Origin of the sequence: Streptomyces sp. NPDC048416 (genome assembly GCF_043200435.1) — a bacterium.
In the GTDB taxonomy this organism is placed as follows: domain Bacteria; phylum Actinomycetota; class Actinomycetes; order Streptomycetales; family Streptomycetaceae; genus Streptomyces.
The window spans coordinates 115,343-172,529 of the sequence record NZ_JBICXU010000005.1 but is presented as its reverse complement, the minus strand read 5'-3'; the positions used below and the strand labels follow the sequence as shown (position 1 = coordinate 172,529).

The following is a 57,187-nucleotide window of genomic DNA, read 5'->3' as shown; positions in this document are numbered from 1 at the left end:
GCTTCATCTGGCCGCCGAGCGCGAAGTTGAGCGTCGTGGGCTTGGTGACGTCGATGCCGCGTTCCTCGGTCCACGACGTCAGATACGCCAGTGAGCGCTCCTTGAGCGAGCCGGGCGGGCGCATGCCGTAGACCTCGTGCAGCTCCGCGATGAGCTTGAGCTCGATGGCGGCGACGCCGGTGATCTCCGCGGCCAGCTCGGCGGGCATCGCGGGCGGGACGGGCAGCATCGCGGCCGCGCCGATTCCCGCGCCGACCGTGGAGGTGGCGTTGGCGGCGCCCGCGATCAGCTTGTCGGCGATCTCCTCCGGGCCGAGGCCGGGGAAGTGGGCGCGCAGGGTCGCCAGGTCCCGCACCGGGATGCGGGGGGCGACCTCGATGATGCGGTCCGCAAGGTGGCCGAGCGAGGCCTTCAGGCCCTCGCCGCCCTTGCGTACGCCCTTCTTGAGCACCGGAACACTCTTCTTCAGGGCGGGCATGCCCTTGTCCAGAGTGCCCCTGCGCAGGGCGTCGAGGCGTCGGACCCCGGCCGCGGGCCCCGCCTCCTGCTCCGTGTCCGGTGCCGTGACGGCTGCTTCGAGCGAGGCCTGGTGGCCCCGCTCCGCGTCACGTGCACCGTCGGCCGCGCTCACCTCAGGGAGGCGGGCCGGCTCAGCAGGGGCGCCAACGCCTTCTGCCGGGCCTGTGCCGCCCTGTGGTGCCTCGGTGGAACCCGGGGCGCCCTTTCTCCGGAACGGTCGCTTCCGGGGTGGTTTCGCGCCTGCCATGGCCGGCCTGCTCAGTCGCAGTCGCGGCAGATCGGCTGGCCGTTCTTCTCGCGGGCCAGCTGGCTGCGGTGGTGCACGAGGAAACAGCTCATGCAGGTGAACTCGTCGGCCTGCTTGGGCAGGACGCGAACGGCGAGTTCTTCGTTGGACAGGTCCGCGCCGGGCAGTTCCATGCCTTCGGCGGCCTCGAACTCGTCGACGTCGACGGTCGAGGTGGACTTGTCGTTGCGTCGGGACTTCAGCTCTTCAAGGCTGTCCGAATCGACGTCGTCATCGGTCTTGCGTGGGGTGTCGTAGTCCGTTGCCATGTCGCTCTCCCCCTCTGGGTGGTTGCGGTGTCTCAGCGCACGTAACGCGTGAGAGGCCGGACTTGTGCCCGACCTGAGGCGGAGATTTTGCCTCACATCAAGGTCTGTTACTCAATCGACACCCAACCGCACTCGTCATGAGTGCTCGTCTTGGATGGCGATCGGGACCGTACACGGTCCTCATGTCGCACTTCACCAGCGCCACCTCGTGTACTTCCCGTGATCGCACCCCCGGGAAACCCGGACTTTTACCGGGATTCCAGGGGATTCGACGATCACGGAGAGTACGTGGCCTGATGTTTGCCTCTGTGACTGATCGCACACGAAACTCTCAGGAACAGCTCCAGAAAATTCCGCGCAAAGCGAACGGTCACTACAGCTCCGAGCAGCGTCTCAGACCGGAAGGGTGACACGCATCACGAGGCCGCCGCCTTCGCGGGGCTCCGCGATGATACGGCCTGAGTGAGCCCGCGCGACCGACCGGGCGATGGACAGGCCGAGCCCGACGCCCTTGTCGCTGCCGGTGCGCTCGGTGCGCAGCCGCCGGAACGGCTCGAAGATGTTGTCGATCTCGTACGCCGGGACCACCGGCCCCGTGTTGGTCACCAGCAGCGTCGCGTGGCCGTCCCTGAGCCCGGTGACCACCTCGACCCAGCCGTCCTCGACGGTGTTGTACCGGACCGCGTTCTGCACCAGGTTCAGGGCGATCCGCTCCAGGAGCACGCCGTTGCCCTGGACGATCGCGGGGTCGCGCTCGCCGCGGATCTCGACGCCCTTGGCCTCGGCCTCGTTCCTGGCCTGGTCCAGGGCGCGGGAGGCCACCTCGGCGAGGTCGACGGGCTTGCGGTCGATGATCTCGTTGTCGCTGCGGGCCAGCAGCAGCAGGCCCTCCACCAGCTGTTCGCTGCGCTCGTTGGTGGCGAGCAGTGTCTTGCCGAGCTGCTGGAGCTCCACCGGGGCGCCGGGGTCGGACAGGTGCACCTCAAGGAGCGTGCGGTTGATCGCGAGCGGGGTGCGCAGCTCGTGCGAGGCGTTGGCGACGAAGCGCTGCTGTGCGGTGAACGCGCGCTCCAGGCGGTCCAGCATCTCGTCGAAGGTGTCGGAGAGCTCCTTGAGCTCGTCGTCGGGCCCGTCGAGCTCGATGCGCCGGGTCAGGTCCGTGCCGGCCACGCGGCGGGCGGTACGGGTGATCCTGCCGAGCGGTGACAGGACGCGGCCGGCCATGGCGTACCCGAAGGCGAAGGCGATGACGCTGAGCCCGACCAGGGCGAGCAGGGAGCGGCTGAGGAGGTTGTCCAGGGCGTGCTGGCGCTGCTGGGCCATGCAGACGCCGATGGCGTCGTTGATCTCCTGGAAGGTGCCTGATGCGGGCAGCTGGCAGCTGCTGCTGGACAGCGCGATGCCCTGGCCCCCCACGATCTTGAAGGGGGCGCTGCCCGCGTGCAGGGCCTGGGCGGCGAGCAGGTAGATGATCGAGAGGAGCAGTATCCCCGCGATCATGAACATGCCGCCGTAGAGCAGGGTGAGGCGTATGCGGATGGTGGGCCTGAGCCACGGGAACGGTGGTTCGGCCGACTTCGGGGCCCAGGTGGGCTTCGGCGGCGCCGTGGGCGGCGCGGGGGTGGCGGCCATCGCGGTCAGATCCGGTAACCCGAGCCCGGCACGGTGACGATCACCGGGGGCTCGCCGAGCTTGCGGCGCAGGGTCATGACGGTGACCCGCACGACGTTCGTGAACGGGTCGGTGTTCTCGTCCCAGGCCTTCTCCAGCAGCTGCTCGGCCGAGACCACGGCGCCCTCGCTGCGCATCAGGACCTCCAGGACGGCGAACTCCTTGGGCGCGAGCTGGATCTCCCGGCCCTCGCGGAAGACCTCGCGGCGGTTGGGGTCCAGCTTGATGCCGGCCCGTTCCAGGATCGGCGGGAGCGGCACGGTGGTGCGCCGGCCGAGCGCGCGCACGCGGGCGGTCAGCTCGGTGAAGGCGAAGGGCTTGGGCAGATAGTCGTCCGCGCCGATCTCCAGGCCCTCCACGCGGTCGCTCACGTCTCCGGCCGCCGTCAGCATCAGGACACGGGTGGCCATGCCCAGCTCGACGATCTTGCGGCACACGTCGTCGCCGTGCACGAGCGGAAGGTCCCGGTCGAGCACCACCACGTCGTAGTCGTTCACGCCGATGCGCTCAAGGGCCGCGGCGCCGTCGTACACGACGTCGACGGCCATGGCCTCCCGGCGCAGTCCGGTGGCCACGGCATCGGCGAGCAGCTGCTCGTCCTCGACGACGAGTACGCGCACGGCGCATTTCCTTCCCTAGGGACCCGCGTCGTGCGCGGGCACTTCTGTGCACTGAACCAGTGACGGTGCGCTTCCATCCTGCCCCTTACGCCCATAAACCGGCGGTAAGACGATGCCGGGCCCGGGACCGCCCGCTACCTGCGATTTCCGGCCAGGGCAGGGGGGCGCCGCGGGAATGAACAGGATTGGCGCGGCAGTTGAGGTTTCTCGGCGAGTGGGTGTGGGGAGGACGAATGCACACCCCGCGATCACGCCCTGGCTGTGGCATGCCACATCTTCACGTCGTGGTCGCTACCCACCGTCGGCACACCCCCGTGCCACCGACCCACGACGAGGGGGCGCACCATGGACGCTTTCACCGCAGGACTGCTGCAGCGCATAAGGACCACGGAGACCGACCTCACACGGGCGCGCGAGACCGGCGACGACTTCCTCGCGGACGTCGAGCAGGCGGAGCTGGACGATCTGCACCGGCTGGCCGCCGAGCACGGCGTCGAAGTAGCCAGGCACGGCACCGAGGTCGCCGCGGCGCTCTGACCCCATCCACCGGGAAACCCCGGCGCCGCCACGGCGCCGGGGTTTCGTCATGCCGTGGGCCGCCGGACACCCCCCTGGTCGTGCCAGGCCCGGCGCTCCTCAGTCGTGCCAGGCCCCGTGCTCCTCCAGGAGCGACTGGAGCGGGCCGAAGAGCTCCGGGGACGCCGCGATCGTCAGCTCGCGCGAGGCGGGCGCGCCGGGCCGCCCGCCGGTGCGTGCGCCGGCCTCGCGGGCGATCAGGTCGCCGGCTGCCAGGTCCCAGGGGTTCAGGCCGCGCTCGTAGTACGCGTCGAGCCGGCCGGCCGCCACGTCGCACAGGTCGATCGCGGCGGAGCCCCCGCGGCGGATGTCGCGGAACAGCGGGATCAGCCGCTGGGCCACGTCCGCCTGGTGGGCGCGTACGGACTGGACGTAGGCGAAGCCCGTGGAGACCAGGGACTGGGACAGCGGGGCCGGCGGGCGGCAGCGCAGGCGCCGCTCGCCCTCGAAGGCGCCGCCGCCGAGGACCGCGTGACAGGTCTCGCCGCGCATCGGCGCGGCGACCACACCCGCGACCCGCTCGCCGTCGACCTCGGCGGCGATGGAGACGGACCAGGTGGGCAGCCCGTACAGGTAGTTGACGGTGCCGTCGAGCGGGTCGATGACCCAGCGCACTCCGCTGGTGCCTTCGCTGGACGCGCCCTCCTCGCCCAGGAACCCGTCGTGCGGGCGGCGCTCGGCGAGGTAGCCGGTGATCAGCTTCTCGGCCGCGATGTCCATCTCGGTCACCACGTCGATGGGGCTGGACTTGGTGGCGGCGACGGCGAGGTCGGCCGGGCGTCCGTCACGCAGCAGCGCGCCGGCCCGCCGGGCGGCCTCAAGGGCGAGATCGAGCAGGTCGCGGTGCAGAGGGTCGGTCATGGTCGCTCCTTACGCGTACGGGCTGTCGGCGCCGGCCGCCGCGGGCTTGACGGCGCCGCGGGCGGCCGGGCAGCAGCCGACGGCGCACAGGTCGTGCGAGGGGCCGAGCGCGCCCAGCGCGCACCGCTCGGCGGGCAGTCCGCGCTCGGTGGCGGCGCGCTCCAGGACGAGGTCGCGCACGGCCGCGGCGAAGCGGGGGTCGGCGCCGACGGTGGCGGAGCGGGCCACGGGGAGGCCGAGCTCGGCGGCCTTGGCGGTGGCCTCCGTGTCGAGGTCGTACAGGACCTCCATGTGGTCCGACACGAAGCCGATGGGCACCATGACGACGGCCGGGGCGCCCTCGCGGTGCACGGCCTCCAGGTGGTCGCAGATGTCGGGTTCGAGCCAGGGGATGTGCGGGGCGCCGGAACGGGACTGGTAGACGAGCTGCCAGGGACGCTCCACGCCGGTCTCGGCGCGCACCGCGTCCGCGATCACCCGCGCCACGTCCAGGTGCTCGCGCACGTAGGCGCCGCCGTCGCCGTGTTCCGCGACCGGCCCCGAGGTGTCGGCGGCGGCCTCGGGGATGGAGTGGGTGGTGAAGGCGAGGCGGGCGCCCGCACGGACGTCCTCGGGCAGCTCGGCGAGCGAGGCGAGGACGCCGTCGATCATCGGGCGCACGAAGCCGGGGTGGTTGAAGTAGTGCCGCAGCTTGTCGACCCGCGGCACGTCGACTCCTTCCGCCGCCAGGGTTGCCAGGGCCTCCGCGAGGTTTTCGCGGTACTGCCGGCAGCCCGAGTACGAGGCGTACGCGCTGGTGGCCAGGACCGCGATGCGGCGGCGGCCGTCGGCGGTCATCTCGCGCAGGGTGTCCGTGAGGTAGGGCGCCCAGTTCCGGTTGCCCCAGTAGACGGGCAGGTCCAGGCTGTGCTGGGCGAAGTCCTTGCGCAGGGCGTCCAGCAGGGCGCGGTTCTGCTCGTTGATGGGGCTCACCCCGCCGAACAGGAAGTAGTGCCGGCCCACCTCCTTCAGGCGCTCCTTCGGGATGCCGCGCCCCCGCGTCACGTTCTCCAGGAACGGGACCACGTCGTCGGGGCCTTCCGGGCCGCCGAAGGAGAGCAGCAGCAGGGCGTCGTACGGGGCGGCGGCCGCGGCCGCTCCGGGAGCTGGATCACGCAGTTCGGGCATGACTCGATCCTGCCATCCGCCTCTGACAGACGGCCCACCGAGCCGATGACGGGGGCCGGGTGAGCCGTGGAGCAAGCCGGAGCGACCGGGGGCTGGAACCGGCGCCGGGGATGGCGGGAACCGGCGCCGGCGGTGTGGGCACCCGAAAAGGCGATGCGCCGAGCGACTTCAGCATCGTACGCTTTAGCAATTAATTACACGCGTCACGCCGGATCCCGGAGCCCCCGTTGCCCAGTCCCTACCGTGCGATCTTCGCCGCCCCCGGCACCAAGGCGTTCTCCGCCGCCGGCCTCCTCGGCCGGATGCCGATATCCATGATGGGCATCGGCGTCGTGACCATGGTGTCGCAGCTCACCGGCCGCTACGGTCTGGCGGGCGCGCTCTCGGCGACGCTCGCCATGTCCGCGGCCGTCGTCGGCCCCCGGATATCGCGGCTCGTGGACCGGCACGGCCAGCGCAGGGTGCTCCGGCCGGCCACCATGGTCGCCGCCGCCGCCGTCACGGGCCTGCTCGTCTGCACCCAGCAGCGCGCCCCGGACTGGACGCTGTTCGTCTTCGCGGCGGGCGTCGGCTGCGTGCCGAGCGTCGGCTCCATGGTCCGGGCCCGCTGGGCCGCGATCTACCGCGGCGACGCCCAGAACCTGCACACGGCGTACTCGTGGGAGTCGATCGTCGACGAGCTGTGCTTCATCGTGGGGCCGATCGCGTCGATCGGCCTCTCCACTGCCTGGTTCGCCGAGGCCGGGCCCCTGATCGCCGTCTGCTTCCTGGTGGCCGGGGTCTTCTGTCTGACCGCCCAGCGCGCCACCGAACCCGTACCGCACCCGCACGAGCACCACACCGGCCGCTCCGCGCTGAGCTCGCGCGGCCTCCGGGTCCTGGTCGCCACGTTCGTCGCGACCGGAGCCGTGTTCGGCTCGGTCGACGTGGTCACGGTGGCCTTCGCCGACGAACGCGGCCACAAGGCGATGGCCAGTCTGGTGCTCGCCGTGTACGCGCTCGGTTCCTGCCTGGCGGGGGCGGTGTTCGGGCTGCTGCGCCTCAAGGGGGCGGCGTCGACCAGGTGGCTGGTGGGCGTGTGTGCGATGGCGGTGAGTATGATCCCGCTCCAACTGGCCGGGAACCTGCCGTTCCTTGCCGTGGCGCTCTTTGCCGCGGGCCTGTTCATCGCGCCGACGATGGTGACGACGATGGCCCTCGTCGAACAGCATGTACCGCGCAGCAGGCTCACCGAGGGCATGACCTGGACCAGTACCGGGCTCGCGGTCGGTGTGGCGCTCGGCTCCTCCGCCGCCGGCTGGGTGGTGGACGCGGCGGGCGCACGGGCGGGGTATCTGGTGTCCGGCGTGTCGGGAACGCTCGCGGCGGTGGTGGCGTTCCTGGGGTACCGCCGGCTTCGCAGGCCGGTGCCGCATCGGGAGGGGCTCGAAGCAGATGAGCGGAGCGAACGGCAGCAGCACCTGGCGTAACTGGGCGGGCAACGTCATTGCCCGGCCGTCGCGGGAAGTGTCCCCGGCCTCCACGGCCGAGCTCGCCGAGGCGGTGCGCCGTGCCGCCGAGGACGGCCTCGCGGTGAAGGCGGTCGGCACGGGCCACTCCTTCACCGCGACCGCCGCGACCGACGGCGTGCTCATACGCCCCGACCTGCTGACCGGCATCCGCGCGATCGACCGCGCCGCGATGACGGTCACGGTGGAGGCCGGCACCTCGCTGAAGCGGCTGAACACGGTGCTGGCGAGGGAGGGCCTTTCGCTCGCCAACATGGGCGACATCATGGAGCAGACGGTGGCGGGGGCCACGAGCACCGGCACGCACGGCACCGGTCGCGACTCGGCCTCGATCGCCGCGCAGATCACGGCACTTGAGCTGGTCACCGCCGACGGTTCGGTCCTGAGCTGTTCGCGGAAGGAGAACCCCGAGGTCTTCGCCGCGGCCCGGATCGGTCTGGGCGCGCTCGGCGTCGTCACCGCGATCACCTTCGCCGTCGAGCCCGTCTTCCTGCTGACGGCCCGCGAGGAGCCGATGAGCTTCGACCGGGTGACCGCCGACTTCGATGAACTGTTCACGGAGAACGAGCACTTCGAGTTCTACTGGTTCCCGCACACCGGCAACTGCAACACCAAGCGCAACAACCGCAGCGCGGGGCCGGCCGCCCCGCCCGGGAAGCTGCGGGCGTGGATCGACGACGAGTTCATGTCCAACGGGCTCTTCCAGGCGGTGTGTTCGCTCGGCCGGGTGGCGCCCGCGACCATCCCGTCCATCGCCAAGGTCTCCAGCCGGGCGCTCTCCGCCCGCACATACACCGACATCCCGTACAAGGTCTTCACGAGTCCGCGCCGGGTGCGGTTCGTGGAGATGGAGTACGCCCTGCCGCGCGAGGCGGTCGTCGGGGCGCTGCGCGAGGTCAGGGCGCTGGTGGACCGCTCACCGCTGCGCGTGAGCTTCCCCGTGGAGGTCCGTACCGCGCCCGCCGACGACATCGCGCTGTCCACCGCCTCGGACCGCGAGAGCGCGTACATAGCCGTGCACATGTACAAGGGCACGCCGCACCAGGCGTACTTCACCGCGGTCGAGCGCATCATGACCGAGCACGCGGGCCGGCCGCACTGGGGCAAGCTGCACACGCGCGACGCGGCGTACTTCGCGCGGGTCTACCCGCGCTTCGCCGAGTTCACCGCGCTGCGCGACCGGCTCGACCCGGACCGCCGGTTCGCCAACGCCTATCTGCGGCGCGTGCTGGGCGACTGACGCGAACGCCGTCCTTCCCGGCTGACGCGGACGCCGTTCTTCCCTATGGTGCCGGGGTCCCACCGGATTTGGTGTCCGGCGTGCCCGGCCCGCCGGGAAGGCTCCCCGAGCCGGAGCCGGAACCCGTCACACCGGAACCCGTCGCACCGGACGGCGTGGGCGTCGGATGCGGCGTCGTCCCGCCGGAGGCGGAGCCGGGCCCCGAGCCGGAATCCGAGCCCGCGCCGGTGGACCGGGAGGGGTCCGGCGACGGCGAGGGGTTCGCCGTGGTGGAGCCGGCCCCGCCCGTCCCGCTGCCGTCGGTGCTGGGTGTCGGCGTCGGCGTCGCCGAACCACCGGTGCCGGGCGTGGGCCTGTGCCCGTCGTCGCCGTCCGAGGGCGCGGGGTTCGCGGGTTGCTCCCGCTTCTCGGCGCCGCCGGTGAACACGGACTGGAGAGTGGTCCCGTTCCCGTGGCCGCCCACTTCGCTGCCGGAGGCGAGTTCGTACGCCGTGATGCCGCCCATCGACACCCCGAAGACGACGGCCGCCGCGAGCAGCGGCCGCTTCCAGCCGCGCAGCCGGGTGCCGTGGACGGTCGCCTCGTTGAACTCCTTGGCAGGACCGGCGTCCGGCACCCGGCTCTCGTCCAGCGTCTTGAGCAACCGCGTACGGTCCGAGCCGGCCTGGCGCAGCATCGCGGTCTCGTCGACCTGGCGCAGCATCGCGGTCTCGTCAACCTGCCGCAGGACCGCGGTTTCGTCGGCCGGCCAGGGGGCGCGGGTCTCGTCGAGCGTCGTGAGGAGCCGGGTGCGCTCCGCGTCCGTCCGCGCCGGCGCCGGGCTCTCCCGCGCCGCACCCTTGTACGGCGAGACGACGGGCACCTGGCGTGCGCCGGACTTGGCCTGGACGGTGACTTCGCGCAGCTGCTCGCCGGTCCGTTTGAAGACGTGCTGGAAGACGGTGCCGCCGCAGGTGGCGACCACGCTCACGACACCGGCGCCGAGGAACGTCCCGTACACGCCGAGTCGGGAGGCGAGCACCGCCGCACTGACGGCGGCGAGTGCACTTCCCGCAACTTGGGGCACGCTCAGGTCTATGCGCTTCTTGTCTTCGGTCCCGGTGTCCGGCTTGTCACCCATCCCCAGCCTCTGTTCGCCCTTCTCGTCCGTCTTGCACAAAGAAAGGACATTTGAGCGAAAGGATTAGTTCCGTTTCCGGAGATTGTGTGAAGCAAGACACGTACGGCCCTTGCGCGGACGCGTCACGGCGGCTCCAACTCCCGTACCCCGGGAGAACTTCAGCGGCGTGCCGGTCCACCCAGGTGGCCCGAATGGAGTACTGTGGCGAGCCCTGGGCCCCGGGTCCCACACGGGTACCCGGGACGACGGGAGGGGGCCGAACGCGGCACTCGAACCGGCGGCGCCGCGGCACCGCACGGACGCCCGCTGCACAGGGTGACCACCTCGGTCACTCTGCGTTGCAAAGGGGTAACCGTGCCATAACGGCGTTCCAGGGCCCATGCCCGACACGCCGGGCAACTCGGCAATGTTGTGGCAGGCTGCACCCGGGCAGGCCACACTCGACTAGCGGAAGCAGCGACGCACGTGACGTCGGCAGGCACCACCCGGGAGGTCCCCATGCCCGAACTGCGTGTCGTGGCCGTCTCCAACGACGGCACACGACTGGTGCTCAAGGCTGCGGACAGCACGGAGTACACGCTTCCGATCGACGAGCGGCTCCGGGCCGCCGTGCGCAACGACCGAGCCCGTCTCGGCCAGATCGAGATCGAGGTGGAGAGCCACCTCCGGCCGCGTGACATCCAGGCGCGGATACGAGCCGGTGCCTCCGCCGAGGAGGTCGCCCAGTTCGCCGGCATCCCGGTCGACCGCGTACGCCGCTTCGAGGGCCCCGTGCTCGCGGAGCGCGCCTTCATGGCGGAGCGGGCGCGCAAGACCCCCGTGCGGCGTCCCGGCGAGAACACCGGACCCCAGCTCGGCGAGGCCGTGCAGGAACGGCTGTTGCTGCGCGGCGCCGACAAGGACAGCGTCCAGTGGGACTCCTGGCGCCGCGACGACGGCACCTGGGAAGTCCTGCTCGTGTACCTGGTCGCGGGCGAGCCGCACTCCGCGAGCTGGACCTACGACCCGCCGCGCCGGCTCGTGCAGGCCGTCGACGACGAGGCGCGCTCGCTGATCGGCGAGTCCGACGACACCATCACCGCGGTGCCCGAACCGAGCTTCCCGTTCGTGCCCCGGATCGCCAGGCTGCCCAGGGACCGGCCGCTCGACCGTGCCCTCGACCGGTCCTTGGAGCGGCCTCTGGACCGCGCCCTCGACCGGCAGTTGGAGCGCCCGGTGCCGCCACCGCCCGAGCCGATGGTGGCCGAGGAGAGCGATTCGCTCACCAGCCTGCTCGAAGCCGTACCGAGCTTCCGCGGCGACCTGGTCGTCCCGGAGCGTCCCTCGGCGCCGCCCGAGCCGCCCGAGACCGAGCTGGACGCCGAGCCGGAGATGGAGGAGCCGCCCGCTCCGGCCGCTTCGGCGGGCGCGGGCTTCGCGTACGCGGATGTCCTGATGCCGCGCACGGTGGCCGGTCACCGCGACCGGCTCACCGGCACCACGGATCGTCAGGCCGAGGCGGACGGCGTCCGTCCGGGGCGACGGGCCGCGGTGCCGAGCTGGGACGAGATCGTGTTCGGCACGCGCCGCAAGAAGCAGGACTGAGCCCGGCCCTTGGCAGGGTGCCCGGTCGAGGCGACCTCAGCCTGTCCGGCGTTTGAGGACGAGCGCCGTTCAGGCGCGAACGGGGTCTGGGGCGGAGCCCCAGGAGCCTGGACCTCAGCCCCTGTCCCGCCACCGGAGGGTTTCGGGAAGGGGCGGGACGGGGCACCCCCCGGGGTCTGGGGCGAAGCCCCAGCAACCCCGCCGCCTTCAGGTGCGGACCGTGCGTGGCTGGCCGCGCAGTTCCCCGCGCCCCTGTAGGGCACCCGAGGTGCAAGCCCACCGCGTCCCAAGGAGGGCCCCCGGCACCGCGCCGGTCGCGCCCACCGCGGCAGAGCCGCGCAGAAGGCACAGCCCCGCGCCCCTGTAGGGCACCCGGAACGCCAAACGCACCCGCGCCCACCGCGGCGGAGCCACGCAAAGAGCACAGCCCCGCGCCCCTGGTAGGGCACCCGGAGCACCACTCGCACCCGCGCGCCCCGTACGGCGAAGGGCGTTACTGCGGGGCGGGGCCCGTTGCGATCGGCCGGGACTTGTCCGCGGACCACTCCGACCATGAGCCGGGGTACAGCGCTGCCGGAATGCCCGCCACGGCGAGCGCCAGCACCTCGTGCGCACCGGAGACACCGGAGCCGCAGTACACACCGACCTCGGCGTCAACGGCGCCCAAGCCCTTGAAGCGGGCCGCCAGTTCGTCGGCGGGCAGGAGGCGTCCGTCGGGGCCCACGTTCTCGGTGGTCGGCGCGGACAGGGCGCCCGGGATGTGCCCGCCCACCCGGTCGACGGGCTCGACGTCCCCGCGGTACCGCTCCCCCGCCCGGGCATCGAGCAGCACCCCGGAGCGCGCGAGGGCGGCCGCCCCGTCCGCGTCGAGGAGTTCGACGGCGCCAGGCTCGGGCGCGAAGTCGCCCTCGGCGGGCGCGGGGATTTCGGTGGAGAGCGGGCCCGTCCACGCGGCGAGCCCCCCGTCGAGCACCCGCACGTCGCGATGGCCCGTCCAGCGCAGCAGCCACCAGGCGCGGGCCGCCGCCCAGCCCTGGCCGCCGTCGTACACGACGACCGGCCGCCCCGCCGACACGCCCGCCCTGCGCATGACCCGGCCGAATTCGGCCACGTCCGGCAGGGGATGCCGGCCGCCGGATCCCGGCGGGCCCGCCAGTTCCGCGTCGAGGTCGACGAACACGGCGCCGGGGAGGTGCCCGGCCGCGTACTCGGCCCGCCCGTCGAACGCAGCGGCGCCGGCCGCCTTCGCCAAGGTCAGCTGCCAGCGGACGTCGAGCAGGACCGGCGGCCGGGGACCCGCCGTCCCGGCCGCGAGTTCGGATGCGGTGATGAGGGGATTCATGGGGTCATCCTCGCGCAGAGTCCACCGGCAATGTAACGCCCCGGGAGGCCAGGAAGCCCAGGAAGCTCAGGAAAAGGATGAGAGGCCTCAAAGCGGGCAGCCTCCTGCGGGAACACGCCACATGCGGCGCGGCCGGGGCGCGCGGCGGCGCCGGTGGTGGAAGCATCGCCCCGGGTGCGCGGGTTCCCGAGCCGCACCTGTGAGCAGCAGCAGTATGGCGACGGTCGAGGAGAGAGTGACGATGACCCAGTCGGAGATCCGGCGCACACCTGGCACGCCCTGCTGGGTCAGCCTCATGGTGCACGGTCTGGCCGCGACCCAGGAGTTCTACGGTGCCCTGTTCGGCTGGGAGTTCCGGCCCGGCCCGCAGCAGCTCGGCCCCTATGTCCGCGCCCTGCTCGACGGCAATGAGGTCGCCGGGATCGGCCAGCTGCCGCCCGACCGCCATCTGCCGATCGCCTGGACGACCTACTTGGCGACCGACGACGCGGACGCCACGGCCGAGACCATCCGGCACTGCGGCGGCACGGTCGGCGTCGGCCCGCTCGACGCCGGCGAGGCGGGCCGGATGGCGATCGCGTCCGACCCGTCGGGCGCCGTGTTCGGAATCTGGCAGGGCGGTGCGCACACCGGCGCCGCCGTCGCGGGTGCGCCCGGCACCCCGGCGTGGAACGAACTGGTCACGCGCGAGACGTCGTCGGTCGGCAAGTTCTACCAGGCGGTGTTCGGCTACGACATGGAGCCGGCTGTCCCGGCCGACCCCGATCAGGTGACGCTGCGTCTGGAGGGGCGTCCGGTCGCCTCGCTGTACGGCGCCGGGAACGCCCTGCCCCGCGACAAGGGGTCGCACTGGATGACGTACTTCGAGGCCGCCGACGTCGACGCGGCGGCCGGCCGGGTGGCCGGCCTCGGGGGGGCATGTGCTCGCGCAGCCGCACGAGGGCGCGAGCGGACGGATCGCGACGGTGGCCGACCCGGAGGGCGCGGTCTTCACCCTCGTACGATCGCATCCCTGACGGTCAGTCATACTTCCTGGCGCCAACTCGCCTGCGACGCAGAGGAGTTGACGCCGCGAGAAGCGGGCCCCGTCCCTGCCCGCGGGCGGTTGGGCGAGCCGCCCCGGGTCGGGCGACTGGCCCCGGGTCGGGCGACTAGGGGGTGTCTGGTGGATCAGGGTCGGTCAGGGTGCGGCGCCTGGTGCGGTGCATCGCAAGGCGCCGGAACGTCGTGATAGCGGAGCTATCGGGGCGTTTCGGCAACGCCGCGAGGTGCCGTGCCAGGCGCCGCACCCCCGGCCATGATCCACCAGACACCCCCTAGCCCTGGCGGCCGGGCGAACTGGCCCTGGCGACTGGGCGACTGGCCCGGCCGCAGTCAGGTGGCGGCCCTCCGGACGCGCGGCCCCTTCATCTCGGGTCCGGAAGGAGGCCACCGGAGCTATGCACATGCTGGTGCTGTACGGGGCGCCCAGGCCAGCGCGATCCCGTAGCACAGCGCGCCGACCACCAGGAGGTCCAGGCCGACCGCCATCGCCGCGGTGCCGGCCAGCGCGAGCAGCGGCACGAGCCACCGGGCGGCTCCGACGGGGCGCCCGGCCGAGCGTCCGGCGGAGCGCACCACGAGCAGGGCAAGCAGCCCGACGTAGAAGAGCAGCGGCCCGACGGTGTACACGGCGGGTGTTACGGCCGGGTGGGCCTTGACCGCAAGGAAGAGCGTGTCCATGTCGGCCTGGTCCGTGGCCCGCAGCCCGACGACGAGGTCGATTGCCGCCTGGGCCATCCCGGCGGCCAGGCCGAGCACCGCGATCACGGCCGCTGCCGTGGCGGCGGTCGCGGCTGACGCTTGGCGGCGCAGGTCCAGGACCGCCGGCACGAACAGCGCGAGCGATCCGAGCAGCAGAAGGTGCCCCACCGCCCATACGGTGCCGGGGCTCTGCGCGTCACCGGACATCCGGAGGATGCCGTACGCGGCGAGAAGGGCGGGGGCTGCGAGGCCGTACCTGCGAAGGGTCATGTGCCGATCGTCGCGCGACGCGGCGCCCGCCCCATCGGGGAACGCCCCTGGTGCAACCCCCGCCTCACCCCTACGGGTTGGCCCGGCACACGGGGCCGCCGCCCGGCGACCCGGCGAGGGTCAGTGCGAGGCGACGGGCAGCACGTCCGGCGAAAGGGCCGCCGCCCGCGCCGACGCGCTGGTCATCCGCCTGCGGTGGTGGCGTCGGCACAGCACCTCGTAACCGACCTCGTCCGCGGCCTGGTTGACGTCGCCGACGACGACCTGGGCGCCCTCGACGACCATCTGGCCGCCGACGGTGCGGGCATTGTGGGTGGCGCGGGCGCCGCACCAGCACAGCGCCTCGACCTGAAGCACCTCGACCCGGTCGGCGAGCTCGACGAGCCGCTGGGACCCGGGGAAGAGCTTGGAGCGGAAGTCGGTGGTGATGCCGAAGGCGAAGACGTCGAGTTCGAGGTCGTCGACGATACGGGCGAGCTGGTCGATCTGCCCGGGCGCGAGGAACTGGGCCTCGTCGGCGATGACGTAGTCGCAGCGGCCGCCCCGGGAGAGGTGGGCCACGAGATGAGCGTAGAAGTCGAAGCCGTCGGCGGCCTCGACCGCGTCGGTCACCAGGCCGAGCCGGGACGACAGCTTGCCCGCGCCGGCCCGGTCGTCCCGGGTGAAGATCATGCCCTGGAGCCCGCGCGCGGAGCGGTTGTGCTCGATCTGAAGAGCGAGGGTGCTCTTTCCGCAGTCCATCGTTCCGGAGAAGAACACCAGCTCGGGCATGGGAAGGTGACGGCCTTTCGGGTCTTGGCGGGGAGGGTGGTTACGAGCGTACTTCGAGGAGCGGCACGAGCTGTTCCACCGGGGTCATCGAGCCGTGGTTGCCGACCATCAGGGACTCGTGCGGCTCGCGCCGCGAGGCGGTGATGACGACGTCGTCGTGGGCGGCGGCGACCACGTCGCCGATCCGGCCGTACACCCGCTCGTCGATGTGCGGACCGAACCAGCCCGCGGCGATCGCCTCGTCGCGGCCCGCGACCCAGAACTGCTCGCCGAGCACTTCGCGCCAGCAGGTCAGCACGTCGGCGGCCGCGCCCGGCACGGCGTACACATGGCGGGCCCGGCCCTCGCCGCCGAGCAGGGCGACGCCCGCGCGCAGTTCCCAGTCCTCGTCGAAGTCGATGCGGGACTGCTCGTCGAAGGGGATGTCGATCATGCCGTGGTCGGCGGTGATGTACAGGGCCGCGCGGGGCGGGAGCTGTTCGGCCAGGCGCTGGGCGAGCCGGTCGACGTACATCAGCTGGCCGCGCCACGCGTCCGAGTCGACGCCGAAGCGATGGCCCTTGCCGTCGACCTCGGAGTAGTACGTGTAGACCAACGACCGGTCACCTGCGGCCAGTTGGGCGGCCGCGAGGTCCATGCGCTCCTCGCCGGAGAGCTTGCCGCGGAAGGTGCCGCCGCTCAGCGCGATCTTGGTGAGCGGGGTGTGCTGGAAGTCCGGCGCGGACACCTGCGCGGTGTGCACACCGGCCTGGTCGGCGAGGTGGAAGACGGTGGGGTACGGCTGCCAGACGTGCGGGTCGGTCCAGGGCTTCCAGCGCAGCTGGTTCATGAGCTCGCCGGCGTCCGGGTCGCGCACGGTGTAGCCGGGGAGGCCGTGCCTGCCGGGGGGCAGGCCCGTGCCGACGGAGGCGAGCGAGGTCGCCGTGGTGGCGGGGAAGCCGGCGGTTATGGGCCGGCCGGTGCCGCCACGCGAGGTGGCGAGCAGGGAGTGCAGATAGGGCGCCTCGTCCGGGTGGGCCTTGATCTGCTCCCAGCCGAGCCCGTCGATCAGGAAGACGCAGTTGCGGTCGGCGGGGGTGAGCTCGGCGATGCGCTGCTCGAACCCGGGTACGCCCTGGCCGGCCACGAGGGTGGGCAGCAGATCGGCGAGCGATCCGGTGCCGTATGCGGGGACGGGGGCGGTGTCGAGGGCGAGGGGTTCCGGATCCTGCCAGGCCGGCTGGGCCATCAGCGGCCGGCCGCCGCGGTCGCCTCGGACAGCGCCTGGGCGAAGGCCAGGGTCTGGCGGACCGTGTCGGGGCCGTCGCCGGCCTCGCTGACGCGCAGGCTCAGATCGTCGGCGGTGGAGTTGCCGGTGTAGCCGTGGTCGGCGTCGCAGTTGGGGTCGCCGCAGGCGGCGGGCTCCAGGTCGATGCGGGCCACCGCACCCCAGCCGATGGTCAGGACGACCTCACGGGGCAGGGTGCCGGGCGTGTACGACTCGGGGTTGGCCACGACCCGGCTCACCACGACCGAGGAGATCCGGCCCAGCTTCACCGACTCCGTCGAGGTGGTCGCGTACGGCGTCGGGGAGCTGGTGTCGGCGTTCTGCTCGTCGGTGTGGCTGACGATGAACCGGTTGTCCGTGAGCACGAGGACGGTCACATGACGGCGTACCTCGTTGGCGTCGAACGTGGTCTCCTGGTGCACCAGGTACGACGCGATCGGCTCGCCACCGACGGCGGCCTCCACCGCCTCGGCCACGAGGGCCGGGTAATAGCCGCTGCGCTCGATCGCCGCGCGGAGCCCCTGGGTCGTCGTACCGGTCTTCGCCATGGGGTCCATCTTAAGCTGCCGCGGGCGGCCGACGGCCCGAGAGCCCGTGTCCGGGCCCGGTCCGGTTCCGACGCGGCCCGGACACGGCCCGGACGTGGCCCGGAGGGAGCCCGGACGAGGCCCGGATGGAGCCCGGACGCGGCCTCTCAGTAGCTGGGCAGTCGCCGGGGACCGAGATCGCCCCGGGCCGGGGCGGGAGCCAGCCGGACGGTCGCGCCGAGCACCGACAGGCCCCGCTGGGCGACGATCACGGGCTCCAGGCCGACGGCGACCACCTCGGGGTGGTCGTCGACCAGCCGCGACACCCGCAGCAGCAGCTCTTCGAGTGCGGCGGTGTCCACGGGCGCCGAGCCGCGCCAGCCGAACAGGAGGGGCGCCGTCCTGATGGTCCTCAGCAGCTCGGCGGCGTCCCGGTCGGTGGCGGGGATGAGCCGGTGGGAGGTGTCGCCGAGGAGTTCGGAGGCGGCACCGGCGAGCCCGAAGGACAGCACCGCGCCGACCGCGGCGTCGATCGAGGCGCGCACGACGGCGTCCACACCGCGCGGGACCATGGCCTGCACGACCGGACCCAGCTCCTCCGGTTTGCCGAGGGTCGCCGTCAATTCGGCGTAGGCGCGGGTGAGTTGGTGCTCGTCGGCCAGGTCAAGGCGTACGCCGCCGAGGTCGGGGCGGTGGCGCAGGTGCGGGGCGGTGGTCTTGAGGGCGACGGGGTAGCCGAGGCGGCGGGCGGCCTCGACGGCGTGGACTGCGTCGGGCGCGGGCAGCGTGGGGCGCACCGCGATGCCGTACCGGCCGAGCAGTTCCTCGCCGTCCGCGGCGGCCAGGGTCATGCCGCGGGGGTCCTGGTCGGCGCCGAGCAGGCGCTCGATCAGCGCGGCGGCCCCGGCCTCGTCGATGTCGTCGTACTCCCCCACCTTGCCGGGGTCGGCCGCCTCGCGCCGCCACTGGGCGTAGCGGACGGCTTCGGCGAGGGCCCGTACGGCTCGCTCCGCGGCGGGGTAGGCGGGGATTGCCTCACGGGGCGGGGTGGGGGTGGGGGTGCTGGGACTCTGCCCCGGGTCCCTTTCCGGCCGGCCGCCGGTGGGGGTGCTAGGAGTGCACCCCGGGCCCCTTTCCGGCTGGCCGCCGGTGGGGGTGCCGGGGGTGCGCCCCGGGCCCCTTTCCGGCTGACCGCCGGTGGGGGTGCCGGGGGTGCCGGGGGTGCGCCCCGGGCTCCTTTCCGGCTGACCGCCGGTGGGGGCGCCGGGGGGGCTGGATAGGTGTGGGCCGATGGGGGGCGGGGGGCTGTTCGGGATGCGGCTGACAGGGCCTCGGCCAGGCCGCCGATCTCGACGTGGACCACCGCCACCGGCTTCGCGGGGGCCGCCGTGGCTGCCTCGCGCAGGGCGTCCGCGAGCACCCGGCCGTCGCCGAACTCCATGGCTCCGTTCTCGCCGACCCAGGGGATGGCGGTGACCACGACCGCGTCGCAGGCGTCGTCGGCGAGGGCCGCCGCGAGCGCGGCGCGGAAGTCGGCCGGGGTCGCCGCGGTCGTCAGGTCCAGGGGCCTGCGCGGACGCAGCCCCTCGCTCAGGCATGCGTCGTACGTGAGCAGGCCCAGCGACTCGGAGTTGCCGAGGATCGCGACGCGCGGCCCGGCGGGCAGCGGCTGGCCGGCGAGCAGCAGACCCGCGTCGACGAGCTCGGTGACCGTGCCCACCAGGATGACGCCCGCCTGGCGCAGCAGCGCCGAGACCGTGGCGTCCGGCACCCGGCTCACCGGGACGGCGTGCCCCGGCGGGGTCGTACCGCTGTGCCGGGCGCCCTTGACCACGACGACGGGTTTCGCGGCCGCCGTACGCCGGGCCAGGCGGGTGAACTTGCGCGGGTTGCCGATGGATTCGAGGTAGAGCAGGACGACGTCGGTCTCGGGATCCTCGTACCAGTACTGGAGGAAGTCGTTGCCGGAGAGGTCCGCGCGGTTGCCGGACGAGATGAACGTCGACAGGCCCGCGCCGCGCCGGTAGAGACCGGACAGGAGCGCGATGCCGATGGCGCCGGACTGGGTGAAAAGGCCGATCCGGCCCCCGGCCGGCGACTCGGGCGCGAGTGAGGCGTTGAGCCGCACGTCGGGCGCGGTGTTGATGATCCCGAACGCGTTGGGGCCGATCAGGCGCATCCCGTACGAGCGGGCCTGGCGCACCAGGGCGCGCTGGCGCTCCCTGCCGGACGGGCCGCTCTCCGCGTAGTCGGCCGCGAGGACGACGAGGCCCTGGACGCCGTGTTCGCCGCAGTCGGCCACGGCCTGCGGCACCCGTTCGGCGGGCACCGCGATGATCGCCAGGTCGACCGGTTCGCCGATCGCACCGACGGAGGGGAAGGCGGGCACGCCGTCGAGTTCGCGCTGTTCCGGTCCGAGCGCCCGGTTCACCGCGTAGGCGCTTCCCGTGAAACCGGCGTCCAGGAGGTTGCGCAGGACCGTGCGGCCGACCCCGCCGGGGGCGCGGCCGGCGCCGATGACCGCGACCGAGCCGGGCGCGAGCAGGCGCTGCACGGACCTCGCTTCGGCGCGGTGTTCCCTGGCCCGCTGCACGGCGAGCGATTCGGCGGTGGGCTCAAGGTCGAGCGTGAGATGGACCGAGCCGTCCTCGAAGGACCGCTTCTGCTGGTAGCCGGCGTCCGTGAACACCTTGATCATCTTGTTGTTCGCCGGGAGCACTTCGGCGGCGAACCGCCGGATGCCGCGCTCGCGGGCGACCGCCGCGATGTGTTCGAGGAGGGTGGAGGCGACGCCCCGGCCCTGGTGGGCGTCCTGGACGAGGAAGGCGACCTCGGCCTCGTCGGCGGGCGCGGAGGACGGCCGGCCCTGTGCGTTGATCCGGTCGTAGCGGACGGTCGCGATGAACTCGCCGCCGACGGTGGCCGCGAGGCCGACCCGGTCGACGTAGTCGTGGTGGGTGAAGCGGTGGACGTCCTTGGCGGACAGCCTCGGATAGGGGGCGAAGAAGCGGTAGTACTTCGATTCGTCCGAGACCAGCTCGTAGAAGGAGACGAGCCGGTCGGCGTCCTCGGGGTTGATGGGTCTGATGCCCGCGGTGCCGCCGTCGCGGAGCACCACGTCGGCCTCCCAGTGGGCCGGGTACGCGGGGTCGGACGCCGTCGTCATACCGGAAGCGTACGGGTCGCGGGCCCGTACGGGGCGGGGCAAGGTGGCAAGGAGCGACCGGCGGCGCACCGGGGCCGAGGGTCGGCAGGAGCACCGCGCACCCCATGAGAGACTGGTCTAGACAACCGTCAGAGATTTCGAAGGGCAACACCATGGCTGAGCGCCGCGTCAACGTCGGCTGGGCCGAGGGCCTGCACGCCCGCCCCGCGTCCATCTTCGTCCGTGCCGCCACGGCCGCCGGAGTCCCCATGACGATCGCCAAGGCCGACGGCAACCCGGTCAACGCCGCGTCCATGCTCGCGGTGCTCGGTCTGGGTGCGCAGGGCGGCGAGGAGATCGTGCTGGCCTCCGACGCCGAGGGCGCGGACGCCGCGCTCGACCGGCTGGCGAAGCTGGTCGCCGACGGCCTGGAAGAGCTTCCCGAGACCGTCTGATCCGGCAGAACCACCCGCACGAGGGCCGCTGATCCCGCACGACACGGGACAGCGGCCCTCGTCGTTCCCTGGGCGCCGGTCGCAGGACGTCGCGCTGCCCCGTCGCGGCGCGAATCGCGAAATGCCGCGCGGTCCGTCGCGGCGCGGATCGGGGGACGTCGCACGATCCCATCGCGGCGCGGATCGGGGGACGTCGCGCGGTCCCGTCGCGGCGCGGATCGGGGGGTGCCGCGCGGCTCCCTCACGCCCTTCGCCGACGGCGTCGCGCGCGTCCTGGATGGGGCAAGTCGCTCTCCCCGGTGGACGGCGAAGGCCCCCGGCGGGTGCCGGGGGCCTTCGGGGTGCGCGCGGTGGCGCCGCGGGCGTCGGGACGTCTCAGACGTTCACGCCGTGCGAGCGCAGGTAGGCGACCGGGTCGATGTCCGAACCGTACTCCGGGCCGGTGCGGGCCTCGAAGTGCAGGTGCGGGCCGGTGGTGTTGCCGGTGTTGCCCGACAGGGCGATCTGGGTGCCCGGCTCCACGGACTGGCCCACGGAGACCTGGATGACCGAGAGGTGGCCGTACTGGGTGTACGTGCCGTCGTGCATCTTGATCACGATGTTGTTGCCGTACGCGCCACCGGGGCCCGCTTCGACGACGGTGCCAAGACCCACCGCGTGCACCGGGGTGCCGATGCCGGCGTGGAAGTCGATGCCGGTGTGGCTGCCGGAGGACCACAGCGATCCGCCGGTCTTGTAGCCGGTGGACACATAGCTGTTGGCTATGGGCGCGACGAAGGTGTTGAGCCGCTTGCGCTCGGCCTCACGCGCCGCGCGCTCCTTGGCCTCGCGGGCCTCCTGGGCCCGCTGCTCGGCCTTGCGCTGGGCAGCGGCCTCGGCCTCGGCCTTCGCCCGGGCCTTGACGGCCGCCTCCTTCTGCGCGTCGGCCTGGGCGCCCAGCTGGTCGGCCAGGGTGTCGCCGATGACGATGGCCTGGCTGAGGCCCGTGTCGGCGACGGCGCTCGGGGCCGCGACGGCCGGGGAGGCGAGGGTGCCTACGACTCCGGCGGTGGCGAGGGTGGCGATGCCCGCGATGTTCGCGCTGCGGCGCGTCATCCGGCTGGGCGCGCGGTGTTTCCCGGTGGCACGGGTGAACGCCATGGAGAGGCGGTGTCCTTTCCTTCCATCTCGCCTACCGGGTTAGCTGACGGGTTCGGAGCAGGAAGGTCTCCTACGGACTCCCCCGCGGGCGGAGGCGTCCGATTCACCCCAGGGACTGAGTGGGTCCCCGGCTCCCCTGGCTCGCGCCATTGGGGACTCGGCGATCACTGTCCGGTGCCGCGGATGCGACGGGTGGTGACGGACAGCGCGACTGACGCTAGACGGCTGATCTTTCAATCACCAAACAGACGCCGGTTTTTGTTGCGCACGCCACATGCCAGACGGGCAACCTCTCCAATAAACCGGACATATGGGGGGACCCCGGTGGCGTATGGCCACCGGGGTCCCGTTCGTCCCGGTCGCCCGGGTGCCTCAATCAGCCCGTGACGACGGTCACTTCACCGATTCCGAGTGCCTTGACGGGCTCCTCGATCCGGGCGGCGTCGCCCACGAGCACCGTGACGAGCCGGTCCGCCGGGAAGGCGTTGACGACGGCCGCCGTCGCCTCCACGGTGCCGGTCTCGGCGAGCTGCGCGTACAACTGGGCCTGGTAGTCGTCCGGCAGGAACTGCTCGACCTGGTCGGCAAGCGTCGCCGCGACGGCCGCGGCCGTCTCGTACTTGAGCGGCGCCACGCCGACCAGGTTCTGTACGGCGCTCTCCCGCTCGGTGTCGTTGAGACCCTCCGCGGCGAGCTTGCGCAGCACCGTCCACAGGTCGTCGAGCGCGGGCCCGGTGTTCGGGGTGTCGACCGAGCCGCTGATGGCGAGCATCGCGGCGCCGCCGTCGGGACCCGAGCGCAGCACCTGGCCGAACGCGCGGACCCCGTAGGTGTAGCCCTTCTCCTCGCGCAGGACACGGTCAAGGCGCGAGGTCAGGGTGCCGCCCAGGCAGTACGTGCCGAGCACTTGGGCCGCCCAGACCCGGTCGTGCCGGTCGGCACCGATGCGGCCGATGAGCAGCTGGGTCTGCACGGCACCGGGCCGGTCCACGATGACGACCCGGCCGGTGTCGTCGGCGGTGATCGGCGGGACGGGGCGCGCCTTCGCGGTGTTGCCGGTCCAGGCGCCCAGGGTGTCCGCGAGGATCGCGTCGAGGTCGGTGCCCGACAGGTCGCCGACGATGACGGCGACGGTCGTCGCGGGACGCACGTACGCCTCGTAGAAGGCGCGCACCGCGGCCGCGTCGATCGCGGCGACGGTCTCCTCGGTGCCCTGGCGGGGGCGGGAGATGCGCGTGGTGGCCGGGAAGAGCTCCTTGGAGAGCTGCTTGGCGGCGCGGCGGGCCGGGTTGGCCTGCTCGTGCGGGATCTCGTCGAGCCGGTTGCGCACCAGGCGCTCGATCTCGGAGTCGGCGAACGCCGGGGCCCGCAGCGCGTCGGCGAGCAGCGAGAGCGCCTTGGGCAGCCGGGAGACCGGCACTTCGAGGGAGACCCGGACGCCGGGGTGGTCGGCGTGCGCGTCGATGGTGGCGCCGCACCGCTCAAGCTCGGCGGCGAACTCCTCGGCCGAGTGCTTGTCGGTGCCCTCGGTCAGGGCGCGCGCCATGATCGTGGCGACGCCGTCCAGGCCCTCCGGCTCGGCGTCCAGGGGGGCCGCGAGGAAGATCTCGACGGCGACGACCTGCTGGCCCGGCCGGTCGCAGCGCAGCACGGTCAGGCCGTTGTCGAGCGTGCCGCGCTCGGGGGCCGGGAAGGCCCACGGCTTGGCGGCGCCCGCGGTGGGCTGCGGGTGGAATTCCATGGTCACGACAGCGTCCGTCACTGGGCCGCCTCTTCCTCTTCGTTGCCTGCCTCGGGTGCCGCGGTGGGCTCGTACACCAGGACCGCCCGGTTGTCGGGGCGCAGGGTCGCCGCGGCGACCGCCTTCACCTCGTCGGCGGTGATCTCCAGGACGCGGTCGACCGCGGTCAGGGCGAGCTGCGGGTCGCCGAACAGCACGGCGTAGCGGCACAGTTCGTCGGCGCGGCCCGCCACCGTGCCGAGCCGGTCCAGCCATTCGCGCTCCAACTGGGCCTGGGCGCGCTCCATCTCCTCCGCCGTGGGGCCCTCGGCGGCGAACCGGGCCAGCTCCTCGTCGACCGCTGCCTCGATGTCGGGGACCTCGACGCCGCCGGACGTCTTGACGTCGAGCCAGCCCAGCGAGGGGGCGCCGGCGAGCCGCAGCAGGCCGAAGCCCGCGGCGACCGCGCTGCGGTCGCGGCGGACCAGGCGGTTGTGCAGCCGGGACGACTCGCCGCCGCCGAGTACGGTCAGCGCCAGGTCGGCGGCGTCGGCCTCGCGGGTGCCGTCGTGGGGCAGCCGGTAGGCGGCCATCAGGGCGCGCGCCGGGACGTCCTCCTCGACGACCTCGCGCAGCTGCCCGCCGATGGTGCCGGGCAGCGCGCCGTCGCGCGGCGGCTGCTTGCCGTCGTGGGAGGGGATGGAGCCGAAGTACTTCTCCACCCAGGCCAGCGTCTGCTCGGGATCGATGTCGCCGACCACCGAGAGCACCGCGTTGTTGGGCGCGTAGTACGTGCGGAAGAACTGCCGCGCGTCCTCCAGGGTGGCCGCGTCCAGGTCGGCCATCGAGCCGATCGGGGTGTGGTGGTAGGGGTGGCCCTCGGGGTAGGCAAGGGCGGTCAGCTTCTCGAAGGCGGTGCCGTAGGGCACGTTGTCGTAGCGCTGGCGGCGCTCGTTCTTGACGACGTCGCGCTGGTTGTCCATCGACTCCTCGTCGAGGGCGGCGAGCAGCGAGCCCATCCGGTCGGCCTCCAGCCAGAGCGCGAGCTCCACCTGGTGGGCGGGCATGGTCTCGAAGTAGTTGGTGCGCTCGAAGCTGGTGGTGCCGTTCAGCGAGCCGCCGGCGCCCTGCACCAGCTCGAAGTGGCCGTTGCCGTGCACCTGCTGGGAGCCCTGGAACATCAGGTGCTCGAAGAGGTGGGCGAGACCGGTGCGGCCCTTGACCTCGTGGCGTGAGCCCACGTCGTACCAGAGGCACACCGCGGCGACCGGGGTCAGGTGGTCCTCGGAGAGCACCACGCGCAGGCCGTTGGCCAGCCGGTGCTCAGTCGCTGTCAGGCCGCCGGAGCCGGCTTGCGCTGTGGCCGTGTGACCCATGGGCATGTACGTCCCTTCGTATCCGATGTGCAGTACCGCAGTGTGAAGTACTGGCGGAGGAAGTCGTGAGTTGAGAAGTCCTGCCACTGTATGCAAGCGCGCGGGCACCTGGCGAAGTTCCCGGGTCGCGGTCGGCGTTGTCAGTGGGACGGTCCACAATGGTCGGATCCAGACCCGATCCGGTACGTGAAGGAGCAGCAGCCGCGATGGCCCGCCGCAGCACGAAGACCCCGCCGCCGCCCGACGACTTCGAGGAGCGGATCCTCGACATCGACGTCGTCGACGAGATGCAGGGCTCCTTCCTCGAGTACGCGTACTCCGTGATCTACTCGCGGGCCCTGCCGGACGCGCGGGACGGAATGAAGCCCGTCCAGCGCCGCATCGTCTACCAGATGAACGAGATGGGCCTGCGCCCCGACCGCGGCTATGTGAAGTGCGCCCGCGTCGTCGGCGAGGTGATGGGCAAGCTGCATCCGCACGGCGACGCCTCCATCTACGACGCGCTGGTGCGCATGGCGCAGCCGTTCTCCATGCGCCTGCCGCTGGTCAACGGCCACGGCAACTTCGGCTCGCTCGGCAATGACGACCCGCCGGCCGCGATGCGGTACACCGAGTGCAAGATGGCGGACGCCACGTCGCTGATGACGGAGTCGATCGACGAGGACACCGTCGACTTCGCCTCCAACTACGACGGCCAGGAGCAGGAGCCGGTCGCGCTGCCGGCCGCCTATCCGAACCTGCTGGTCAACGGCTCGTCCGGGATCGCGGTCGGCATGGCAACCAATATGCCGCCGCACAACCTGGGCGAGGTCATCGCCGCTGCCCGTCATCTGATCCGGCACCCCGAGGCGGACCTGGAGGCGCTGATGCGCTTCGTGCCGGGCCCCGACCTGCCGACCGGCGGCCGGATCGTGGGTCTGACGGGCATCAAGGACGCATACGAGTCGGGCCGCGGCACCTTCAAGATCCGGGCCACCGCCTCGGTGGAGAACGTGACGGCGCGCCGCAAGGGCCTGGTCGTCACCGAGCTGCCCTTCACGGTCGGCCCGGAGAAGGTCATCTCCAAGATCAAGGACCTGGTCGGTTCGAAGAAGCTCCAGGGCATCGCCGATGTGAAGGACCTCACCGACCGTTCGCACGGCCTGCGTCTGGTCATCGAGGTCAAGAACGGCTTCGTGCCCGAGGCCGTCCTTGAGCAGCTGTACAAGCTGACGCCGATGGAGGAGTCCTTCGGCATCAACAACGTGGCCCTGGTGGACGGCCAGCCGCTCACCCTGGGGCTCAAGGAGCTGCTTGAGGTCTACCTCGACCACCGCTTCACGGTGGTGCGCCGGCGCAGCGAGTTCCGCCGCACCAAGCGCCGGGACCGGCTGCACCTGGTCGAGGGTCTGCTCGTCGCCCTGGTCGACATCGACGAGGTCATCAGGATCATCCGGTCGAGTGACAACTCGGCGCAGGCGAAGCAGCGGCTCATCGAGCACTTCTCGCTGAGCGAGATCCAGACCCAGTACATTCTGGACACCCCGCTGCGCCGGCTCACCAAGTTCGACCGGATCGAGCTGGAGAGCGAGCGCGACCGGCTGACCGGCGAGATCGACGAGCTGACCGGGATCCTGGACTCGGACAACGAGCTGCGCAAGCTGGTCTCGGCCGAACTGGCCGCGGTGGCCAAGAAGTTCAGCACCGACCGGCGCACCGTCCTGCTCGAATCGGCGGGCTCGCCCGTCGCGTCCGTCGCCCTCGAAGTCGCGGACGACCCGTGCCGGGTGCTGCTCTCCTCCACCGGCCTGCTGGCGCGTACCGCCCATGGTGAGCCGTTCGTGCCGGGCGAGGACGACAAGCGCGTCAAGCACGATGTGATCGTCTCGGCGGTGCCTGCGACCCAGCGGGGCGATGTGGGTGTGGTGACGTCCGGCGGGCGGCTGCTGCGGCTCGCGGTGATCGACCTGCCGCAGCTGCCGGACACCGCGTCCGCGCCGAATCTGTCGGGCGGCGCCCCGATCTCGGAGTTCCTGTCCGCCCTGGAGCCGGACGAGTCGGTGGTCTGTCTCACCACGCTCGACGAATCGTCGCCGGGCCTCGCGATCGGCACCCAGCAGGGCATCGTGAAGCGCGTCGTGCCCGACTATCCGGCCAACAAGGACGAGTTGGAGGTCATCACCCTCAAGGACGGTGACCGGATCGTGGGCGCGGCCGAGCTGCGCACCGGCGAGGAGGACCTGGTCTTCATCACGGACGACGCCCAGCTCCTGCGCTACCAGGCGAGCCAGGTCCGCCCGCAGGGGCGGCCTGCGGGCGGCATGGCCGGCATCAAGCTGACCGACGGCGCGAAGGTCATCTCGTTCACGGCGGTCGACCCGGCGGGCGACGCGGCGGTGTTCTCGGTGGCCGGCTCGGGCGCCACCCTGCTGGGTGACGCCGCGGTGTCCGCGAAGCTGACACCGTTCGACCAGTATCCGCGCAAGGGCCGGGCCACCGGCGGGGTGCGCTGTCAGCGGTTCCTGAAGGGTGAGGACAAGCTGGTGCTGGCCTGGGCCGGTCCGGCTCCGGTGCGCGCGGCCCAGGCCAACGGCGCCCCGGCCCAGCTCCCCGAGCCCGACCCGCGCCGTGACGGCTCCGGCACACCGCTGCCCTCCCCCGTGGCGGTCCTGGCGGGCCCGTTCTCGTAGCGGGACGTCGGTCGCCAACTAGCGCAGGGGGCCGGGGAGTTCATCGAACTCCCCGGCCCCCTGCGGTTCCCGGAGCCCTCGGGCGCCCTCGCCCTCGCCCTCCTGTTCCTGCTCCTGCTCCGGCTCGGGTACGTAGCGCAGGACACCCCACATCGCGTGCTCGGCGGGGGCCTCGTCCAGGGCGAGGGCCACACACCCGGCGAGCTGCGCCTCCAGGGCGGGCGCGTCGATGCCCGCGCCGATGAGGACGAGTTCGGTGCGGCGCTCCTGGCCGCCGGGCCAGGGCTCGGGGTGGAAGCGCAGGAACCGTCCGACCGCGTGCAGGCCGTACCGGTTGCGGGGGTCGGCGGCGCCGAAGTCGATGAAGCCCTTCATGCGGTACAGGCCGTCGGGCCGGGTGTCGAGAAAGGCCATCAGACGGCGCGGGTCCAGGGGCGTCGGCGAGGTGAAGGCCACGGATTCGTATCCGGCGTGCAGATGCGCGCCCCGGCCATGGCATCCGGCGTGATGGTCGTGGTCCTCGGCGCAGCCGCCGGGCGCCTCGTCGTCCAGGAGGTCGTCGAAGGCCAGCTGGCCGACCCGTTCGGTGACGGGCCGCGCGTCGAAGAAGAGCTCCGGGTCGACCCTGCCGTACGCGGACTCCACCACCACGGCCGCTCCCGCTAGCGAGGCCCGCAGCCGGGCCAGGTCCGCGGGGCCTACCCGGTCCGTCTTGTTCAGGACCACCAGGTCGGCGATGGCACAGTGCCGCTCGATCTCGGGGTGCTTCTCGCGGGTCGTCTCGTACTCGGCCGCGTCGACGACCTCGACCAGGCCCCCGTACACGATTCGCGGGTTCTCGCTGGCGAGCAGCATCTTGACGAGTTCCTGGGGTTCGGCCAGGCCGCTCGCCTCGATGACGATGACGTCGAGACGGGCCGCGGGCCGGGTGAGCCGGTCGAGGTAGACGTCGAGTTCGCTCGCGTCGACGGCGCAGCACAGGCAGCCGTTGCCGAGCGAGACGGTGGAGTCGCCGAGCCGGCCCGCCACCGTCATGGCGTCGATCTCGATGGAGCCGAAGTCGTTGACGATGGCGCCGATGCGGGTGCCGCGGCAGGCCCGGAGCAGATGGTTGAGCAGCGTCGTCTTGCCCGAGCCGAGGAAGCCCGCGAGGACGATGACGGGGATCTGCCGGCCGGACTCGTTCACTTGGGACCTTCCGCGCGCCGCGCCCCCTTGGCACCGCCCGGGCGGGCGGGCGGTCGGACACGGCCTGTCAGCTTGCTGGTTGCCCGGGGACACGGGGCCGGCCGGGCTTCCGCCCGCGCCGTCACCCCATGTGCCACGGAGTGCGATTGTCCCGCACCGCGTCCGCGCACGACGCCGTACCAGCGGGGGGCTGCCAGGATCCCCGGGATCCGCCCGCCCCGGATCCGCCCGCCCCCGGTACCGGTGTGCCCCGATGCCGGAGTGCCCTCCGCGTGGGCCCGATCAGCCGCCGAGGATCCGGGCGGTGGGCCGCCGGGGGTCGTAGGGCGACCAGCCCGGGTTCCCGGTGCGGGCGAACGCGACCCACGCGCCATGGACGTGGGCCGCAAGCCCGTCCGGGGCGGGGTCGGGGCCCAGCAGGCCGGTGTCGCCGTGCAGCCAGGGCTCGTCGGCGGTGTCGAACACGAACGGCAGGTCCACCGTGTGGGCCGCGCCGAGCCGCCCGCCCAGGGCCGTCGAGCGGTACCCGAACGAGTAGCAATGGGTGCGGCCGCCCGAAATCCGGGCGTGCGCCTGCGTGAGGCGCGTCGTGCCCGCCGTGAACAGGGCCTGCCCGAGCACGGCGGAGCGCAGCTCGCCGGGTGTCGCGTCCGGCCGTGCCGAGCGGTGCGCGGCGAGTGCGCCTCGGGGGTCGGCGTGGACGCGCGCGGCCAGGTCCAGGAGGTCGGCGTCGGTGGTGGACTCCAGGCCGCCACCGGGCACGACGTAGAGGTTCCCCTCCTCGGTGGTGGCGCCGATGAGCAGGTCGACGTCGGCGGCCGGGCCCTCGGCCAGGGCGTCGGCCGGCTGGACGGGCAGGACGAGGCCGAACGGGCTGAGCCCGGCCAACGGGTCCGTGGCGGTACCGGTCCGCAGATCGAGGCCGGCCAGGGCGGGCAGGATCGCGAGGAACTGTTCGTCAGGGACGGGGGCGAAGGCCCGCACGGTGGGTTCGACGCCCAGCGCCGCGGCCGCGGCAGCGGTGACGCGCTCTCCCTGCTCCGGGGTGAACGCGCCCGTCCCGTTGCCGCTTTGGATGATCGCGCGCCGGAACAGGCCGCCGGCCCCCGGCGTGGCGAGCAGCGCGCCGACAAGCGTGGCACCCGCCGACTGCCCGAAGAGCGTGACGTTGCCGGGGTCGCCGCCGAAGGCCGCGACGGACTCCCGCACCCAGGTCAGCGCGGCGAGCACGTCCAGCAGTCCCCGGTTGTCCGGGGCGCCCGCCAGGGCGAGGAAACCGGGTATGCCCAGGCGGTAGTCGACCGACACGAGCACGACACCGTCGCGGGCGAAGGCACTGCCGTCGTAGAGCGCGGCGCGGCTCGACCCGGTGACGAATCCGCCGCCGTGCACGAACACCATGACGGGGCGCGCGCCGTTGTCGGCGGCGGGCGTGTGGACATCGACGGTCAGGTACTCCTCGCCGGGCACCCAGCCCGGCCCGAAGTAGGGGGTCATGTCGAGCCGGCCGAAGTCGCGGGCCGGCTGGGGCGCGGTGGGCCCGGGCCGTGTGCCGTCGCGGAGACCGGACCAGCCCGGATGCGGTGCGGGCGGCGCGAAGCGGCCGGCTCCGGTGGGCGCCGCCGCGTAGGGCAGGGCGCGGTAGCGCTCGCCGGATCCGTCCCGGACGCCGCGCACGGCGCCGGCCGGGGTGTGCGCCACGGGGTATGCCTGTGCGGGCACGGAGAGCTCCTTCTGTACGGCGATGGGGGCGCTGTGCGGCGTCGCACGCCGGGCGGTGGAGTGCGCGCGGTCGTGCGGGGGCCTCACCTGAGCCGTGAGAAGGGCGCCCACTGCTTGACCGCGAACCTCGACCCTTCGCGGGTGATTTCGGCCGCGCCCCGGCCGCCGAAGTGCGCGGGGAAGACGAGCATGGTGTCGTCGGCGGCGCGGCCGAGCAGCGCGCGCCGGGTCGCGCGGGAGCGCACCGGATCCTCGCAGAAGCAGGAGTTGACCTCGGGCTCCGCGATCTGGAGCGCGGTGTGCATCAGATCGCCGACGAACAGGGCCCGCTCGCCGCCCGATCGCAGGGTCAGCACGGACGAGCCCGGCGTGTGTCCCGCCGCCAGGTCAAGACGCAGGTTCTTGTCGATGCGGTACGTGTCCTCCCACAGGCGGGTGAGTCCCGCCTGGCGTACCGGCGTGACGCTGTCCTCGAAGACGTTCTGGTTCCCGCGCCCCAGAACGCTTCGGTTGTCGTTGGCCGGATCCCAGAAGTCGACGTCGCGCCGGTTCATCAGATACGTGGCGTTGGGGAAGGTGGGCACCCAACTCCGGCCGTCCAGGCGGGTGTTCCAGCCGACGTGGTCGACGTGCAGATGCGTGTTGATCACGATGTCGACGTCCTCGGGCGCCACCCCGGCGGCGGCGAGGCGGTCGAGGTAGTCGGTGTCGAGGCGGTTCCACACCGGCGCGTAGGGCCGGTCCTTGTCATTGCCGACGCCGGTGTCCACCAGGATGGTGCGGCCCTCGCTGCGCAGCAGCCAGGTCTGGATGGCCGTGCGGCACTCGTCCGTCCCCGGGTCCCAGAAGTCGGGCGCGAGCCAGGAGCGGTGCTCGTCCCAGGAACCGTGGGGGCTGTCCGGGAAGAACCGGCCGGGCGACAGCTCGGCGGAGCCGTAGAACTCCTTGACGCGGGTGACGGTGACGTCGCCGAGCGTGAGCTGTTCGGGAATCGGGTCCGGCGCATCCATTGGGTCCGGCGCATCCATGGGGTCCATCGGGTGCGGCGCATTCATCGGGTCCAGCACATCCATCGGGTCCATCGGGTGCGGCGCATTCATCGGGTCCATCGGGTCCGTCCTCGGGTCGGGCAGGTCGTCGAACGGGACCGAGCCTGGACACGTGGGACGGCGCGTGCCACTCCCGGCCTTGCCTCCCCCCGGCAGGGTGTGGCTGGGGGCGGCCGGGACGCGAATACTGGAGCGGTGAACGGACCCGGCCCGCTCGGCACCTTCCTCCATGTCCGGCGTACGCGGCTGCGGCCCGAGGACGTCGGCCTGCGCGACCTCGGCCCCCGCAGACGGGTGGCCGGGCTCAGGCGTGAGGAGCTGGCCCAGTTGGCGGGGGTCAGCGTCTCCTACTACGCCCGCCTCGAACAGGGCCTGTCCCGGGGCGCATCGGCCGAAGTGCTCGATGCGATCGGCCGCGCCCTGCTGCTCGACGACCAGGAGCGTGAGCACCTGGGCCGGCTCGCGCACGCCACCCGTCACACTCCCCGGATGCGCCGTCCGCGGCCGGAGAAGCTGTCCCCCGAGACGCGCGACCTGCTGCGCGCCGTCGAGGGCGTCCCCGCGCTCGTGCTGGGCCGCCGTACCGATGTGCTGGCCTGGAACGCCCTCGGGCACGCGCTGCTGGCCGGCCACCTGGACCGCCTCTCCCCCGCCGACGCGGCGCGGCGTCCCAACATGACCCGGATGCTGTTCCTCGACCCGCACTGCCGGGAGCTGTACGCCGACTGGAGGCGCAAGGCGCGCGCGGTCGTCGGCAATCTGCGCGTGGCCGTCGGCCGGCATCCCGAGGACGCGCTGCTCGCGGAGCTGGTCGGCGAACTGACCATGAAGAGCCCGGAGTTCGTCGCGCTGTGGCGCGATCACCGGGTGACGCCGTGCGACGCCGCGTCCTACGAGCTGCGCCATCCGGCCGTCGGGCCGGTGACGGTGACGCAGCAGACCCTGTCGATCGCCCGGTCACCGGAGCAGATGCTCATCGTGTGCACCACCGCCGCCGGTTCGTCCGACGAGGCGGCCCTTGCCCTTCTGCGGCAGCTGAGCTGCGAGAACGCGACCGCAGCTGCGACCGCGGCCGGGCCTGGCCGCGACGAGCCGGCTCAGGCCGCGGGGACCGGCTGCGGCGGGGGCGGGCCCACGTAGCGGGCCGCCGGGCGAATGATCTTCGAGTCCGCCGACTGCTCCAGGACATTGGCGCTCCAGCCCACCACCCGGGCGGCGCAGAACGTGGGCGTGAACATCTCGCGGGGCAGGCCGCACAGCTCCATGACCACACCGGCGTAGAACTCCACGTTGGTGTGCAGTTCGCGGCCCGGCTTGAGCTCGGCCAGGATCGCCTCGACCTGGCGCTCGACTTCGACGGCGAAGTCCACGAGCGGCCCGCCGAAGCCCTGGGCGATGCCGCGCAGCATGCGGGAGCGGGGGTCCTCGGTGCGGTAGACGGGGTGTCCGAACCCCATGATCCGCTCGCCGGCCAGGACGCGTTCGCGGATCCAGCCGTCGATACGGTCGGGCGTTCCGATCGCGTCGAGGGTGTCCAGGGCGCGGCTGGGGGCGCCCCCGTGCAGGGGCCCGGAGAGCGCGCCGACGGCGGCGACCAGGCTCGCCGCGACATCGGCCCCGGTGGAGGCGACGACGCGGGCGGTGAAGGTGGACGCGTTGAAGCCGTGGTCGATGGTGGAGATGAGGTACTGCTCGACGGCCCGTACACGCTCGGGCTCGGCCTCCGAACCGGTCAGCATGTAGAGGTAGTTGGCGGCGTACGGCAGGTCGTCGCGCGGCTCCACCGGGTCGAGTCCCTGGCCGAGCCGGTGCAGGGCGGTCAGCAGGGTGGGCACGGCGGCGCAGGCGGCGAGGGCGTCCTCGGCGCGCTGCGAGGCGTCCAGGTCGTACACCGGCCGCAATCCCTTGGCCGCGCCGAGCAGGGAGAGCGCGGTGCGCAGCCCGGCGAGCGGACCCGACAGGGCGCCGGTGCGGGCGATGCCGGGCAGTGCCTCGCGTACGCCGTCGGGCAGGTGGCGCAGCCGTGCGGTGCGGGCGGTGAAGGCGGCGCGGGCGGCCGCGTCGGGCAGTTCGCCGTGGAACATCAGGTGCCAGACGTCCTCGAAGGTACGGCTCTGGGCGAGCTCGACGGCCGAGTACTGGCGGTAGTGGTAGAAGCCCTCGCGGCCACGGACGTCGCCGAGCCCGGTGTCCGTGACGACGACGCCCGCGAGCCCGCGGGGTACCGCGACGGGGGCGGTGGTGGTGCCGGCCATGTGACTGCCTCCTTCAGATCTTCATGTTGACTTGACTGTCTATGATTGACGTCAGGCCTGTCAACATTGATTCAATCAATATGGATACGGTGACCCCATGACGGAACAACCACGGCTCACCACCCGCGAGGCGGCGCAGCGGCTCGGCGTGAAGCCCGAGACGGTCTACGCGTACGTCAGCCGCGGCCAGCTGAGCAGTGAGCGCGCGCCCGGCGGGCGGGGCTCCACCTTCGACGCGCGGGAGGTCGACGCGCTGGCCGGGCGCGGCAGTCGGCGCGAGCCGGGCACCGGCGGCGCGAGCGGCGCGAGCGGCGAGTTGAGCTTCCGTACCGGCATCACCCTGATCGACAAGGACCGCTACTACTTCCGTGGCGTCGACGCGGTCGAGCTCGCCACCGCGTACGGCTTCGAGGACGTCGCAGAGTGGGTGTGGACCGGGGAGCCGGCTCACGGCTCGCGCTTCACCGCGCCGCAGCAGTTCCTGGACGCGGCGCGGCTCGCCGTGGACGCGCTGCCCGTGCACAGCAGCTCCATGGACCGGCTGCGGGTCGCCGCGGTCGCGACGGCGGCCGCCGACCCGCTGCGCTTCGACCTCGATCCGTCCGCGGTCCTTGCCTGCGGCCGCATGCTGATCCCGACGCTGGTCGGGGCCCTGCCGACGGTGGGCCAACACCGCAGCGGCGAGGGCCGGCTCGCCCGGCAGCTGTGGCAGCGCCTGACGTCCCAGCTGCCTGACGAGGCGTCAATTCGCTTGCTGGACACGGCACTCGCGCTGCTCATCGACCACGATCTGGCCGCCTCCACGCTCGCCGCCCGCATCGCCGCCTCCGCGCGCGCCCATCCGTACGCCGTCGTATCGGCCGGGCTCGGCGTCCTGGAGGGGCCGCTGCACGGCGCCGCCAGCGGCCTGGCCCACCGCACCCTGGCGGAGGTGCTGGAACGCGGCGGCGCGGCCCCGGTCGTCGCCGACCATCTGCGCTCGGGACGGCGCGTGCCGGGCCTCGGGCACCGGCTGTATCCGGGCGAGGACCCGCGCGCCACGGCGCTGTTCGCGCTCCTTGGGGCGATCCCGCAGGCGGCGGACGCGCTGGCCGCGGCGCGCGACGTGGTCGACACGACCGCCCGGCACACCGCGCTGCACGCCAACGTCGACCTGGCGCTCGCCGTCATGAGCGTCGCGTTCGGCATGCCCGCCGAAGCCGGCGAGACGGTGTTCGCGGTGGCCCGCACGGCGGGCTGGCTCGCGCACGCCCTGGAGGAGTACGCCGAGCGGCCGCTGCGCATGCGCCCCAGCGGCCACTACACCGGCCCACGCCCGCCGCGCCCGCTGCCCGCCTGACGTACCGGGCCCGCGCCGGAACGCGAGGGCCCGGACCGCCGCGCGGGTACGCGCGACGGCTACGGGCCGGGTGGTCGCACGGGCAGTCAGGAACGCTCAGGCGCCGTCAGAGGCGGTCAGGGCCGTCAGGGTTCGTCAGAGGTCGTCAGGGGGCGTACGCCTCGAACTCGCTGACCTGCGCGGCCGGCCAGCCCGTGTTGGCGGTGACCGTGAGCCGCAGATGGCGGGTGCTGGTGCCGGCCGGCAGGGGGATGGTCGCCTTGTTGCCGGTGGCCGGGTCGAAGGTGTAGCCGTGGCTCGCCACGAGCTGCCCGTAGGAGCCGTTGTCGGTGCTGCCGAGCACCGACAGGGTCTGGGTGCGGGCGCCCCACGCGGTGGCGGGCGGCAGCTTCAGAACCAGCGTGCCCACGGCCCGCACCGAGCCGAGGTCCACGGCGATCGACTGCGGGAAGGCGTTGTTGGCGCTCTCCCAGTAGGTGTTGGCGTCACCGTCGACTGCCTTCGCCGCGTCGTAGACCTGGGTGTGCGAGGTCTCGGTGACCGGGCGGCCCTTGGCGAGGTCGGGGTCGGCGGGCGGCGGGCTGCTCGGGGGCGGCGAGCCGGGCCCGGTGGGCGGCGGGCTGCTCGGGGGTGTGGTGGCGCCGCCGTGGTCGTAGTTGGGCTTGGGCCACTCGCCGCAGTAGGTGGCGGGCAGCTTGCTGTTCCAGCCGGAGTTTCCGGCGCCCTGGGTGAGATTGAGGTTGCCGCCGAGGCAGCTGTAGACCGGCTCGGAGAAGCCGAGGTTCTTCGCGGTGACCCCGGCCATGGTGAGCTGGGCGGGGTCGTTGAACTGGAGGGCGAAGGTGCCGGTCCCGTCAATGGTGACGTTGTTGAAGTGGACGCCCTTGGTGGTGCCGGACACGAAGTGGATGGCTGCGTAGGAGCTGTCCAGGATGTCGGTGTCGGTGACGTTGACCGTCGCCTTGTCCATGGTGCTGTTGCGGGAGTCGAACCAGACCGCGCCGATCGGGAACGGCCAGCCGAGGTCGGCGTTGCCCGCCCGGATCGTGGTGTTGCGGGCCAGGGTGATGGTGCCCCTGACGTCGGTGCCGCTGCCGGGGTTGACGCCGTCGAACCGGTTGCCGACGTGCAGGCCGCCGCCGTTGGTGACGGTGTCCGCGACCACGTTGTCGGTCGCCGCGTTGTCCGTGCCTCCGTACAGGGCGATGTTGTTGGCGAGGACCGGCGCCACCACGGTGTTGTTCTTGAACGTGTTGTCGGCGTCGGTCACGGTGTCCGACCACATGGCGAGTCCGTCGTCGCCGGTGTTGCGCAGGAAGGTGTTCTCGACCGACGAATGGGTCACCCCCCAGTGGAAGTTGACGCCGTCGGCCGTCTGGTCCAGGATCCGGCTGTTCTTGATGTGGAAGTCGTCCATGGGGCCGTCCATCCACGCCCCGACCTTGGTGTGCTGAAGCCATATGTTGTCGACGGTGGAGTTGCTGAGCGCCCCGCCGATCCCGTTGACCTGGTCCTCGTCGACACGCTCGGTGATCTCGCCGATCAGCGCGAAGTCCTTGAGGGTCACCTTGCGGCTGGGGCCGCCCGCCTCGTAGGGCCGGATCCCGCCCTTGTAGCCGCCGCCGCTCACGTACTTGCCGTAGATCCCGGCGGCCCGGGTGCGGTCGGTGGAGCTGCGGCCGGTGAGCACCGAGTACCAGGGGCCGGCTCCGCGCAGCGTCACCTGGTCGACCACCACATGGTCGGTGAGCTTGAAGGTGCCCGAGGGGATGTAGACCTCCTTGCCCTGCGCCTTGCCGGCGTCGACGGCCTGCTGGAAGGCGGAGGTCGAGTCGGCCGCGCCGCTCGCGTCGGCGCCGTAGTCCGCCACCGAGAGCGAGCCGGCGGGGCGGGCCACCGGGTCCGGGACCAGCTCGAAGTCGGCGAGGTCGACGACCGCCCACGGGGTCGCACTGGTCGACGGCAGGGTGACACGGACCTTGGACCCGGCGGGCAGGGTCTTGCCCAGGAGGGTGCGGGTCTCGTCGTAGAAGTGGTGCGGCTTGTCGCCCGGCTGGTTCTGGAAGGGATAACTGCCGTAGAACCAGCCGTACTTGGAGGTGAAGGTGAGGTCCTTCAGCTTGGCTCCGGCGGAACTCAGCTCGACGGGCGCGCTGATGCCGGTGCCGGCCGCGTTGTCCGGGACGCTGTAGCGGATGTCCACGGCGTTGGCGGGTTGGGTGAGGGTGAACTCGACGTACTGTCCAGCCGCGCTCAGCTTCACCGCGCTGCGGCCCGACGCCTCGGAGGGCAGCGAGGTGTACGTGCGGTCGGGGCCGATCACCGTGCCGTTGGTGGTGGCGGCCTCCGCCTCCAGCTCGGTGAACGGCACGTCGGCGCCGCGCCCCGCCACGGCGAGCGGGGAGAGCGGGACGGATTCGGCGGCCGACGCCGAGGCGCCGGAGCCGAGCCCCACCGCGCCGAGCGCGACGACACAGGCGAGCGCGGCGACCGCGGCGGCGGCCCGCCCGGCGGGCAGGGTGCGCCCGGCCGGTGCGGTGCGCGCACACCCAGCGGGGTGTTCCGACGCGTTCTTGTCCGGGGGTGGGGGCGGTGGCTCCTGGCGTACGGCGTCGCGGGCGGCTCTCATCATGCGCATGAGGGACCCTCTTTCGTGGGGGGAGCGGGGATGGGAGGGAGGAGCGGGATGGTGCGGACGGGGTCAGGCGCGCAGCCAGACCGCCGTGTCCTTGGGGAGCAGCCCGCCGGCGAGGGGGCCACTCGCGAGCAGGAGCGCGCGATGGGTGGGGAGCGGGACCGGCGCGTCCCCGAGGTTGACCACACAGCACAGGCCCCCCTCACGGGCGAAGGCGAGGACACCCTCGGGCGCTTCGAGCCATGTCAACGCGCCGTCGCCGAAGCCGGGTTGGGTGCGGCGCAGCAGCAGGGCACGGCGGTAGAGGGCGAGCATGGAGGAGGGGTCGCCGCCTTGGCGGTCGGCTGCGTACGTGGCCCAGTCGGCGGGCTGCGGGAGCCAGGGCGTGGCCCACGGCTCGGCCGTCCAGGGCAGCGGGACGCGGCAGCCGTCACGGCCGGGGTCCACTCCGCCGGAGCGGAAGTGCATGGGGTCCTCGATGCGGTCGAGCGGGATGCCGGCCTCGGGCAGGCCCAGCTCCTCGCCCTGGTAGAGGTAGACCGAGCCGGGCAGGGCGAGGGAGAGCAGGGCGGCGGCGCGTGCCCTGCGGGTGCCGAGCGCCAGGTCGGTGGGGGTGCCGAAGCGCTTCTTGGCGAAGTCGAAGCCGGTGTCCGCGCGGCCGTAGCGGGTGACCGTGCGGGTCACGTCGTGGTTGCACAGGACCCAGGTGGCGGGCGCGCCGACCGGGGCGTGTTCGGCGAGGGTGTCGTCGATGGCGGCGCGCAGGCGCGTGGCGTCCCACGGGCAGGCCAGGAAGGTGAAGTTGAAGGCGGTGTGCAGTTCGTCGGGACGCAGATAGCGGGCGAAGCGCTCGCTGTCGGGCAGCCACACCTCGCCCACGAACACCGCCCCGTACTCGTCGGCGATCGTGCGCCATGAGCGGTAGATGTCGTGGAGTTCGTCGCGGTCGATGTACGGGTGCGGGTGCGGGTCCACGCCTTCGGCGAATTCGGGCAGCCCGGGGTCCTTGGCGAGCAGCGCCGCCGAGTCGATGCGTACGCCGGCCACGCCCCGCTCGAACCAGAACCGCAGTACGTCCTCGTGTTCCTTGCGCACCTGGGGGTGGGCCCAGTTGAGGTCGGGCTGTTGGGGGGTGAACAGGTGGAGGTACCACTCGCCGTCCTCGACCCGGGTCCAGGTCTGTCCCGCGAACTGCGACGGCCAGGCGTTCGGCGGCAGTTCGCCGTGCTCACCGCGCCCGGGCCGGAAGTGGAAGAGCTTCCGTTCGGGGCTGCCGGGGCCGGCCGCCAGAGCCGCCTGGAACCATGTGTGCTGGTCCGACAGGTGGTTCGGCACGATGTCGACGATGGTGCGGATGCCGAGCTCGCGGGCCTCGACGATCAGTTTCTCGGCCTCGGACATCGTGCCGAACGCCGGGTCGATGGCGCGGTAGTCGGCCACGTCGTAGCCGCCGTCGGCGAGCGGCGACAGGTACCAGGGCGTGAACCACAGGGCGTCGACGCCCAGTTCGGCGAGGTAGGGCAGCTTGGCCCGGACGCCCGCGAGGTCGCCGGTGCCGTCGCCGTCACCGTCGGCGAAGCTGCGTACGTACACCTGGTAGATGGCGGCCGAGCGCCACCAGTCGTCGCTTTCGTGGGCTGCCACGTGAGATTCCTTTCGGGCAGGGGGGTTTCCGCCGCCGGCCCCGTCGATCAGCGGGGGCATGGTGGGTGGGGCCGGCGGCGGAGTGCGGGAGAGCGGGGAGCGAGGCGTCAGCCCTTGAGGCCGCCCGCGGTGAGGCCGCTCATGATGTTGCGCTGGAACACGATGAAGATGAGAAGGGTGGGAATCGACGCCATGGCGAGGGCGGCCGTGAGCCAGTTCTCCGGCACGCCCTGGGCGAGCGAGTAGATGCCCACGTTGAGGGTCTGCTTGCTGGGATCGGGCAGCGTGAGCATCGGCCAGAGGAAGTCCTTCCAGACGCCGATGACCGCGAAGATGGAGACGACGCCGAGGATCGGCCGGGAGATGGGCAGCACCACCGAGCGCAAGGTGCGCAGCGGTGAGGCGCCGTCGATGGACGCGGCGTCCAGGAGCTCACGCGGGATCGAGTCGAAGAACCGCTTGAGCAGGAAGATGTTGAAGGCGTTGGTGACGGACGGCAGCCAGATCGCCCACGGTGTGTTCAGCAGGTTCCGCCGGAAGATCGGCACGTCGAGCACGGTCAGGTACTGCGGCACGACGAGCACGGCGGCCGGGATCATGAGGGTGGCCAGCATCATCGCGAGGACGGCCTTGCCGAACACGGGGCGCAGCTTGGACAGCGAGTAGGCGGCGGCCACGTCCAGGACGAGCTGGAAGGCGAGCGCGCCGAACGCGTACCAGAGGGTGTTGAGCAGGAGTTTGGCGAAGTCCATCACCCGCCAGGCATGGGTGAAGTTCTCGGTGTGCACGCCGTGCGGGACCAGGGTGGGCGGGATCCGGGTGAACTCCTCGGTGGATTTCAGCCCGTTGACGGCCATCCAGTACAGCGGCCCGATGAAGACGAGCGTGAACAGGACCATCACGAGGGCGAACACGGTCCAGTAGACGACCTTGCCCCGGGTGCGGCCGAGGGTGGCCGGCGAGATGAGTGTGCGGGTCGACATGGGTTTCCCACCGTCCGGGTCTACTGGTCGCTGTCTCGGCTCAGGCGCACGTACGCCGCCGAGAACCCGGCGAGCAGCACCAGCAGGCACAGGCCGAGGGCCGCGGCGCCGCCGTAGTTGTTGAAGTTGAAGGCGTACTGGTAGATCAGGTAGACCACGGTCGTCGTGGAGCCCTCGGGTCCCGCGCCGTTGGTGAGCAGGAACGGCTCGGTGAAGACCTGCATGGTCGCGATGATCTGCATCAGGAACATCAGCGAGAGCACGAGCCGGGTCTGCGGCACGGTGACATGCCAGATCTTGCGCAGCAGGCCCGCGCCGTCGAGTTCGGCCGCCTCGTACAGCTCGCCGGGGATGCCCTGGAGGGCGGCGAGGTAGACGAGGGTGGCGCTGCCCATGTTCATCCAGGTCGCCGCGATCACCACCGAGAGCATCGCGGTGTCGGTGGACTGGAGCCACTGCTGCGCGGGCAGCCCGAACAGCTCGAAGATCCGGTTGAACAGGCCGTGTCCGGGGTCGTAGAAATACTTGAAGAGCAGCACCGATGCGACCGGCGGGAGCATCACCGGCAGGTAGACGAGGAGCCTCAAGTAGCCCTGGCCGTGCCGGAGTTCGTTGAGCAGGACGGCGACGAGGAACGGCAGCACGAAGCCGAGGACCAGGGCGAGGCCGGTGAAGAGCAGGGTGTTGCGCCAGGCCTGCCAGAACGCCGGGTCGTGGAAGACGTAGCTGAGGTTGGACCAGCCGGCCCAGGTGGTGCGCCCGTCCTTCGTCTTCTGGAAGGCGAGCACGAACTCCCTGACCATGGGGTACCAGGAGAAGAAGGCGAAGCAGAGCACGGCGCCGATGAGGAAGCCGTGGGCGGTGAGGTTGCGCCGCAGCGCCCGGGTGAATGATCCGCTCGGCCGGGGCGGTACGGCGTCCTGGCGCGGCCGGGTCGTTTCCCGTGGGGGCAGTGTGGAGGCCGACATCGTCACTCCTGATTCCGGGGCGGGCGGGGCCAGGGGGCCGGCGGATCCGGCCCCTGCCGCCGTAGGCGCTACTGGTTCGCCAGGACCTGGTCGACCTGCGTCTGGGCACTCGACAGCAGCTTCGTGATGTCGGCGTCCTTGTTGGTGAGCACCGCGGACATGGCGTTGTCGAGGACCTTGTAGACCTCCTGCGCCTTCGGCGGCTCGGCCTTGCCCGGGACTGGGTTCGCGAGGTACGGCGCGAAGTTGGCGACCGGCATGGTGGCGTTGTCGGTACGGGACTTCAGGTCGGCGGCCTTCACGTCACCGGTGAAGAAGTTGGGCTGCGGCACACCGACCGGGAGCTGGTCGGCCTTGGTGCGGGCCCAGTCGAACTGGCCCTTGCCCGGCGAGAGATTCTTGAAGTTGAGCCAGGCGATCGCGGCCTTGATCTTGTCGGGCGAGCTGCCCTGCTTGATCATGTAGCCGTTGCCGCCGGTGAGGGTGGCCTTGGCGCCGGGGATCGGGCCCATGCCGAAGTTCTCGTACGTCGCGCCCAGTTGCTGGACCATGTACGCGATGTCGTCGGGCGCGGCCAGGAACATGCCGAGCTTGTCGGCGGTGATCTGCTTCTGGAGGTCGCCCCACTTCAGGAGCTGGGTCTTGCTCATGCTCTGGTCGCTCCAGCGCATGTCGTGCAGCTGCTGGAGGACCTGCCGGCCGGTGGCGTTGTCGAAGGCGGCCTTGCCGTCGGCGCCCACCACGTCGCCGCCGAGGCTGTACATCGCGGCGGTGAAGTGCCAGCCGCCGGTGTTCTCGGCGCTGTACTCGCCGTAGCCGTAGGTGCCGTTGCCGAGCTTGGCTATCGCCCGGGAGTCGGCGCGGACCTCGTCCCAGGTGGCCGGCGGCTTGTCGGGGTCGAGCCCGGCCTGCTGGAACAGCTTCCGGTTGATCATGATGCCCATCTGGTAATTGCTGGTGGGCAGGCCGTACATCTTGCCGTCCTTCTTGTACACCCCCATCACGGCCGGGTCGATGCTCTTCAGCGCCGGTACGGACCTGTCGGTGACGTAGGCCGAGATGTCGGCGGCGCCGTTGTTGTCCAGGACCTGCTGGAGGTCGGTGAAGTAGGAGTAGAAGACGTCGGGTTGGGACTTCGCCTTCAGGGCGGCGGTGAAGCGGGGCGGCTCCTCGCACTGCCCGGGCGTGGACTTCCCGAGGATGTGCACGTTCGGATACGTCTTGTTGAACGTGGCGACGTCCTGCTTCCACTCCTTGAGCTCGGCGGCCTTCGCGGCCGGCGGCATGCAGTCGATGGTGAGGTTCACCGTCGTCTTCGGGTCGGGCGGGGCCGCGGGGTCACTCGATCCGGCGCCGGGCCTGCTGTCGCCGCCTCCCGTGTCGCTGCTGCTGGTTCCGCAGGCGGCGAGGGCGGTGAGGGCGAGGGCGCCGGCCAGGGCGGTGGCGGCGGTGCGGTGTGCGTGTCGTGCGGGGCGGAACCAGGTGCGTCTCATCGAAGGACCCCTTCGGGAGGAGCGGGGAAGCCCGTCGCTGACGGCAGCGGGGCGCGGCACACTCAATCACCGGTGACGCCACCGCGCAATATCTCACGCAGACTTCGTAAAACTTCGACAGAGTGCTGTACGTGGGGATCGCGGCCCATGCACACAACAGCGCGCCGGGCGGAATTGCCCGGCGCGCTGGATGGCGTACCCCCGCACGTGGTCAGCGCGGGACTTGCGCGGTCGACCCCCGCACCACGAGCTCCGGTTCGAAGAGGAGTTCGCCGGGGGGCACGACGCCACCCTGGATCTGTGCGGAAAGGAGCTCGACCGCGGCGCGGCCCATCGCTTCAATGGGCTGGCGCACGGTGGTCAGCGGGGGCTCGGTGCAGTTCATGAAGGCGGAGTCGTCATAGCCCACGACGGAGACGTCGCGCGGCACGTCGAGACCCCGCCTGCGGGCGGCCCGCACGGCGCCGAGTGCGAGCGGGTCGCTGGCGCAGATGATGCCGGTGACGCCGCGCTCCAGCAGGCGCGAGGTGGCGGCCTGACCGCCCTCAAGGGAGAACATCGCGCGCTCGACACGGTCCTCGGCGAAGTCGGCGCCGGCCGCCGCGGCCAGGGCGCGGGCCGCCTCCAGCTTGCGCAGCGAGGGCACGTGGTCGGGCGGCCCGAGCACCAGGCCGATGCGCCGGTGACCGAGCGATGCCAGGTGGCGCCAGGCCTGTTCCATCGCCACCGCGTCGTCGCAGGCGACGACGGGGAAGTCGAGGTGGTCGATGGCGGCGTTGATGAGCACGACCGGGACCTTGCGGTCCGCGAGCTGCTGGTAATGCCCGTGCGGAGCCTCCCTCTGCGCGAAGAGGCCGCCCGCGAAGACCACCCCGGAGACCTGCTGCTGAAGGAGCAGATCGACGTAGTCGGCCTCCGAGACGCCGCCCTTGGTCTGTGTGCACAGGACGGGGGTGAGCCCCTGCTGGGCGAGCGCCCCGCCGATGACCTCGGCGAACGCCGGGAAGATGGGGTTCTGGAGCTCGGGCAGGACCAGGCCGACCAGGCGGGCCCGTTCGCCGCGCAGCTGGGTCGGGCGCTCGTAGCCGAGCACGTCGAGCGCCGTGAGCACGGCCTGCCGGGTGGACGGGGAGACTCCCGGTTTGCCGTTGAGCACCCGGCTGACCGTGGCCTCGCTGACTCCAACCTTCTTCGCCACCTGAGCAAGTCGTCGCGTCATGAGCGCAAGACTAGCGCAAGCCATGCAAGCCGCTTGCGCAAGCCGCTTGCGTTGCTGGGGCGCTCCCACGCGGACGTGCGGACGCCGCCCCGGGGAGACCCGGGGCGGCGTCGCGCGGCTCCCTGCTACGGGGTGCTGTCGGCTACGGGGTGCTGTCGGCTAGTGGATGGTGTCGGCTACGAGCTGGTGTCGATCGTGAAGGTGGAGGTGGTGTTCCTGATGTCCTGGGCGTTGCCGCTCAGCTTGAGGTTGTTGAAGGTGACCTCGCCGACGGCCGGACCCTGCCCGGGCTCGGGCAGCTCATTGGCCCAGATGCCGATGCCGGACTTGGCGTCGAACGCGTCCCCGCTCTTCTTCGCCCCGCTGATGCTCACGTTGGTGAGCACGCTGTCCTTGATCGGATTCAGCGGCGTGCTGCCGTTGTACTTCGTCTGGAACATGATCCCGGAGTACGTCGGATCGGTGATGTCGAGGTCGCTGATCCGGATCCCCTGGAACACGTACTCGGCCGAGTACATCCACAGCGCGCCGAACGCCTGCGCGCCCCAGAAGTGGCCGCCGGAGCGCACCAGGGAGATGCCCTGGAAGTCCGTGGGATCCGTCCCGAAGCCGAGGGCGGGGATCGCGCCGAACTTCAGCGTGCCGATGGTCAGTCCGGGATACGTCAGCATGTCGGCCGCGTACAGGTTCCGGAAGGTGTTGGCGGTGCCCCCGTACACGGCGAATCCGGCGGCTCGCCAGGTCAGCAGCGCGCTCAGGTTCTCGAAGACGTTGCCGGTCTCGTCGGCGTCGGTGATGTCGGTCGCCGGGAACAGCGCGAAGCTGTCGTCCCCGGTGGAGCGGGCCTCCACATTGCTGATGGTGTTGTCGCTGCTGCCGTGGGTCAGGTTGATCCCGTCCGCGTACAGGTCGCGGACCCGGGAGTTCTTGATGGTGATGTGGTCGGTGTTGGTGCCCCAGTACAGGCACATCATGTGCTCGACCCACACGTTGTCGATCGTCATGTCGGCGACGTTCGCGAAGTTGAAGACCTTGCCGGGGCCGTCGTTGCGCGAGGTGTAGTTGCCGAAGAAGCCGAATCCGGTGAAGGAGGAGCCGTTGGCGGAGGCCTGTACGTCGAAGCCGGCGTCGGTGTTCTCCTGGTCGGGCGGCGTGACGAAGCGGCTGAACCAGGGGCCCGCGCCGACCAGCTTCACGGCCTTGCCGTAGACCTGGAATTTGTTGCTCGTGGTGTAGGTGCCGGGCGGCAGATAGACGCCGACGAGCTTGCCGGTGGTGTCCATCCGGACGGTGTCCAGGGCGTTCTGCACGTCCTGCTGCGCGGTGCCGGCGGGCACGACGTAGGCCGCAGGGTCGGGGTTGGGGAGCTGGCCGACCTGTTCCAGGTCGATGAAGTCGATGGCGTACGTGGAGGTGTTCGCGGTGTCCTTCTGGAGGCGGATGGTGCTGCCTGCCTTCACGGTGTCGCCGAGCAGGACGTTGGCCTCGTCGTAGATGTGACGCGGTCCGCCGGAGCCCGGCGAGTTGTTGGGGCTCGCCTCGGCGCCGTACTGCCACATGTACTTCGAGCTCAGGTCGATGGCTTTGCGCAAGACACCGTCGACATAGATGTCCAGGCTCGCGCTGGTGCCGCCGCCGCCTGCCGCGTCCGGTATGGAGAAGCGCGTCACCAGGCTGTTGGCGTCGGCGCGCGTGGTGAACTGCACATAGTTTCCGGTGGAGTTGAGCGTGACGGCCTTGCGGCCGGAGGCCTCGCCCGCGAGGTCGCCGATGGTCCGGTTGGGCCCGACGACCTGGGCGCCGCCGCCCGTCACACCGTCCTCCGCCTCATAGGTGTCGTACGGCATGTTGGCGCCGCGCCCGACGTAGAACGCCTGCCGGCTCGTGTTGTTGGCGCGCTTGACCGGGAGTTCGTTGGCGTCGTCCGCTATCACCACCTTCGCCGTGTACTTGCCGTTGGCCGCCGTCCAGCTGCCGAGGTTCACCGGGGGTGCGGTGGCGCCCGCGTCGAGCGTCCCGCTGTAGGCCCCGGTGAGGGTCTTCACCGTGGCGCCCTTGTCGTCGAGCAGGGTCAGCGTGATGCCGTGGCTGCCGCCGGCCGAGGCCACGGTGCCCTGGTTCTTCAGCGTCACGGAGAAGGTGACGCTCTGGCCGGCCGAGGGGGCGCTCGGCGACCAGGCGATCCTGGAGGCGATCAGGTCGCAGGAGTCGACCGGCTTGATGACCAGCGGGCTGCCCGTGAAGCTGTTGTTGGTGTCGTTCTGTTCGATGACGGTGTTGTCCGGATCAACGACCGCGCCGAGCGGATAGGTTCCCGCGTCGTGGGTGCCGATCGACGCGCTCACCGCCTGGGTGGCCCCGGCCGCGAGGGCGGGGACGGTGGCGGTGGCCGCCTTGGAGCCGCCGAGCTGGAAAGCGACGGTGGTGGCCGGCGCGGCACTGTTCCCCTTGTTGTGCACGGTCGCCGTGAGGCTGACGGCATCCGACTCGACCGGCGTCGACGGGGCCGCCGAAAGGGCGGTGACCTCCAGGTCGGGGTTGGGCGCGGGCACCCCGACGACCTGGAACTCGGCGATCTGGCCGCCCGTCGCACCGGTGTTGGAGGTGAACTTCAGCTGGACGTCGGCGACGCGCGCCGCGAGCGGGATCGACACCGTGTTCCCGTTCGCCGGGTCGAAGGTGTAGTCCTTCGCCGCGATCAGGGGGGTGTACGAGGAAGCGCTCTGCTCACGCCCGAGCACCGCGATGTTCTGGGTACGGGTGCCCCAGCCGCCCGACGGGTTGAGCTTGAGGATCACGGCGCTGGTGTCCGCGTTGGCGCCGAGCTTGACGGTGAGGGTGCTCGGATAGCCGCCCGCCGCGCTCTCCCAATAGGTCGCCGTGTCGTTGTCGTTGGCGTTCGCGGCGACGAAGGTGAACGTGGAGGAGGACGCCGTGATGGCCTTGCCCACGGCCAGGTTGGATCCGTTGCCGCCCGAACTGCCGTTGCGTGTCACGGTGTTGCTGTTGGGCGACTGGTTGCCCGCCGCGTCCTTGGCCCGCACGTAGTAGGAGACGGTCGCCGTGACCGGCCGGCTGTCGGTGTAGGTGGTGACATCGCCGCCCACACTCCTGAGCAGCTGCTGGTCGGCGTAGATGTCGTACCCACTGACGCCCACGTTGTCGGTGGAAGCCGCCCAGGTCAGCTCGATCTGCCCGGCGGCCGGCTCGGTGCAGGTCAGGTTCGCGGGCGCGGTGGGCGCCTGGGTGTCACCCGAACTGCCCTTGCGTGTCACGGTGTTGCTGTTGGGCGACTGGTTGCCGGCGGCGTCCTTGGCCCGCACGTAGTAGGCGACCGTGGCGTCGGCGGGCCGGCTGTCGGTGTACGCGGTGACGTTGCCGGCCACGCTGGTGCGCAGCTCACCATTGGCGTACACGTCGTACCCGGTGACGGCGGTGTTGTCGGTGGCCGCGTCCCAGGTCAGCCGGATCTGGCCGGAGGCGGGCTCGGTGTAGGCCACATTTTTCGGCGCGGACGGCGGCTCGGTGTCGCCGGTCGCCGGGCCGTAGATCTCCAGCTCGGAGAGCTGCCCGCCGGGCTGCGCGGTGTTGTTGGTGATGAGCACCCGGACAAAACGGGTCGTGGCCGCGTCGAAGGGGATCGGCACGGTGAGGCCGTTGGCCGCGGTGAACGCGTACCCCTGGGACGCGGTCAGATCCGTGAAGTCGCTCCCGTTGGTGCTGCCCTGGATCGTGAGGGTCTGGGTGCGGGCTCCCCAGCCGTCGGGCAGTTCGAGCACCACCTTGTCGACGGGCACGGTGGCGCCGAGGTCGGCCTGGATCCACTGCGGGAAGGCGTTGTTGGCGCTCTCCCAGTAGCTCGCCCTGTCCCCGTCGTTGGCGTGGTCGGCGGTGTAGGTCTGGGTGTGGCTGCTCGCGGTCAGGGTCTTGCCGAGGGCGAGGTTGGCGCTGCCCGATCCGTCGGCCGCGTGCACTTCGAGCGCGGAGAGCTGGGCCGCAGGCCAGCCGGTGTTCGCGGTGATCTCGATCCGTACGAAGCGGGTCCGCGAGGCGGCGAACCCTATCCGCACCGTGTTGTCCGAGCCCTGCGCGAAGCCGTACGCGGCGGAGCCCACCAGCGTGCTGAAGGCCGTGCCGTCCGCGCTGCCCTGCACGGACAGGGTCTCCTTGCGGTCGTCCCAGGAGGCGGGGAGCCTCAGGACGACCTCGCCGATCGTGCGGGTGGCGCCCAGATCGGTCTGGACCCACTGCGGGAACGCGCTGCCCGCGCTCTCCCAGTAGGTGGACTGGTCGCCGTCCGTGACGTTCTTGGCCGCGTACGGTCCGTTCGCCCCGGATGCCGAGGCGGGCTTCCCCGCGGCGAGGTCGGGGGCGGCCGCCGCGGAGGCGGTGGCGGTGAGGGCGGGCCAACCGATCATGAACAGGCTGGTGGCGAGAACCGCGGCGAGCACCCTCATCCGCGTGCGCCATCTCCAACGGTGCGTTCTCATGGGTCCCCGATCTGCGCGACGGAGTGCTACCGGATGGATTTGCGGGGAGAATCAAAGAATTTTGCGTCGAGCGGTGAGAGAGTTGCAGAGATGTGGCGAGGCGTCCATCCCTCCTGCGGCCCCGTCACCATGGCGCCGGGCGCCGTGCGGTGGACCGGAACGATCGCTTTCTTCCCCGTCACCGGCGCGTGCTGCGGCTTTCCCGGCAGCACGACAGACGCCCGCAAGTTATCCGCAAACAACGCAAGCGAATTTCATCGTTCGTTCCGGGCCTTTTCGTCGATCGCTCCGGTCCTGTGTCGGGCGCCGGGGGCTTTCACGGAGACCGCACTGTGATCCCACGGGGATTTCGGGAAGCGACTTCGGCCGTCTAACGTGCCTATCCATGACCGCCCCACCGACCCGGACCGCTCCCCGGCGTCGCAGGCTGGGCTGGCCACGGCGGGTCTTCTCCCAGGTCCTGCTCATGCAGCTGGCCATCGCGGCGGGCGTCGCCGTGCTCGCGACGGGCCTCTTCCTCGCTCCGCTCGGCGCCCAGCTCGACGACCAGGCCATGCGCCGCGCGCTCGCGATCGCCGCGGCCACCGCTGCCGAGCCGCACCTCGCCGGCGACCTGGTGGCCTCCCGGCCGTCCGCCGACGGACCGGTGCAGGCGGAGGCGGAACGCGTCAGGCTGGCGACGCACGCCGAGTACGTGGTCGTCATGGACACCCGGGGGGTGCGCTGGTCGCACCCCGAACCCGGCGAGATCGGCCAGGTCGTCTCCACCGACCCCGAGGATGCCCTCGCGGGCCACGACGTCATGGAGATCGACAGCGGCACCCTGGGCCGCTCGGCCCGGGGCAAGGTCCCGCTGCGCGACGCGGGCGGCCGGATCGTCGGCGCCGTCTCGGTGGGCATCGAGTACGACAGCGTGCGGGCCAGGCTCCTGCACGCGATCCCGGGCCTGCTCGCCTACGCGGGCGGCGCGCTCGCGGTGGGCGCGCTCGCCGCGTTCCTCATCGCGCGGCGCATCCAGCGCCAGACCCGCGACCTGGCCTTCTCCGACATCTCCGGGCTGCTCGCCGAGCGCGAGGCCATGCTCCACTCCATCCGTGAAGGGGTGGTCGCACTCGACCGGGGCGGCCGGATCAGACTCCTCAACGACGAGGCGCAGCGGCTGCTGGGCGTCGGACCGGAGGCCACGGGCCGGGCACTTGACGACGTGCTGGGCGCGGGCCGTACGACCGAGGTGCTGACCGGCCGGGTCGAAGGAACCGACCTCCTGACGGTGCGCGGCCACCGTGTCCTGGTCGCCAACCGGATGCCGACCGAGGACGGCGGCGCCGTGGCCACGCTGCGTGACCGCACCGAGCTGGAGCGTCTGGGGCGCGAGCTCGACTCGACGCGCGGTCTGATCGACGCCCTGCGCGCCCAGGACCATGAGCACGCCAACCGGCTGCACACCCTGCTCGGCCTGCTCGAACTGGAGCTGTACGAGGAGGCCGTCGAGTTCATCACCGAGGTGGTCGGGGTGCGCCGGGCCACCGCCGAGCAGGTCACCGAGAAGGTCAGGGACCCGCTGCTCGCCGCCGTCCTGGTCGGAAAGGCGACGGTCGCCGCCGAACGCGCGGTGGCCCTGAGCCTGTCCCCGGCCACGCTCCTGCCGGACCGGCTCGTCGACCCGCGCGGCCTGGTCACGGTCACCGGCAACCTCGTCGACAACGCGCTCGACGCGACAGCCGGCTCGCCCGGCGCCGCGGTGGAGGTGGAGCTGCGCGCCGAGGGACGTACCGTCGTCGTACGGGTCCGTGACAACGGCCCCGGCATCCCCGGGGAGCTGCGTGAGCTGGTCTTCACCGAAGGCTGGACGACCAAGGAACCGCCCGCGCACGGCAAGCGGGGGCTGGGGCTCGCGCTGGTCGGGCGCTTCGCGGAACGGATGGGCGGCCATGCGCGGGTCGATACGGGGCCGGACGGCGGGGCCGAGTTCACCGTCGTCCTGCCCGATGCGTTGAGCGAGGCGCCTGGCTCCGCCCAGGGCGGGCACGGGGACCCGGCCGGGGCGCCGGGCGGGAAAACCGACCCCGGCGCCGAGGATGATCCGCACCGGCGCAGGGCCGTGGAGGAGGCGCGATGATCGACGTACTGGTCGTGGACGACGATCCCCGGGTCGCCGACATCAATGCCGCGTACACCGCGAAGGTTCCCGGCTTCCGGGTGGTGGCGCAGGCGCATTCCGCCGCGCAGGCACTCGCCCGGATCGTCGAGCAGCCGGTGGATCTGGTGCTGCTCGACCACTATCTCCCGGACGACAACGGCCTCGCCTTCGTGCGGGAGCTGCGCAGGCTCGGCCACCACACGGACGTGATCATGGTGACGGCGGCCCGCGATGTCACCACCGTCCAGGCGGCGATGCGCCAGGGCGCGCTCCAGTACCTGGTCAAACCCTTCAACTTCGCGGGGCTGCGCACCAAGCTGGAGGCGTACGCCGTGCTGCGCCGCACCCTGGACGGCGGGGGCGAGGCCGAGCAGGCGGAAGTGGACCGGATCTTCGGGGCGCTGTCCGTCTCCGCCGAGCCCGACCTTCCCAAGGGCCACTCCCCCACCACCGCCGACCTGCTGCGCAGGGTTCTGAAGGCGGCCGAAGGCCCGCTCTCGGCGCAGGAGATCGCGGAGCGGGCCGGGGTGAGCCGCCAGACCGCCCAGCGCTATCTGAAGCTGCTCGAACGGGCCGGACGGGTGCGGCTCGGCCTGCGCTACGGCGAGACCGGCCGCCCCGAGCACCGCTACGAGTGGGCGGCCTCGCTGTAGAAGACGGGCTCGTACCTCGCCGTCCCCCGGGGCGGCGGGTCAGGCCTGGGGCGCCTTCTTCACAAACTCCGTCGTGAAGGTCTGCGACAGATCGACCTTCGCCGATTTGAGATTGGGGTTGAACGCCTTGAGCACCCGCTCGACCGTCTCGGGACCGTTCGCGGGCATGACGCCGTCCTTGGTGAACATCGGCAGCGTGCTCTTGATCGCCTGCGCGTAGAGCGCCTTGCCGCCCTGCCCGTAGTCCGCCGGCATCGTCGCCGCGATCTCTTCCGCGCTGTGCGTGGACATCCAACGCAGGGTCTTCACCAGGGCGTTCACCAGCTTCTGCGCCGTCTGCCGATGGCGGTTCACCCACTGCGTGTTCATGTACAGACTGGAGGAGGGATACGGCCCGCCGAGGGCCTGCTGCGAACCTTCCGGCGTGCGCATGTCGATCAGGACCTGGCCGAGCTTCTGGTCCACGAGCGCGGCCACGGTCGGGTCGGTGGTCATGCCGGCCTGGACGGAGCCCTGCTTCAGCGCGGCGATGAACGTCTGTCCCGCGCCCACCGCCACGGGCGTGAACTCGCTCGTGGCCACGCCGTCCCGTACGGCGAGGTACTTGGTGAGGAAGTCCGTCGACGAACCGAGCCCGGTGACTCCCAGCTTCTTGCCCTTGAAGTCCTTGGGCGACCTGATGGTCGCGGCGGCCTGGTTGGAGACGATCTCCACCTCGCCCGGCGCGTGCGAGAACTGCACCACCGACTCCACCTTCTTGCCCTTGACCTGGAGGTCGAGGGTGTGGTCGTAGAAGCCGACCGCGCCCTGGACGTCGCCGGAGATCAGCGCGGTCTCGGCCTGCACCCCGGCAGGCTCGGTCAGCAACTCCACGTCCAGGCCCTCGGTTTTGAAGTAGCCGAGCCGCTGGGTCAGCATCGCGGGCAGGTAGATGACCTTGTCGAGGCCGCCGACCATCACCTTGATCCTGGCCTGCCCCGACGCGCTCTTGGCATCCGAGGCGGAGTCGCCCCCGCATCCGGAGAGCGTCATGAGCAGGGCGACGGAGAGCCCGCCCGCGAGAAGGGCCGACGGCGACGGCAGTCTGCGGGGGCCGCGTGTGGCGGGTCGGCGCCAACCGGCTTGGGGGGTGCGGTGGTTGGGGTTGGCGTTGGCGTTGGGCTTGGGGTTGCTTCGCATGATCATCACGTCCGTGTGGGCAAGGGTCGGTACGGGAGGGGGCGTACGGGTCCAGCTGTGGCGTCGGGGGCCGGCCGTGGCGTCGGGGCCAGCGGTGCCGGGGCTCGTCAGCGTTCGGAGCCGGGCTCCGCCGGGCGCCAGCGGAAGAGCCGTCGTTCGGCGAAGGTGAGCAATCCCTCGGTGAGCAGGGCGACGACCGCGAGGATGGCCATCGCCGCATACACCCCGGCGGCGTTGAAGGTCCCCTGCGAGGCGGCCACCAGGAGCCCCAGGCCCTTGGTCGCGCCGATGTACTCGCCGACGATCGCCCCGATCAGCGCGAACCCGAAGCTGACATGGAGGCTGGTGAAGATCCAGGAGGTCGCGCAGGGGATGACGACCTGAAGGGTGACCCGGCGGTTGCTCGCGCCCAGGATGCGGGCGTTGTTCACCAGGTTCCGGTCGACCTCCCGCGCCCCCTGGAAGGCGTTGAAGAAGACCGGGAAGAAGACGAGGACGACGGCGGAAGCGATCTTCGAAGCCGGCCCGAGCCCGAACCAGATCAGGAAGACGGGCGCGAGCACGATGCGCGGGATGGCGTTGAGCACCTTGATGTACGGGCCGAGGACATCGGCGAGGAAGCGGATCCGGCCAAGCGCGATGCCGAGGACGACACCGGCCGCCACCCCGACGACCCAGCCGAGCAGCGCCTCGTAGAGCGTGTACCAGATCTGTTCCCAGAGCGGCCCCTGCGCGGTGCCGTTCAGGGCCCAGTCCCGCACCTGGGCCCAAATGGCCGACGGCATCGAGAAGTTGAAGGGGTCGATCACCTCGGCGCGGGCCAGGATCTCCCATGCCCCGAAGACCAGGGCCAGGAGCAGGACGCGGCTGCCGTGGACCAGGAACCTGCGGTTGCGCGCGGCCCTGGCGCGGGTCAGGGTGCGGGCCCCGGTCGCGGTATCGGCCGGGCCACTGGTGCCGCCCGGAGCGCTGGTCCCTGCCGGAGCACTCGTGCCGGACGGCATCGGCGGTACCGCGCGGGCGTCGGTGTCATGCTGCATCGGCGGCGCCCCGCTCCCTGGTGATGCGGACCTCTTCGCCGAGCGACTGCCAGATCTCCCGGTACATCTCGATGAAACGGGGCTCCAGGCGCACCGCCTCCACCTTGCGCGGGCGCGGCAGGTCGATGTCGAAGATCCGCTTCACGGTGGCCGGGCCCGCGGTCATCACCACCACCCGGTCGGCCAGGGCGATCGACTCCTCCAGGTCGTGGGTGACGAACACGATGGAAGCCCCGGTGCCGGACCACAGGTCCAAAAGCTCGTCCGACATCAGGGCCCTGGTCTGCACGTCCAGGGCCGAGAACGGCTCGTCCATCAGCAGGATGCGGGGGTCGTTGACGAAGGTCGCGGCGAGGGCGACGCGTTTGCGCTGGCCACCCGAGAGCTGGTGGGGATAGCGGTCCTCGAAGGCCGTCAGGCCGACCCTGGCGAGCCAGCTGCGGGCCATCTCCTTCGCCTCGGCCTTCGGTACGCCCCGAAAGCGCGGACCCGCCATGACGTTGGAGAGCACCGTACGCCAAGGGAAGACGGCATCCTGCTGGAAGACAAAACCGACCTGGTCGCCGATGCCCTCCACGGGCTGCCCGGCCACCAGGACCTCGCCTTCGGTGGGCTCCTCCAAGCCGCTGACCAGGGTCAGCGTGGTCGATTTTCCGCAGCCGGTGGGGCCGACGACGGCCACGAACTCGCCCTGGCGCACGGTCAGATCGAGGTCCCGCACGGCGGTGTGCAGCGCCCCCGACGGCGTACGGAACGACTTGCCCGCGCCCCTGAGCTCGATGGCGGGGCTGGTGTCTGTGTTCATGGAGCGGGACCGTAGGCGCGGCGCCCGCCTTGGCGTCAGCCTTGTGGGCACTGGACGCACTTGTGCGCGCAAACCCCTGTTGTGCTCGTTTTGCGCGCGATACAACTGCGGAGTTCACAGCGGCGCCCTTCACGCGGCGGACTTCGCAGCGCGAGGTCACAGCGTGGGGGCTCACGGCGCGGAGCCCCCGGCGCGGAGCTCACGGCGTGGGGCACAGCACGGAGCCAACGGCGTGGGGCTCGCAGCGCGGGGGACGCCGTGTCGGCCTCGGAGAGGAAAGCGTCTTGATCGACGTCCTGGTCGTGGACGACGACTTCCGTGTCGCGGAGATCAACGCGGCCTACGTCGGGAAGGTTCCCGGGTTCCGGGTCGCGGCGCGTGCGCACAGCGCCGCGCAGGCGCTGGCCGCCCTGGAACACCACCGGATCGACCTCGTCCTGCTCGACCACTTCCTGCCCGACGAGACCGGGCTCAGCCTGGTCCGCCGGATGCGCCAGCACGGCCACCACACCGACGTGATCATGGTGACCTCGGCGAACGACGTGGCGACCGTCCAGGCCGCGATGCGGCACGGCGCGCTGCACTATCTGGTGAAGCCGTTCACCTTCGCGGGGCTGCGGGCCAAACTCGACGCGTACGCCACCCTGCGGCGCACGGTCGAGCGGGCGGCGGGGGCGTATGGCGCCGAGCCCTGCGCGCAGGACCAGGAGCAGGTCGACCGGATCTTCGCGGCCCTGCGCACCGGGCTGCCGACCCGTCACTCGGTGCCGACGGCCGAGCTGATCCGTGATGTCCTGCACGACGCCGACGGTCCGCTGTCCGCCCACGAGGTCGCCGGGCGCACGGGCCTCAGCCGCTCCACCGCACAGCGCTATCTGCGCCTTCTCGAACAGTCCGGCCGTCTGCGGCTCACCCTGCGCTACGGCGAAACGGGCCGCCCGGAACACCGCTACGCCTGGGCGGTGTGAGACCGGGGCGGCCCGCTCGGCTATACCGCTCCGGCCCCGGTCAGGGCCCGTACCTCCGCCTCCGCGTGCTTCTCCTCGTCCGGCACCTCGTGTGAGGTCACCGTGCCGAGCCAGCCCGCCAGGAATCCCAGCGGGATGGAGAGCAGCCCCGGGTTCTGCAGCGGGAAGAACTGGAAGTCCACGCCGGGGAAAAGTGAATCGGGGCTGCCGGACACCACGGGCGAGACCAGGACCAGGACCAGCGCCGGAACGAGCCCCCCGTACACCGACCACACCGCGCCCCGCGTCGTGAAGTTCCGCCAGAACAGGGAGAAGAGCAGCACCGGCAGGTTCGCGGAGGCGGCCACCGCGAAGGCGAGACCGACCAGGAAGGCCACGTTCAGGTCCCGGGCCAGCAGGCCGAGCGCGATGGCCACCGCCCCGATCCCCACCGCGGCGACCCGCGCGACCGCGACCTCGCTGCGCTGCTTGGCGTGCCGGCGTCGGAGAGAGGCGTACAGATCGTGGGCGACGGAGGCCGAGGACGCGAGGGTGATGCCCGCGACCACCGCGAGGATCGTGGCGAAGGCGACGGCGGCCACCACCGCGAAGAGGACCGTTCCCCCGGTGGAACCCGCTCCGCCTCCGAGGTTGTAGGCGAGCAGCGCGACAGCGGTGTTGCCTGCCGGGTTCGACGCCTTGACCTCGGCCGAGCCGACCAGCGCGGCCGCGCCGAAGCCGAGCACGATCGTCATCAGATAGAAACCGCCGATGAGGCCGATGGACCAGATCACCGAGCGGCGTGCCGCCCGGGCGGTCGGCACGGTGTAGAAGCGCGAGAGGATGTGCGGCAGCCCGGCCGTGCCGAGCACCAGGGCGAGGCCCAGGCTGATGAAGTCGAGCCGCGCCGTCCAGTCGCCGCCGTACTTGAGGCCGGGTGCCAGGAACTTCTGCCCGTGGCCGCTGTGTTCGGCCGCCGAGTTGAGCAGCAGGTTGATGTCGCCGTGGAAGCGCAGCAGCACCAGCACGGTGAGCGTGATCGTGCCGGCCATGAGCAGGACGGCCTTCACGATCTGGATCCAGGTGGTGGCCCGCATCCCGCCGAGCGACACATAGACCACCATCAGGGCGCCGACCCCGATGACCGTCCAGTTCCGCGCGGCGCCGCTGGTGCCGCCGAGCAGCAGGGCGACCAGGCTGCCCGCGCCGACCATCTGCGCCACCAGATAGAGAACGGACACGGTGACCGAGGACGTTCCCGCCGCGATCCGCACCGGGCGCTCGCTCATCCTGGCGGCGACCACGTCGGCGAGGGTGAACTTGCCGCAGTTGCGGACCAGTTCGGCGACCAGGAGCAGCACCACGAGCCAGGCGACAAGGAAGCCGACGCTGTACAGCATGCCGTCGTAGCCGAAGAGCGCGATCAGTCCGGAGATGCCGAGGAAGGACGCCGCCGACATGTAGTCGCCCGCGATGGCAAAACCGTTTTCCATGGGTGAGAACAGTCGCCCGCCCGTGTAGAACTCCTCGGCCGAGCCGTGCCGGTTGCGGCTCACCCAGGTGGTGATGGCGAGCGTCGCCGCCACGAACGC

At 71.7% G+C, this 57,187-nt stretch carries 41 protein-coding genes, 2 pseudogenes and 1 riboswitch (2 of these 44 cut by a window edge); of the genes and pseudogenes, 12 read left to right on the top strand and 31 right to left on the bottom strand.

Translation table 11 applies throughout. From position 1 onward, the window contains the following. The 4 genes from ACGFW5_RS09040 to ACGFW5_RS09025 form a co-directional block, all read right to left on the bottom strand. Window positions 1-766, bottom strand: the 5' portion of a protein-coding gene (locus tag ACGFW5_RS09040; protein WP_393833518.1) for a hypothetical protein. Its footprint begins 245 nt before the window's first position; 766 of the gene's 1,011 nt are visible here — the first part of the coding sequence; it begins with the start codon at window positions 764-766; its stop codon lies beyond the left edge, outside the window. 11 nt (window positions 767-777) lie between these two features. Next, a complete protein-coding gene (locus ACGFW5_RS09035; RefSeq protein WP_393833517.1) occupies window positions 778-1,074 on the bottom strand; it encodes a DUF4193 domain-containing protein in 297 nt (98 codons plus the stop codon). 393 nt (window positions 1,075-1,467) lie between these two features. Next, window positions 1,468-2,706 (bottom strand): sensor histidine kinase, encoded by a 1,239-nt coding sequence (locus ACGFW5_RS09030; RefSeq protein ID WP_393833516.1) that lies wholly within the window; start codon window positions 2,704-2,706, stop codon window positions 1,468-1,470. A 5-nt stretch (window positions 2,707-2,711) separates the two neighbouring features. Then, window positions 2,712-3,365 carry a response regulator transcription factor gene (locus ACGFW5_RS09025; protein WP_267056846.1) on the bottom strand — a complete coding sequence of 218 codons (654 nt, stop codon included), beginning with the start codon at window positions 3,363-3,365 and terminating at the stop codon, window positions 2,712-2,714. 345 nt (window positions 3,366-3,710) lie between these two features. Here ACGFW5_RS09025 and ACGFW5_RS09020 point away from each other — a divergent pair, with 345 nt between their 5' ends. Further along, window positions 3,711-3,902 carry a hypothetical protein gene (locus ACGFW5_RS09020; protein ID WP_393833515.1) on the top strand — a complete coding sequence of 64 codons (192 nt, stop codon included), beginning with the start codon at window positions 3,711-3,713 and terminating at the stop codon, window positions 3,900-3,902. A gap of 99 nt (window positions 3,903-4,001) precedes the next feature. Here ACGFW5_RS09020 and ACGFW5_RS09015 read toward each other — a convergent pair whose 3' ends face one another. Together ACGFW5_RS09015 and ACGFW5_RS09010 are read right to left on the bottom strand one after the other, a co-directional pair. After that, entirely contained in the window at window positions 4,002-4,802 is an 801-nt protein-coding gene (locus ACGFW5_RS09015; RefSeq protein WP_393833514.1) for an inositol monophosphatase family protein, read from the bottom strand. A gap of 9 nt (window positions 4,803-4,811) precedes the next feature. Continuing rightward, a complete protein-coding gene (locus ACGFW5_RS09010) occupies window positions 4,812-5,969 on the bottom strand; it encodes a ferrochelatase (RefSeq protein WP_393833513.1) in 1,158 nt (385 codons plus the stop codon). A gap of 227 nt (window positions 5,970-6,196) precedes the next feature. On the opposite strand from ACGFW5_RS09010, the gene ACGFW5_RS09005 reads away from it, so the two are divergent. Together ACGFW5_RS09005 and ACGFW5_RS09000 are read left to right on the top strand one after the other, a co-directional pair. Further along, window positions 6,197-7,438, top strand: coding sequence for an MFS transporter (locus ACGFW5_RS09005; protein ID WP_393833512.1), 1,242 nt, complete (start codon window positions 6,197-6,199; stop codon window positions 7,436-7,438). Beyond that, window positions 7,404-8,717 carry a D-arabinono-1,4-lactone oxidase gene (locus ACGFW5_RS09000; protein WP_393833511.1) on the top strand — a complete coding sequence of 438 codons (1,314 nt, stop codon included), beginning with the start codon at window positions 7,404-7,406 and terminating at the stop codon, window positions 8,715-8,717. The genes ACGFW5_RS09005 and ACGFW5_RS09000 overlap by 35 nt, the downstream gene beginning before the upstream one ends. A gap of 43 nt (window positions 8,718-8,760) precedes the next feature. On the opposite strand, the gene ACGFW5_RS08995 is transcribed toward ACGFW5_RS09000, so the two are convergent. Continuing rightward, window positions 8,761-9,837, bottom strand: a complete 1,077-nt coding sequence (locus ACGFW5_RS08995) for a hypothetical protein (RefSeq protein ID WP_393833510.1) — start codon at window positions 9,835-9,837, stop codon at window positions 8,761-8,763. 498 nt (window positions 9,838-10,335) lie between these two features. On the opposite strand from ACGFW5_RS08995, the gene sepH reads away from it, so the two are divergent. Further along, window positions 10,336-11,421 (top strand): septation protein SepH, encoded by a 1,086-nt coding sequence (gene sepH, locus ACGFW5_RS08990; protein WP_393833509.1) that lies wholly within the window; start codon window positions 10,336-10,338, stop codon window positions 11,419-11,421. 493 nt (window positions 11,422-11,914) lie between these two features. Here the strand turns inward: sepH and ACGFW5_RS08985 are convergent, their stop codons facing one another. Continuing rightward, entirely contained in the window at window positions 11,915-12,763 is an 849-nt protein-coding gene (locus ACGFW5_RS08985; RefSeq protein WP_393833508.1) for a sulfurtransferase, read from the bottom strand. A 241-nt stretch (window positions 12,764-13,004) separates the two neighbouring features. On the opposite strand from ACGFW5_RS08985, the pseudogene ACGFW5_RS08980 reads away from it, so the two are divergent. Continuing rightward, window positions 13,005-13,779: pseudogene (locus tag ACGFW5_RS08980) on the top strand (VOC family protein). 421 nt (window positions 13,780-14,200) lie between these two features. Here ACGFW5_RS08980 and ACGFW5_RS08975 read toward each other — a convergent pair. The 5 genes and pseudogenes from ACGFW5_RS08975 to ACGFW5_RS08955 all read right to left on the bottom strand — a co-directional run bounded on the left by ACGFW5_RS08975 (window position 14,201) and on the right by ACGFW5_RS08955 (window position 20,507). Beyond that, window positions 14,201-14,776 carry a hypothetical protein gene (locus tag ACGFW5_RS08975; RefSeq protein ID WP_393833507.1) on the bottom strand — a complete coding sequence of 192 codons (576 nt, stop codon included), beginning with the start codon at window positions 14,774-14,776 and terminating at the stop codon, window positions 14,201-14,203. Window positions 14,777-14,896: 120 nt separating this feature from the next. Then, window positions 14,897-15,547, bottom strand: a complete 651-nt coding sequence (locus tag ACGFW5_RS08970) for a thymidine kinase (RefSeq protein ID WP_393833506.1) — start codon at window positions 15,545-15,547, stop codon at window positions 14,897-14,899. A gap of 40 nt (window positions 15,548-15,587) precedes the next feature. Continuing rightward, window positions 15,588-16,775 (bottom strand): alkaline phosphatase family protein, encoded by a 1,188-nt coding sequence (locus tag ACGFW5_RS08965; protein ID WP_393833505.1) that lies wholly within the window; start codon window positions 16,773-16,775, stop codon window positions 15,588-15,590. Further along, window positions 16,775-17,362, bottom strand: coding sequence for a DUF5998 family protein (locus tag ACGFW5_RS08960; RefSeq protein ID WP_393833504.1), 588 nt, complete (start codon window positions 17,360-17,362; stop codon window positions 16,775-16,777). Before ACGFW5_RS08960 ends, ACGFW5_RS08965 begins: the two co-directional genes overlap by 1 nt. A gap of 146 nt (window positions 17,363-17,508) precedes the next feature. Continuing rightward, a pseudogene (locus ACGFW5_RS08955) lies at window positions 17,509-20,507 on the bottom strand (GNAT family N-acetyltransferase). A gap of 152 nt (window positions 20,508-20,659) precedes the next feature. Between ACGFW5_RS08955 and ACGFW5_RS08950 the strand changes: the two are divergent. Beyond that, complete coding sequence (locus tag ACGFW5_RS08950) at window positions 20,660-20,941, top strand: HPr family phosphocarrier protein (protein ID WP_350233103.1); 282 nt, start codon at window positions 20,660-20,662, stop codon at window positions 20,939-20,941. Window positions 20,942-21,316: 375 nt separating this feature from the next. Here the strand turns inward: ACGFW5_RS08950 and ACGFW5_RS08945 are convergent, their stop codons facing one another. From ACGFW5_RS08945 to ACGFW5_RS08935, 3 genes are all read right to left on the bottom strand, one after another. Continuing rightward, window positions 21,317-22,081, bottom strand: coding sequence for a M23 family metallopeptidase (locus ACGFW5_RS08945; RefSeq protein WP_393833503.1), 765 nt, complete (start codon window positions 22,079-22,081; stop codon window positions 21,317-21,319). 13 nt (window positions 22,082-22,094) lie between these two features. Further along, a riboswitch (cyclic di-AMP (ydaO/yuaA leader) is annotated at window positions 22,095-22,254 on the bottom strand. A 203-nt stretch (window positions 22,255-22,457) separates the two neighbouring features. Next, window positions 22,458-23,822 carry a M16 family metallopeptidase gene (locus ACGFW5_RS08940; RefSeq protein WP_393833699.1) on the bottom strand — a complete coding sequence of 455 codons (1,365 nt, stop codon included), beginning with the start codon at window positions 23,820-23,822 and terminating at the stop codon, window positions 22,458-22,460. Between the two features lie 17 nt (window positions 23,823-23,839). Next, window positions 23,840-25,177, bottom strand: coding sequence for a M16 family metallopeptidase (locus ACGFW5_RS08935; protein ID WP_393833698.1), 1,338 nt, complete (start codon window positions 25,175-25,177; stop codon window positions 23,840-23,842). 206 nt (window positions 25,178-25,383) lie between these two features. Here ACGFW5_RS08935 and ACGFW5_RS08930 point away from each other — a divergent pair, with 206 nt between their 5' ends. Continuing rightward, window positions 25,384-27,846 carry a DNA topoisomerase (ATP-hydrolyzing) subunit A gene (locus ACGFW5_RS08930; protein WP_393833502.1) on the top strand — a complete coding sequence of 821 codons (2,463 nt, stop codon included), beginning with the start codon at window positions 25,384-25,386 and terminating at the stop codon, window positions 27,844-27,846. Between the two features lie 18 nt (window positions 27,847-27,864). On the opposite strand, the gene ACGFW5_RS08925 is transcribed toward ACGFW5_RS08930, so the two are convergent. From ACGFW5_RS08925 to ACGFW5_RS08915, 3 genes are all read right to left on the bottom strand, one after another. Next, entirely contained in the window at window positions 27,865-29,034 is a 1,170-nt protein-coding gene (locus tag ACGFW5_RS08925) for a CobW family GTP-binding protein (protein ID WP_393833501.1), read from the bottom strand. A 282-nt stretch (window positions 29,035-29,316) separates the two neighbouring features. Then, window positions 29,317-30,756 (bottom strand): carboxylesterase/lipase family protein, encoded by a 1,440-nt coding sequence (locus ACGFW5_RS08920; RefSeq protein ID WP_393833500.1) that lies wholly within the window; start codon window positions 30,754-30,756, stop codon window positions 29,317-29,319. Window positions 30,757-30,839: 83 nt separating this feature from the next. Further along, a complete protein-coding gene (locus tag ACGFW5_RS08915) occupies window positions 30,840-31,766 on the bottom strand; it encodes an MBL fold metallo-hydrolase (protein ID WP_393833697.1) in 927 nt (308 codons plus the stop codon). Between the two features lie 234 nt (window positions 31,767-32,000). On the opposite strand from ACGFW5_RS08915, the gene ACGFW5_RS08910 reads away from it, so the two are divergent. After that, window positions 32,001-32,945, top strand: coding sequence for a helix-turn-helix domain-containing protein (locus ACGFW5_RS08910; RefSeq protein ID WP_393833499.1), 945 nt, complete (start codon window positions 32,001-32,003; stop codon window positions 32,943-32,945). On the opposite strand, the gene ACGFW5_RS08905 is transcribed toward ACGFW5_RS08910, so the two are convergent. After that, complete coding sequence (locus tag ACGFW5_RS08905; protein ID WP_393833498.1) at window positions 32,903-34,060, bottom strand: citrate synthase/methylcitrate synthase; 1,158 nt, start codon at window positions 34,058-34,060, stop codon at window positions 32,903-32,905. The two genes, ACGFW5_RS08910 and ACGFW5_RS08905, sit on opposite strands and share 43 nt — an antisense overlap. A 97-nt stretch (window positions 34,061-34,157) precedes the next feature. Between ACGFW5_RS08905 and ACGFW5_RS08900 the strand changes: the two genes are divergently transcribed. Continuing rightward, window positions 34,158-35,399 carry a citrate/2-methylcitrate synthase gene (locus ACGFW5_RS08900; protein WP_393833497.1) on the top strand — a complete coding sequence of 414 codons (1,242 nt, stop codon included), beginning with the start codon at window positions 34,158-34,160 and terminating at the stop codon, window positions 35,397-35,399. 145 nt (window positions 35,400-35,544) lie between these two features. On the opposite strand, the gene ACGFW5_RS08895 is transcribed toward ACGFW5_RS08900, so the two are convergent. The 7 genes from ACGFW5_RS08895 to ACGFW5_RS08865 all read right to left on the bottom strand — a co-directional run bounded on the left by ACGFW5_RS08895 (window position 35,545) and on the right by ACGFW5_RS08865 (window position 48,831). After that, entirely contained in the window at window positions 35,545-38,037 is a 2,493-nt protein-coding gene (locus tag ACGFW5_RS08895; RefSeq protein ID WP_393833496.1) for a discoidin domain-containing protein, read from the bottom strand. A gap of 63 nt (window positions 38,038-38,100) precedes the next feature. Continuing rightward, the gene (locus ACGFW5_RS08890; protein ID WP_393833495.1) at window positions 38,101-39,738 is read right to left on the bottom strand and encodes a glycoside hydrolase family 13 protein; all 1,638 of its coding nucleotides are present in this window, start codon (window positions 39,736-39,738) and stop codon (window positions 38,101-38,103) included. 47 nt (window positions 39,739-39,785) lie between these two features. Beyond that, the gene (locus ACGFW5_RS08885) at window positions 39,786-40,661 is read right to left on the bottom strand and encodes a carbohydrate ABC transporter permease (protein ID WP_393833494.1); all 876 of its coding nucleotides are present in this window, start codon (window positions 40,659-40,661) and stop codon (window positions 39,786-39,788) included. Window positions 40,662-40,681: 20 nt separating this feature from the next. Continuing rightward, a complete protein-coding gene (locus tag ACGFW5_RS08880) occupies window positions 40,682-41,629 on the bottom strand; it encodes a carbohydrate ABC transporter permease (RefSeq protein ID WP_393833493.1) in 948 nt (315 codons plus the stop codon). Window positions 41,630-41,697: 68 nt separating this feature from the next. Beyond that, window positions 41,698-43,122 carry an extracellular solute-binding protein gene (locus ACGFW5_RS08875; RefSeq protein WP_393833492.1) on the bottom strand — a complete coding sequence of 475 codons (1,425 nt, stop codon included), beginning with the start codon at window positions 43,120-43,122 and terminating at the stop codon, window positions 41,698-41,700. Between the two features lie 211 nt (window positions 43,123-43,333). Continuing rightward, entirely contained in the window at window positions 43,334-44,341 is a 1,008-nt protein-coding gene (locus ACGFW5_RS08870; RefSeq protein ID WP_393833491.1) for a LacI family DNA-binding transcriptional regulator, read from the bottom strand. A 176-nt stretch (window positions 44,342-44,517) separates the two neighbouring features. Beyond that, the gene (locus ACGFW5_RS08865; RefSeq protein WP_393833490.1) at window positions 44,518-48,831 is read right to left on the bottom strand and encodes a discoidin domain-containing protein; all 4,314 of its coding nucleotides are present in this window, start codon (window positions 48,829-48,831) and stop codon (window positions 44,518-44,520) included. Window positions 48,832-49,216: 385 nt separating this feature from the next. On the opposite strand from ACGFW5_RS08865, the gene ACGFW5_RS08860 reads away from it, so the two are divergent. After that, window positions 49,217-50,950, top strand: coding sequence for an ATP-binding protein (locus tag ACGFW5_RS08860; RefSeq protein ID WP_393833489.1), 1,734 nt, complete (start codon window positions 49,217-49,219; stop codon window positions 50,948-50,950). Then, window positions 50,947-51,624: a response regulator gene (locus ACGFW5_RS08855; RefSeq protein WP_393833488.1), complete on the top strand. Its 678-nt coding sequence runs from the start codon at window positions 50,947-50,949 to the stop codon at window positions 51,622-51,624. The genes ACGFW5_RS08860 and ACGFW5_RS08855 overlap by 4 nt, the downstream gene beginning before the upstream one ends. Window positions 51,625-51,663: 39 nt before the next feature. Here ACGFW5_RS08855 and ACGFW5_RS08850 read toward each other — a convergent pair whose 3' ends face one another. The 3 genes from ACGFW5_RS08850 to ACGFW5_RS08840 form a co-directional block, all read right to left on the bottom strand. Continuing rightward, entirely contained in the window at window positions 51,664-52,656 is a 993-nt protein-coding gene (locus ACGFW5_RS08850) for an ABC transporter substrate-binding protein (protein ID WP_393833696.1), read from the bottom strand. Window positions 52,657-52,910: 254 nt separating this feature from the next. Next, window positions 52,911-53,807 carry an ABC transporter permease gene (locus ACGFW5_RS08845; protein ID WP_393833695.1) on the bottom strand — a complete coding sequence of 299 codons (897 nt, stop codon included), beginning with the start codon at window positions 53,805-53,807 and terminating at the stop codon, window positions 52,911-52,913. A 25-nt stretch (window positions 53,808-53,832) separates the two neighbouring features. Further along, the gene (locus ACGFW5_RS08840; protein WP_393833487.1) at window positions 53,833-54,648 is read right to left on the bottom strand and encodes an ABC transporter ATP-binding protein; all 816 of its coding nucleotides are present in this window, start codon (window positions 54,646-54,648) and stop codon (window positions 53,833-53,835) included. A 284-nt stretch (window positions 54,649-54,932) separates the two neighbouring features. Between ACGFW5_RS08840 and ACGFW5_RS08835 the strand changes: the two genes are divergently transcribed. Beyond that, entirely contained in the window at window positions 54,933-55,616 is a 684-nt protein-coding gene (locus ACGFW5_RS08835; protein ID WP_393833486.1) for a response regulator, read from the top strand. A gap of 20 nt (window positions 55,617-55,636) precedes the next feature. Here ACGFW5_RS08835 and ACGFW5_RS08830 read toward each other — a convergent pair whose 3' ends face one another. Beyond that, window positions 55,637-57,187 carry the 3' portion of a cation acetate symporter gene (locus ACGFW5_RS08830; RefSeq protein ID WP_393833485.1) on the bottom strand. It continues 48 nt past the right edge of the window, so 1,551 of the gene's 1,599 nt are visible here — the last part of the coding sequence; its start codon lies off the right edge, out of view — the gene reads right to left on this strand; its stop codon occupies window positions 55,637-55,639.

Coding starts and splice junctions, on each gene's coding strand:
- ACGFW5_RS08870 (WP_393833491.1), bottom strand. CDS start 44,341: ATGACGCGACGACTTGCTCAGGTGGCGAAGAAGGTTGGAGTCAGCGAG.
- ACGFW5_RS08905 (WP_393833498.1), bottom strand. CDS start 34,060: ATGGCCGGCACCACCACCGCCCCCGTCGCGGTACCCCGCGGGCTCGCG.
- ACGFW5_RS09010 (WP_393833513.1), bottom strand. CDS start 5,969: ATGCCCGAACTGCGTGATCCAGCTCCCGGAGCGGCCGCGGCCGCCGCC.
- ACGFW5_RS08995 (WP_393833510.1), bottom strand. CDS start 9,837: ATGGGTGACAAGCCGGACACCGGGACCGAAGACAAGAAGCGCATAGAC.
- ACGFW5_RS08975 (WP_393833507.1), bottom strand. CDS start 14,776: ATGACCCTTCGCAGGTACGGCCTCGCAGCCCCCGCCCTTCTCGCCGCG.
- ACGFW5_RS08850 (WP_393833696.1), bottom strand. CDS start 52,656: ATGACGCTCTCCGGATGCGGGGGCGACTCCGCCTCGGATGCCAAGAGC.
- ACGFW5_RS08885 (WP_393833494.1), bottom strand. CDS start 40,661: ATGTCGACCCGCACACTCATCTCGCCGGCCACCCTCGGCCGCACCCGG.
- ACGFW5_RS08940 (WP_393833699.1), bottom strand. CDS start 23,822: ATGGAATTCCACCCGCAGCCCACCGCGGGCGCCGCCAAGCCGTGGGCC.
- ACGFW5_RS08935 (WP_393833698.1), bottom strand. CDS start 25,177: ATGGGTCACACGGCCACAGCGCAAGCCGGCTCCGGCGGCCTGACAGCG.
- ACGFW5_RS08945 (WP_393833503.1), bottom strand. CDS start 22,081: ATGGCGTTCACCCGTGCCACCGGGAAACACCGCGCGCCCAGCCGGATG.
- ACGFW5_RS08930 (WP_393833502.1), top strand. CDS start 25,384: ATGGCCCGCCGCAGCACGAAGACCCCGCCGCCGCCCGACGACTTCGAG.
- ACGFW5_RS08960 (WP_393833504.1), bottom strand. CDS start 17,362: ATGGCGAAGACCGGTACGACGACCCAGGGGCTCCGCGCGGCGATCGAG.
- ACGFW5_RS08900 (WP_393833497.1), top strand. CDS start 34,158: ATGACGGAACAACCACGGCTCACCACCCGCGAGGCGGCGCAGCGGCTC.
- ACGFW5_RS08890 (WP_393833495.1), bottom strand. CDS start 39,738: ATGCCCCCGCTGATCGACGGGGCCGGCGGCGGAAACCCCCCTGCCCGA.
- ACGFW5_RS09020 (WP_393833515.1), top strand. CDS start 3,711: ATGGACGCTTTCACCGCAGGACTGCTGCAGCGCATAAGGACCACGGAG.
- ACGFW5_RS09035 (WP_393833517.1), bottom strand. CDS start 1,074: ATGGCAACGGACTACGACACCCCACGCAAGACCGATGACGACGTCGAT.
- ACGFW5_RS08855 (WP_393833488.1), top strand. CDS start 50,947: ATGATCGACGTACTGGTCGTGGACGACGATCCCCGGGTCGCCGACATC.
- ACGFW5_RS08915 (WP_393833697.1), bottom strand. CDS start 31,766: ATGGATGCGCCGGACCCGATTCCCGAACAGCTCACGCTCGGCGACGTC.
- ACGFW5_RS08865 (WP_393833490.1), bottom strand. CDS start 48,831: ATGAGAACGCACCGTTGGAGATGGCGCACGCGGATGAGGGTGCTCGCC.
- ACGFW5_RS09015 (WP_393833514.1), bottom strand. CDS start 4,802: ATGACCGACCCTCTGCACCGCGACCTGCTCGATCTCGCCCTTGAGGCC.
- ACGFW5_RS08985 (WP_393833508.1), bottom strand. CDS start 12,763: ATGAATCCCCTCATCACCGCATCCGAACTCGCGGCCGGGACGGCGGGT.
- ACGFW5_RS08840 (WP_393833487.1), bottom strand. CDS start 54,648: ATGAACACAGACACCAGCCCCGCCATCGAGCTCAGGGGCGCGGGCAAG.
- ACGFW5_RS08950 (WP_350233103.1), top strand. CDS start 20,660: ATGGCTGAGCGCCGCGTCAACGTCGGCTGGGCCGAGGGCCTGCACGCC.
- ACGFW5_RS08965 (WP_393833505.1), bottom strand. CDS start 16,775: ATGGCCCAGCCGGCCTGGCAGGATCCGGAACCCCTCGCCCTCGACACC.
- ACGFW5_RS09000 (WP_393833511.1), top strand. CDS start 7,404: ATGAGCGGAGCGAACGGCAGCAGCACCTGGCGTAACTGGGCGGGCAAC.
- ACGFW5_RS08880 (WP_393833493.1), bottom strand. CDS start 41,629: ATGTCGGCCTCCACACTGCCCCCACGGGAAACGACCCGGCCGCGCCAG.
- sepH (WP_393833509.1), top strand. CDS start 10,336: ATGCCCGAACTGCGTGTCGTGGCCGTCTCCAACGACGGCACACGACTG.
- ACGFW5_RS08875 (WP_393833492.1), bottom strand. CDS start 43,122: ATGAGACGCACCTGGTTCCGCCCCGCACGACACGCACACCGCACCGCC.
- ACGFW5_RS08895 (WP_393833496.1), bottom strand. CDS start 38,037: ATGCGCATGATGAGAGCCGCCCGCGACGCCGTACGCCAGGAGCCACCG.
- ACGFW5_RS08845 (WP_393833695.1), bottom strand. CDS start 53,807: ATGCCGTCCGGCACGAGTGCTCCGGCAGGGACCAGCGCTCCGGGCGGC.
- ACGFW5_RS09030 (WP_393833516.1), bottom strand. CDS start 2,706: ATGGCCGCCACCCCCGCGCCGCCCACGGCGCCGCCGAAGCCCACCTGG.
- ACGFW5_RS08860 (WP_393833489.1), top strand. CDS start 49,217: ATGACCGCCCCACCGACCCGGACCGCTCCCCGGCGTCGCAGGCTGGGC.
- ACGFW5_RS08970 (WP_393833506.1), bottom strand. CDS start 15,547: ATGCCCGAGCTGGTGTTCTTCTCCGGAACGATGGACTGCGGAAAGAGC.